The following is a 57,671-nucleotide window of genomic DNA, read 5'->3' as shown; positions in this document are numbered from 1 at the left end:
CTGTGCCGCCTTCCATGCTTTGTTGATCCTGAACCCTGCGCAGCAGCGCGATCTGGTCACGCAACTCGGCGGCTCGTTCGAACTCCAGGTTGATCGCCGCCTCCTCCATCGCCGTGGACAGCTCGTTGGTCAGCGCGTGACTGCGCCCCTCAAGAAACATGACCGAGTGGCGCACGTCTTCGGCATACACGTCAGGCTCGACCAGCCCCACGCAAGGCGCCTTGCAGCGCTTGATCTGATACTGCAGACATGGACGGGTACGGTTCTTGTAGTAGCTGTCTTCACACTGCCGAACGAAGAAGGTCTTTTGCAGCAGACTCAGGCTTTCACGTATGGCGCCGGCACTCGGATAGGGACCGAAGTACTTGCCCTTGGCCTTTTTGGCCCCGCGATGAATGCTCAGGCGCGGAAACTGGCCGTCGGACAGAAACACATAGGGATAGGATTTGTCGTCGCGCAGCAGGATATTGTACGGCGGTCGCCACTCCTTGATCAGCGTCTGCTCAAGCAGCAGCGCTTCGGTTTCGTTGGCGGTGATGGTCGTTTCGACCTGCGCAATGCGCCCCACCAACGCGGCAGTCTTCGGCGCCAGGCCGGTTTTGCGAAAGTAGCTGGCCAGGCGTTTTTTCAGGTTCTTGGCCTTGCCCACGTACAACAGGCGTGCATCGCTGTCGAACATGCGATAGACGCCTGGGCGCCCGCTGACTGTCGACAGAAACGCGCCGGAATCGAATGTTTCAGTCATGGTCAGAGGCTGGCATCAACCATGCCGTGACGAACCGCCAACAGGGTCAACTCGACATCGCTGCTGATCGAAAGCTTCTCGAAAATACGATAGCGGTAGGTGTTCACGGTTTTCGGCGACAGGCACAATTTGTCGGAAATGATCTGAACCTTCTGACAGCCGACAATCATCAAGGCGATCTGAATTTCGCGCTCGGACAAGGCATCGAAGGGAGAGTCGTTGGAGGGCTGGAAGGATTTGATCGCCAATTGCTGGGCAATCTGCGGACTGATATAGCGTTGGCCGGCAAATACCAGGCGAATCGCCTGGACCATTTCCGGCAAACCCGCGCCCTTGGTCAGATAACCCGCAGCACCGGCCTGCAACAAGCGTGTCGGGAAAGGATCCTCCTCACACACCGTGACCGCGACCACCTTGATATCCGGATGACTGCGCAACAGTTTGCGCGTGGCTTCCAGGCCGCCGATGCCAGGCATCTTGACGTCCATCAGCACCACATCGGGCTTCAACTCTCGAGCCTTGATCAGAGACTCTTCCCCGGATTCGGCCTGGCCAACCACCTGCAAGCCATCGATATCGGCCAGCATACGTGTAATGCCTGTACGAACGAGATCATGGTCATCGACCACTAGCACCCTAATCAAGCAGACACCTCGCGATATGGTCATATTGGGATGCCGGACACCTTAGCAAAAAGTGCCACGCAGACCTAGCGGAAAGCGTCATTTAAAAAGTTTCAATTCATCATTGAAGGCTTGCCGGCCGTGGGTTTCAGAGCACATGTGTACTGATATCAAGCTGCATTCGCAGAAAACACTCGTCCGCGCCCTGAACCTGTAGTCCTTTTCTCTCATACAAGTTTCTCGCCGGATTATTTTCAAATACGGTCAGGCGTAGAGCCGGGCGTCTTTCTTTGCGGACCATGTCGATAACCTGATCGATCGCCCAAGAACCAGCGCCCTGCCCCTGATGCGTTTCAGCAACCTGCAGTTCACGAATGTACAGCGCGCGCATATCCCGACTGAGACTGAGAAAGCCCACTGGCACATCACCCGTCACTATCAGCCAGTTTTGCCGCCCCAACCATGCCACGTCGAACGCTTCGTCCTGCCATAGCAGGTCATGGCGAATGTAGTAGCGCAGCATGTTCTGACAGGTAAGATCACGGGCAAACGCCAGATCTTCTGGAACCGCCAATCGTAAGTGGAATGTCATCAGGCTTGCACAACAGGAACAATTCGCCCCAGCCACGCACCCACGACGCGCTCGGCCTTGACCAACAGATCATCGGCAATGAGCAGAGACTGAGCAGCAGCAATGTTTTGTGTCGACACGGTTCATCCTTGGTCATCAAGCGAAATGCAGAATGTCACAACTCCAGCGCGACGCTAGCAATAGATGCTTTGTTGATTACGCGATAGCAATTTCTRATTGCTGAGGCGTATCGCCCTCTAGTAAGCTCGGCCCATTCATTGGAGACAGACCATGTTCAACGCCCTCTTACAGCTTCGTACCGCCAGCGCCTTGCGCTCGGTTGCGGCTGCCCGGGTGAATGACGTTTGCGCTCCGGTCAGCTTTTATTTTGGGTATTGGTTTAGCCACTGGCGCGCCTGATACCCAAACGGCRCCCATAACAACGGGTCGCCTACCAGAGAATTCTCAACCCCCGGTCGGCCTCCCGACCGGGGGTTTTGTTTTTTCAGCCCCAAACTTTTCAGCAACACACCAGACACTTTGAGGATTCACGAAATGAACTACGCCACTTATTACCGTTACGACAGCTTTAACGCCTGGCGATTTACCAGCTTCCGCTCGGGACAGCCTGCCGCCTCCGATCGGTCACCTACAGGTGGCAAGCACACACACGTAGCCAATACGGCCAATTGTCGAACACCCCAGTAGGGCCGAGCGAGCGGGAGAACCCGCCGCCAGCCCAGGAAGACCGAATATGAACTCGTCCGTTTCTGCTCTGCCGCTGTCCACCCTGAATCCTGCCAACGAAGCATTGACTCTGCGTCTGCCCAGCTCGTTGCAACTCAAACAGCAATTGCCCCTGAGCAATGCCTTGAGCCAGCAAGTCACCGCCCACCGTCAGGCGGTTCGCGCCATTCTCAACGGCCAGGATCAGCGCCTGCTGGTCATCGTCGGGCCCTGCTCTATCCATGATCCGCAATCCGCACTCGAATACGCTGGCAAGCTCGCTCGACTGGCTGAGGAAGTCAGCGGCGAAATGCTGTTGGTGATGCGAGCCTATGTCGAAAAACCGCGCACCACGGTCGGCTGGAAAGGTCTGGCCTACGACCCGCATCTGGATGGCAGTGATGACATGGCTGGCGGCCTTACGCTTTCGCGTGAGCTGATGCTGGAAATGATCCGCCTCGGCCTGCCGGTGGCCACCGAGCTGCTGCAACCCATGGCTGCCGGTTACTTCGATGATCTGTTGAGCTGGGTGGCCATTGGCGCGCGTACCACTGAATCGCAGATCCATCGGGAGATGGCCAGCGGATTGGGCATGCCCGTCGGCTTCAAGAACGGCACCGACGGCGGTGCCGCCATTGCAGTTGACGCCATGCGTTCGGCAGCCCATCCGCACCGGCATTTCGGCGTCGATAGTCAGGGCCATCCAGCCACCATTCAAACGCCAGGCAACCCCGACACCCACCTCGTTCTGCGCGGCGGCCATAAAGGGCCGAACCATGATCGCGAGAGCGTGGCCAAAATCCATGCCGACCTGGATCGCCTGAAGATTCCGAGCCGGATCATGGTCGATTGCAGCCACGCCAACAGTGGCAAGGACCCGCTACGCCAGCCTGGCGTCTTCAACCAAGTGCTTGAGCAACGCCTGCAAGGTGACCGTTCTCTGATCGGCATGATGATCGAGTCTCACCTGTTCGAGGGCTGCCAGCCGCTGAGCGAATCCCTGCGTTACGGGGTTTCGATTACCGATGGCTGCCTCGGTTTCAGCGCAACGGAGCGTTTGCTGCTGGACGCCTCTCAACGCCTCAGTACACAGACAAAAGGCTGATTATCCGGCCAGCCCCGCGGATTTATTGCAAACCGCAGGGCTGGTCACGCCGCGTTACCCCTCCACTCGCACCTGTGTGGCCGCAGACGTCTGACTGACATCGTCCAGACGTTCAACCGTGTAGGCCACCCGCACGGTCGTGCCATGGTGCTCACGCCAGAATCGGTGCGGCACAATGAAGATCAGCGGCTTCCCCGCCGTCTCCCGAGTGATTTCACGGTCATCCCGATGATTGAACAGTTCCCCGTCGCACTTGAGATAGACCAACTCGCCTTCCTGCGTCCGGGCATTACCGATCACGATGGTGACGCCATCGACGGAGTCCTCTTTCAACAGCACGCCGTCTTCAGCTTCAAGTACATCGGGAGCCTCAAGCTCTCCCCGCAGGAACGGGGTAACGAGAATTCTTGCCGCCTCGGACTCGCGAATGACTCCGCCCGCCTGCTCGACCTGATAGCGCACCACCACCTCGCCGCCGAGATGAGCAGCGATGTGCGCCCCTTCAACCCAGAATGACAGTACGTCTGCGACAGCAAAGGCTTCGACCTTCAAGCTGTCGCTGAACGTTGCGGACAATGCGTCAGCGCCCCACAGCAACGTGACTCGATCCCCCGCCGCCATTCGGGCATAAGGCTGGAGCACGATAAGCGTGCCGTCCGGCACCCGCGCCGGATCCAGCGCCCCTCCGATGGCCCCCTCGACAATCGGTGCAAGCAATTGTTGCCGGACATCACCCACGGACAAATGCACACGGGCAGACACCGCCGGTTCAGCCGAGCGCGCACTGAGCAGTTTCCAGTAGACCGCCAGCGAACCGCCATCCAGTGCAGCGATGTGCAGGCCTTTGATCACGAAAACGATGTCTTTGCCGACCTGGGCTTCGCTGATATAGCGAACCATTTCATGCTGATAAGCAAAGCCCTCTATGTCCAGACCGTCCCAACTCAAGAGCAACTGATCGCCGCAGCTCATGTTTGCATAAGGAGCAATACGGACAACGACCTTGCCCAGCGATGGATCAAGCACCGCCCCCTTCAGACTATCAACGATTGCCGCTGGCAGCAGTTCGTTCGAAACACAGGGGCTGGCGGGGTGGCGCATCCGGTAGCAAAACTCGACTTCGTGCGTGTGCATTAGTGGCTCCATTCCTTGGAAAGAACGCCGCTTTCATGGGCGGCGTCGACAGCCAACATTGAACGCTATTGCGCACACTTTCGATGTCAGCCTCAGCCGCCGCGAACACCCGGCAAAGGCCTCCCACCGGGTAGGCAAACTACGCAAAAACGCCATCAACCGAGCGAAAGATGTCCTCAACTTCCGATTCGGATTTCATAAGTATCTGAAAATTCGTACAGCCACTAGTCCAGATTCAACGGCCAAGAGAAGCCCCTTCTTACTTCTTCAACGGGATGAGTGTTTTAGAGTGGCCTCCGGATTCCCCGATGAACTTCTGCGAAAAAGGTAAGAACATGCAACGGAATGCTTCAACTCGCTATCCCGTCCTGTTGGTACATGGCCTGTTCGGATTCGAGCGCATCGGTCACTTCGAGCTGTTCCATGACGTAAAGGACGCTCTGAAAACGGCCGGCAGCCGAGTGTTTGTTCCGCACCTTTCTGCCACCCATAAAAACGAAACCAGGGGTGAACAATTACTTGCACAGATTGATCGTGTCTTGCGAGGCACAGGTGCAGACAAAGTCAACCTCATAGGACACAGTCAGGGAGCACTGGCTGCTCGATACGCTGCGGCGCTCGCGCCACACGCCGTCGCTTCCGTAACCTCCGTCAGCGGCCCGAATCACGGTTCGGAACTGGCCGACTTTCTGCGTAAGGCCCTGATACCCGGGCGACTGCCGGAGGTCGTCGCCCAAAATATAGCGACGCTATTTGCCGATTTTCTATCGTTGCTCAGTGGCAGTGTCACCTTGCCGCAGAATGCACTGGCGGCGCTCAATGCACTGACGACCGAAGGCGTAGGCGAGTTCAACGACAAGTTTCCGCAGGGATTGCCCAGCACTTGGGGCGGACAAGGCCCGGAACAGGTCAACGGCGTACGCTATTACTCATGGAGCGGCGTCCTGCCGGCCAACAGCCCGTCGACACTCGATCCAACCCAAAGCATTTGCCACGCGTTATCGCAGTACTTCATGACCGAAACGCAGCAGAATGACGGCTTCGTTGGCCGCTTCAGTTCTCACTTGGGGCAAGTGATCCGCTCCGACTACCCGCTGGACCATCTGGGCAGCCTGCGCCGCACGGCCAGCACGGCAACCGCACTGCTCGACCCGATTGAGCTGTACGTCGAACATGCTGAACGTTTGCGAGCCGCGAATCTCTGATCAAGGCCACGGACAATCGAACGGAACTTTGCCGAGAATTCGCCCACTGAATCCGGTAGGCTCCACACTTTTACTGAAATAGATTGGAGAGTTTCCCCATGGCTAAAGCCACTGCCCGCCACATCCTGGTTTCCAGCGAAGACAAGTGCAACGAACTCAAGGCCCAGATCGAAGGTGGCGCTGATTTCGCCGAAGTTGCCAAGGCCAACTCCACCTGCCCATCGAGCCGTCAGGGCGGTGATCTGGGTTCGTTCGGTCCTGGCCAGATGGTCAAGGAATTCGACACCGTGGTCTTCAGCGCGCCAATCAACGTCGTGCAAGGTCCGGTAAAAACCCAGTTCGGTTATCACCTGCTGGAAGTCACCAGCCGTCAGGACTGATCCGTCGCCTGATTGCTTGCCAACGGCCCGCCTTCTGGTGGGCCGTTGTGTTTCAGTTACATATACGGCTGGCGACTGACGCGCCTGTAGCGTACAACTTGCGCTTATCGATTTCCCGGTTCCAAGGCTGACAATGCGACTGGTTTTCCCCACATTGATGCTCACCGCCCTCGCCCTGTTGACGGGCGCCACCGGCGCAAACGCTGCACCGCAACACGCGTTGACCGTTTATGGCGAACCTGCCAAGTATCCTGCCGGTTTCAGTCATTTCGACTACACCAACCTGCAAGCGCCAAAGGGCGGGACAATGCGTCGCTCGGCCATCGAGATCGGCCACTTCGACCATGTCCTTCCTTATATAGACAAAGGCATCGGCGTCACTCAGATCGATGGCTTGCTCTATTCGCCGCTGGCCCAGCGTTCGCTCGACGAGCCTTACACGGTCTACGGTCTGGTCGCGCAAAAGATGGAACGCTCGGACGATGGTCTGTCGCTGCGCTTCTACATCAATCCCAAGGCACGCTTCGCCGACGGCAAAGCGATCACCGCCGAAGACGTGCGTTACACCTACGATTTATTGATGACCCAGGGCAGCCTGCGTTATCGCACCCAGTTTGCCGACGTCAAAGGCGTCGAAGTCGAAGCGCCGCTAACCGTGCGCTTCGATTTCAAGAGTAATGAAAACCGCACCCTGCCACTGGACGTCGCGACCCTGCCGGTATTCCCCGAGCATTGGTGGAAGAGTCGCGATTTCGCCGGCGGCGGCGGTTATGAAGCCCCCTTGGGCAGCGGCCCGTATCGAGTCGGCAAGGTCGATTCGGGGCGCAGTATCACGTTTGAACGCAACGCCGACTGGTGGGGCAAGGATCTGCCGGTCAGTCGTGGCTTGTACAATTTCGATCATTTCAGCATCGAGTACTTCGGTGATACCGACGTCGCCCGCCAAGTGCTGCGCGGTGGCGCCTATGACTACAACCGCGAGTTTTCGGCCACTGGCTACTCGATCGGCTATGACAGCCCGGCACTGAGCGACGGACGCCTGCAAAAGGCGCATCTGGCCACCGAGGCGCCACAGTCAGCCCAGGGTTTTGTGTTCAACCTGCAGAAACCCATGTTCGCCGATCGCCGCGTACGCCAGGCCTTGGCCATGCTTTGGGATTTCGAGTGGAGCAACCGGCAGATGATGCGCGGTATGTATATCCGCCAGCAGAGCTACTTTTCCAACACACAACTGGCGGCAAGCGAACTGCCCGATGCGCAGGAACTGAAAATCCTCGAACCGCTGCGCGACCAGGTTCCCGAAGAGGTTTTCACTAAAGTCTTCGAGGCGCCGAAAACCGATGGCAGCGGTGTCATCCGTGACAAACAGTTGCAGGCCCTCGAACTGCTCGAACAGGCGGGCTGGAAACCGGATGGCGATCAGTTGGTGAACGCCCAGGGCGAACCACTGAGCTTCACCTTCCTGGTCAGCCAGAACGGCATGGATCGCTTGCTGCTGCCGTACAAGCGCACGCTGAAACAGATCGGCATCGATCTGAACATCCGCCGTATCGACTCCTCGCAATACGTCAATCGCCTGATGAGCCGCGACTACGACATGATCGTCACCGGCTACCCGGTCAGCACCTCGCCGGGGGGCGAATTGCTCAATTACTTCGCCTCCGCGTCGGCCAACGACCCAGGCGCGAACAACTACATGGTGTTGAAAAATCCTGCCGTGGATACGTTGATCAACGGCCTGATCCGCGCCTCCACCCAGTCCGACATGCTGCATTACGCGCACGCCCTGGACCGGGTCCTGCAATGGAATTACTACTGGATTCCCAACTACTATCCACCGGGCACCTCGACCGTGTGGTGGAACCGTTTCGGCATACCGTCGGTGCAAGCCAGCAATGACGAAGCCATCGAGAGCTGGTGGGAAATCAGCAGCACACCGCTGACCAATCAGCAGATGACCGCGGAAAAAATTGCCCGTGGCAGACCCGGAGGGCCGCACTGATGTGGGGTTACATACTGCGGCGCCTGCTGCTGATCATCCCGACGCTGGTGATCATCCTGCTGGTCAATTTCGTGATTATCCAGGCCGCGCCCGGCGGTCCGGTGGAACAGGCCATCGCTCACCTGCAAGGGATCGGCGGCGCCAGTGTCGGCGGCGGCGCCAGCGAAACCATGAGCGGTACTTCCCGCGCCAGTCGCGGCCTCGATCCGCAACTGATCAAGGACATCGAAAAACAGTACGGCTTCGACAAACCGGCCCATGAACGTTTGTGGCTGATGTTGAAGAACTACGCGCAACTGGATTTCGGCAAAAGCTTTTTCCGTGGCGCGACAGTCACCGACCTGATCCTGGAAAAAATGCCGGTGACCATTTCCCTCGGGCTATGGGCGACACTGATCACCTATCTGGTGTCGATCCCGCTGGGGATCCGCAAGGCCGTGCACCATGGCAGTCATTTCGATATCTGGAGCAGCACGGCGATCATCATCGGCTACGCGATGCCGGCGTTTCTGTTTGCGATGTTCCTGATCGTGGTGTTTGCCGGCGGCACGTCATTGAACTGGTTTCCGGTGCGTGGCCTGGTGTCGGACAACTTCGAATCGCTGTCGACCCTCGGCAAGATTGCCGACTACTTCTGGCACTTGGTGCTACCGGTGACGGCACTGGTGATCGGCGGTTTCGCCACGCTGACCATCCTGACCAAGAACTCGTTTCTCAATGAAATCACCCGCCAGTATGTGGTGACCGCTCGCGCCAAAGGCCTGAGCGAGCGTCGCGTGCTGTACGGCCATGTGTTCCGCAACGCGATGCTGCTGGTGGTGTCCGGTATCCCGCAGGCGTTCATCAGTGTGTTCTTCGCCGGCTCCTTGCTGATCGAAGTGATCTTCTCCCTCGATGGTCTTGGGCGCATGAGCTACGAAGCAGCAGTTTCGCGGGATTATCCGGTGGTGTTCGGTTCGCTGTTCATCTTTACCCTCTTCGGCCTGCTGATAAAACTGGTGGGTGACCTGTGTTACACGCTGGTCGACCCGCGTATCGACTTCGCTGCGAGGAACGCCTGATGTTCAAGCTCTCGCCTCTGGGCCGCCGGCGCTTCGAGCGCTTCAAGAAAAACCGTCGTGGCTGGTGGTCGTTATGGCTGTTTATCGGCCTGTTTGTGGTGACACTGGGTGGTGAGTTGATCGCCAATGACAAGCCTCTGGTCGTCAGCTATCAGGACCAGTGGTACTTCCCGGTGTTCAAGCGCCACACCGAGCAGGAGTTCGGCGGACAGCTGCCGTTCCAGGCCGATTACCGCAGCGACTATGTGCAGAACCTGATTCGCAAGGACGGCGGCTGGCTACTGTTCCCGCCGATTCCGTTCAGTGACGACACACCGAACTACGACCTCAACAAACCGGCGCCGAGCCCGCCGACGGCGGTCAACTGGCTGGGCACTGATGATCAGGCGCGAGACGTGCTCGCGCGGGTGATTTTCGGTGCTCGGGTGTCGATTCTGTTTGCCTTGATGCTGACCTTTGTCAGCGCTCTGATCGGCATCGCCGCCGGGGCATTGCAGGGCTACTACGGTGGCTGGGTCGATTTGCTCGGGCAGCGCTTGCTGGAAGTCTGGTCGGGGCTGCCGGTGTTGTACCTGTTGATCATCCTCTCCGGTTTCGTCGAGCCGAATTTCTGGTGGCTGCTGGGGATCATGGCGCTGTTCTCATGGCTGGCGCTGGTGGATGTGGTGCGCGCCGAGTTCCTGCGCGGACGTAATCTGGAGTACGTCAAAGCCGCCCGCGCGCTGGGCCTGAGCGATCGCAAGGTGATCTTCCGGCACATTCTGCCCAACGCCATGAATGCAACATTGAGCTACTTGCCGTTCATTCTGACCGGGGCGATTTCCACCCTCACCGCGCTGGATTTTCTCGGTTTCGGCATGCCCGCCGGCAGCGCCTCGCTGGGTGAGTTGATCGGTCAGGGCAAACAGAATCTGCAAGCACCGTGGCTCGGGCTGACGGCGTTTTTCACCCTGGCGCTGATTCTTTCTTTATTGGTGTTCATCGGCGAAGCGTTGCGTGACGCGTTCGACCCTCGATCCTGAAGCGTGGCCATGACTGACAACCTGATTGAAATCCGTAACCTCAACGTTGCCTTCCATGACCAGAGCGTGGTGCGCGACCTGTGCCTGGACATTCGCCCCGGTGAGTGTCTGGCCCTGGTTGGCGAGTCGGGTTCAGGCAAATCGGTGACTGCCCATTCGATTCTGCAATTGCTGCCCGAAAGCGAAGCGCAAACCACTGGCAGCATTCGCTATCGCGGACAGGAACTGATCGGCGCCGATCCCAAAGTCTTGCGCGAACTGCGTGGCAACCGCATCGCCATGATTTTTCAGGAGCCGATGACCTCGCTGAATCCGCTGCACACCATCGAAAAACAGATCGGCGAAACCCTGCTGCTGCACCGTGGCCTCGGCGGCAAAGCGGCGCAGGCGCGGATCCTCGAACTGCTCGGACTGGTGGGCATCCAGAAACCCAAGGAACGCCTCAAGGCTTACCCGCATCAACTTTCCGGCGGACAACGCCAACGGGTGATGATCGCCATGGCCCTGGCCTGCGAACCGGAGCTGTTGATCGCCGACGAACCGACCACCGCGCTTGACGTGACCGTGCAGCGCAAGATCCTGCTGCTGCTCAAATCCCTGCAACAGCGCCTGGGCATGTCGCTGCTGCTGATCAGCCATGACCTCAATCTGGTGCGCAGCATTGCGCAACGCGTGTGCGTGATGAAGGCCGGGGAAATCGTCGAGCAGGCACCCTGCGAAACCCTGTTTACCGAACCGAAGCATCCTTACAGCTGCGTGCTGCTCAACGCCGAGCCCGAAGGCGAAGCACTGCCTCGGGATGAGCGCGAAAACGTGCTGGAGGTTGACGATCTCAAGGTTGAGTTTGTCGTCGGTGGCGGTCTGTTCCAGCGCAAGCAGTACCTGCGGGCGGTGGATGGCATCAGCCTGAGCATCCAGCGTGGCAAGACGCTGGGCATCGTCGGCGAGTCGGGTTCGGGCAAGTCGACGCTGGGTCAGGCGATCCTGCGCCTGCTCGACTCCGAAGGCAGTATCCGCTTTCAGGGCGAGGCACTCGACGGTCTCAGTCAGAAGCAAATGCGCCCATGGCGCCGCCAGATGCAGGTGGTGTTTCAGGATCCGTTCGGCAGCCTCAGCCCGCGCATGTCAGTCGCGCAGATCATCAGCGAAGGCCTGGAAGTGCACTGCGAGTCGACGGCTGATGAATGCGATGAGCAAGTCATCCGTGTACTCAAAGAGGTCGGTCTCGACCCGCAAAGTCGCCATCGCTATCCCCACGAATTCTCCGGTGGCCAGCGCCAACGCATCGCTATCGCCCGAGCTCTGGTGCTGAAACCGGCGCTGATCCTGCTTGATGAGCCGACGTCGGCGCTGGATCGCACGGTGCAGAAACAAGTGGTCGCCCTGCTCCGCCAGCTTCAGGAAAAACACGGTCTGACCTATCTGTTCATCAGCCACGATCTGGCGGTGGTGCGCGCCCTGGCCCACGACATGATCGTGATCAAGGACGGCAAAGTGGTCGAGCGTGGCGCCAGCCATGAGGTGTTTGATGCGCCGCAGCATCCGTACACCAAAGAGCTGTTGGCGGCGGCGCATCCGGGGTAGGCATAATCTGTGCTCGACCTGAAACCGGGTCACGGCTTTCGCGAGCAAGCTCGCTCCCACAAGGTTCACGGTCGTTTACAACATTTGTGAACAACCCGGTTCACTGTGGGAGCGAGCTTGCTCGCGAAAGGGCCGGCACAGGCAACATACAATCAGGATCAGCCTCCATGAACACCACCGAAAGCCTCAAGGACTACCAACGGGTGCGCACCCTGGCAATCCGTTCGCTGTTCGAGATCATCGAGCAGTCCAGCGAAGGCACGGTGATTGTCGATCGCGATGCCAACATCGTCTGGATGAACGAGCGCTACGCTCGGCGTTTCGGTCTTGAATCGGCTGCAGGCGCGATCGGCAAACCCTGTGAAAGCGTGATTCCCGGCAGCCTGTTGCGGGAAGTCGTGCGCACCGGTCGCCCTATTCTTCTGGACATGCAGGACACGCCGAAGGAGCCTTTGGTGGTGATGCGCCTGCCGATCCACGATGACGCCGGCACGGTGATCGGCGCGATCGGTTTTGCCCTGTTCGACGAGTTGCGCACGTTGTCGCCGATGCTCAAACGCTACTTGAGCATGCAGGAAGAACTGGCCTCGACCCGTTCTCTGCTGCGCGCCCGTCAGACCAAATACAACTTCGCCCATTTCATCGGCACCAGCGCCGCCAGTCTTGAAGTCAAACGCCGCGCCCGGCGCAGTGCCAGCGCCGAGTCACCGGTGTTGCTGCTCGGTGAAACCGGCACCGGCAAAGAGCTGCTGGCCCAAGCGATTCACAGCGCTTCGCCACGGGCGCACAAAGCATTCGTCAGCATCAACAGCGCGGCAATTCCCGAGGCACTGCTGGAGGCGGAATTTTTCGGCACGGCACCGGGCGCGTTCACCGGCGCCGACCGCAAGGGTCGCACCGGCAAGTTGCAGATCGCTCAGGGCGGCACGTTGTTTCTCGACGAGATTGGTGACATGCCGCTGCCCTTGCAGAGCAAACTGCTGCGTGTGCTGCAGGAAAAGGAGTTCGAGCCGGTCGGTTCCAACGACGTGATTCAGAGTGACGTTCGGGTGATTGCCGCGACTTCGACCGATCTGCAAGCGGCGATCAAACGCGGTGAGTTCCGCGCCGACTTGTACTACCGCCTCAATGTGTTGCCGATTCAAGTGCCGGCGCTACGTGAACGTCTTGATGACCTGCCAGCGCTCAGCGAAGCCATTCTTGAAGAACTGCGCAGCCAGCATGAACTGCACGGTGATGCGCTGGCATTGCTCGGACAGCACGCGTGGCCGGGGAACATTCGCGAACTGCGCAATGTGCTGGAGCGAGCGGCGTTGCTCAGTGATGACTTGATGCTGACCGAGCAGGATATTCGTGCGGCGATTGGCACGTTGACGCCGGTCGAGCGTGCGCTGACGCCAATGGCTGAAGCGTCGGTGTCTGAGACCTTCACCGAGGCGCGGGCGCGTTTCGACCGGCAACTGATTCAGTCGACCCTTGTGCAATGCGCGGGAAACGTGCCGGAAGCGGCGGCTCGACTGGGGCTTGGGCGGTCGACGTTGTACAAGAAAATGGTGGCGTTGGGAATAGCCTGAATCTCTATATAGAGACGTTAATCTCTATATGTAGATATGCACAAAGGAGTGCTTCGCACTCATCGCGAGCAGGCTCACTCCTACAGTTTTACCGGTGTACACATCCCCCCTGTAGGAGTGAGCCTGCTCGCGATGACGCCAAATCGATCAACACTATCTCAAAACAGAGACAAACAACTCATTCGCCACTCAATCACTCAGATTAACTTCATATATTTCAATTGCTTACGTATCTGGCACAGATCTCGCTAACACCTCTCCCACACCCGTTCTACCCACAAAAATAACAATTCTGGAGAGACACACCATGAGTGTGATCATTGCCTTGGCAGCCCTGGCGCTGCTAATGCTGGCCGCCTACCGTGGCTACAGCGTTATCCTCTTCGCCCCGATTGCCGCCCTCGGCGCAGTTCTGCTCACCGACCCTTCCGCCGTCGCCCCTGCGTTCACCGGGGTGTTCATGGAGAAAATGGTCGGCTTCATCAAACTGTATTTCCCTGTATTCCTGCTCGGCGCCGTGTTCGGCAAGTTGATCGAACTGTCGGGCTTCTCCCGTTCGATTGTCGCGGCGGCCATTCGCTTGCTCGGCACCAAGCAAGCGATGCTGGTGATCGTGCTGGTCTGCGCTCTGCTTACTTACGGCGGCGTGTCGCTGTTCGTGGTGGTCTTCGCGGTCTATCCGTTTGCTGCCGAGATGTTCCGCCAGAGCAATATCCCCAAGCGGCTGATCCCGGCCACCATCGCTCTCGGCGCTTTCTCGTTCACCATGGACGCCCTGCCGGGCACGCCGCAGATCCAGAACATCATCCCCAGCACCTTTTTCAACACCACCGCATGGGCGGCGCCGTGGCTGGGGGTGATCGGCACGATTTTCGTGTTCTGCACCGGCATGCTGTTTTTGCAGCGGCAACGCAACAAGGCGCAACGTGCTGGCGAAGGCTACGGCACTGAATTGCGCAACGAGCCGGAAACCGCTGAAGATCTGAAACTGCCAAACCCATGGCTTGCCCTGTCGCCATTGCTGGCGGTGGGCATCATGAACCTGCTGTTCACCCAATGGATTCCGCAGTGGTACGGCAAGACCCACAGTCTCGCGCTGCCGGGCATGGCGGCTCCGGTGACCACCGAGATCGCCAAACTGACGGCGATCTGGGCCGTGCAGGCGGCTTTGCTGGTCGGCATTCTGATGGTGCTGGCGTTTGGCTTTCAGGCGATTCGCAGCAAGCTCGCCGAAGGCAGCAAAAGTGCCGTAAGCGGCGCGTTACTGGCGGCGATGAACACCGCCTCGGAGTATGGCTTCGGCGCGGTGATCGCGTCGCTGCCAGGCTTTTTGGTGCTGGCGGACTGGCTCAAGCAGATTCCCAATCCGCTGGTTAACGAAGCCATCACCGTGACCCTTTTGGCCGGTATCACCGGTTCCGCTTCCGGCGGCATGAGCATTGCGCTGGCGGCGATGTCCGAGCAGTTCATCAGTGCAGCCCACGCCGCGAATATTCCGCTGGAAGTGCTGCACCGCGTCGCCGCGATGGCCAGTGGCGGCATGGACACCCTGCCGCACAACGGCGCGGTCATCACCTTGCTCGCGGTGACGGGCCTGACCCACCGCGAAGCCTACAAAGACATTTTCTGTATTACGCTGATCAAGACCCTGGCGGTTTTCGTAGTGATCGGCACTTTCTACGCCACTGGCATTGTGTGAGGTATTCATGACGACTCTTTCCGGCAAGACCGCGCTGGTGACTGGTTCCACCAGCGGCATTGGTCTGGGCATCGCACTGAGCCTGGCCAAGGCTGGCGCGAATCTGATTCTCAATGGTTTTGGCGATGCGTCGAAAGTCATCGCCGAAGTCGCCCGGTTCGGCGGCAAGGTCGGCCATCATCCGGCCGATGTCAGTGATCCGGCGCAGATCGCCGACATGATCAATTACGCCGAGCGCGAATTCGGCGGTGTCGACATTCTGATCAACAACGCCGGCATCCAACACGTCGCCGCCGTGGAGGATTTTCCCGTCGAGCGCTGGGACTCGATCATTGCCATCAACCTGTCCTCGGTGTTTCACAGCACGCGTTTGAGCTTGCCGGGAATGCGCGCCAAAGGCTGGGGGCGGATCATCAATATCGCCTCCGTGCATGGCCAGGTCGGTTCGACCGGCAAAGCGGCGTATGTCGCCGCCAAGCACGGTGTGATCGGCTTGACCAAAGTGGTCGGCCTGGAAACCGCGACCAGCAATGTCACCTGCAACGCGATCTGCCCGGGCTGGGTGCTCACGCCACTGGTACAGAAGCAGATCGACGACCGTGCGGCCAAGGGGGTCGATCCGCAGCAGGCGCAGCATGATTTGCTGGCCGAGAAGCAACCATCGCTGGAATTCGTGACGCCGCAGCATCTGGGCGAACTGGTGTTGTTTTTGTGCAGCGAGGCTGGCAGCCAGGTGCGCGGCGCGGCGTGGAATATTGATGGTGGGTGGTTGGCGCAGTAATGCTGCGTCCCTGTAGGAGTGAGCCTGCTCGCGATAGTTAACTTTTACGGTTCTGGCACACCGCTATCGCGAGCAGGCTCACTCCTACCGGGGATAGGTGAACCGCCCAAGCTTTGTGCATGAATAAAACAAGAGGCAAACAATGTCCGACATCCTCTGGCAACCCGACGCCAACCGTATCGCCCAGTCGCGCATGGACACCTTCCGTCGTGCGGTCAATCAACGCCATTCACTGAAAGTCGACGATTACCCTGCCCTGCACCAATGGAGCGTCGAGCAGCGCGCGGAATTCTGGCAGGCGATTGTCGATTTCTTCGATATCCGCTTCCACACGCAACCCGATGCCGTGCTGCGCGAAGGCTCAAAGATGCCCGACGCCGAGTGGTTTCCAGGCGCCACGCTGAACTTCGCCGAACACCTGCTGCGGCGGCGTGACGATGCCGTGGCGGTGATCAGCGTGGCGGAAAACGGTCAACGCGAGCAGTTGACCTGGGCCGAACTCGCCGAGCATGTCGCCGGATTTCAAGCCGGTTTGCGCGCCGCCGGTGTTGGTCTTGGCGATCGCGTCGCCGCCTGCATGCCCAATACCTGGCAGACCCTGGTGGCGATGCTCGCCACCACCAGCCTCGGTGCCATCTGGTCGTGCTCCTCGCCGGATTTCGGCACCCATGGGGTGATCGATCGCTTCGGCCAGATCGAACCCAAGGTGCTGCTCACCTGCGCCGGTTATCGCTATGCCGGCAAAGTCATCGAGCAGACCGACAAAATCAACGGAATACTCGAGCAACTGCCAACCCTGAGGCAGTTGATCATCGTGCCTTACGCCCAGCCGCAGGCCCGTGTCGAGGCATACAAGACTCCCGCCGAAGTGACTTTGTGGGATGACTTTTATCAGGTCGGTGGCGAACCGGACTTTGTCCCGGTGCCGTTCCATCATCCGCTGTACGTGCTGTATTCCAGCGGCACCACCGGCGTGCCGAAATGTATCGTTCACAGCACCGGCGGCGTGTTGCTGCAACATGTCAAGGAACACGGCCTGCATTGCGATCTCGGCCCCGGCGATCGACTTTTCTACTACACCACCTGCGGCTGGATGATGTGGAACTGGCTGGTCTCGGCGCTCGCGGTCGGCAGCGCCGTGGTGCTGTACGACGGCTCGCCGTTTCACCCGGACAACCAGCGTTTGCTCGACTTGATCGACGACGAGCGCATCAGTGTGTTCGGCACCAGCCCCAAGTTTCTCGCCACCCTGGAAAGCAGCGGCGCCAAGCCCCGGGAAAGTCATGATCTGAGCAGCCTGAAGACGCTGCTGTGCACGGGCTCAGCGTTATCGCCGCAAAGCTATGACTTCGTCTATCGCGACTTGAAAGCGGATGTATGCCTGGCGTCGATGTCGGGCGGCACTGATATTGTTTCGTGCTTCGTCAACGCCAATCCGCTGTCCTCGGTGCGGCGCGGCGAGATCATGGGCAAGAGCCTGGGCATGGCGGTCGAAGTCTGGAATGACGCCGGCCAACCGGTGCTTGGTGAAAAAGGTGAACTGGTCTGCACCCGGCATTTCCCGGCCATGCCGATTGGCCTGTGGAATGACCCGGACGGCGCAAAATTGCGGCAATCGTATTTCAGCCTGTTTCCCGGGGTCTGGGCACAGGGCGATTACGCCGAGCAACGGCCTCACGGCGGGATGCTGATCCATGGTCGCTCTGACGCAGTGCTCAACCCGGGTGGCGTGCGCATTGGCACAGCGGAGATCTATCGGCAGGTCGAGAAAGTCAGCGAAGTGCTGGACAGCGTCGCTATCGGTCAGCAGTGGCAGGATGACGTGCGGGTTGTGCTGTTTGTGAAGTTGCGCGAAGGGCTGGCTCTGGATGACGCATTGGAGCAACGCATTCGTCAGGAGATCCGCGCCAATACCACCCCAAGGCATGTACCGGCGAAGATCGTTGCGGTGACGGACATTCCGCGCACCATCAGCGGCAAGATTGTCGAACTTGCCGTGCGCGAGGTGGTGCACGGCAGGCCGGTGAAAAACACTGATGCGTTAGCCAATCCCGAAGCGCTGGAGCAGTTTCGGGATCGGCTGGAACTGAGCATTTGAACCCGGCGCTGATACGCTTACGGCAAGCGTTGGCGACGGTGCCTGGCGTCAGCGGGGTTTGTTCAGCGTAATCACAACCGGCTGACCAATCGCTCTACCGCCACTGGCATCGAGTGCCCTGCGAATGATCGTCATGTTGCGGTCGAATGTCGTTTTGTCCGTAGCCATTTGACTCAGTAACGAAGTGGCAATTGCCAGCGAGTCGGCATTCTCAAAGGCCTTGGATACCGCATGATTGCCAGCGATCGAGTCCGCGACAGGGAGGTTGCCGGACGCAAGATTCAGCAACTGCGCTACATCCAGTCGCTGCCCGCTGTGGCTTGCATGCTCTGTGTCCGTGGCGTAGCCGACATCCACGGTCTGCGCACTGCCATGGAACAGTTCATGGATCAGGTCATCGGCCACCACGTCATGGTTGAAGCCCAGATTGACGAAGTGTTTGTTCAGGTTTTGAGTATAAATCTCGATAAACGCAATACCCGATGCGTCGTTGGAGCTGGCACTTTTCCATCGCTTGTAGTTGTTCACATCAAAAGAGGCGAGTGTCTCGTTATGCTTCACTGCATCGAGAAGCGTGTTGCTCACCGAGAAGCCAGCGAAATCAAAGCGAATCAAGCGCAGATAATTCACCAGTCGATCAGTCGCTACCTGCGACGTGTTACCGAACAATGCCTTCATCAACAGATCGCCGTCTCGCTTGAATTCATGTCGGCTGATCACAGCAATAGCGTTGTCAATCTTCGCCCGAGCGCGAGGCAGACTTGTTTCGATGAAGTTGCGCGTGTAGCTCGCGGGAAGTGTCTTGGTCGAATACGGCAACTGCAAGGGCGTTTGATAGGCGAAGCCGCTCAGCGGTTGACCCCACAACTTGCCACGGCGGTTCAAGGCGTACCATTGGTTGCCACTGCGGGCCGCCAGAACAACAACGCTGCCAGGCGTGCCGCGAGGTTGCCAGTGACCCAACCCCAAATGGGTACTTTGCGACGCACCGAGCAAATCATAGGACTGCCGACGACCACTGAGTTTGTGCAATTGGCTGTTGGCCCTGGCAACCAGTTCATGGCTGTTTTTGCTACAACGCAACAAGCCCTTGTTCACCAGTTTTCCGCCCGACTGAATGCCAGAGGGCACCCCATCCAGCGGGTTGAAAAGGGAAACGGCCGAGGTGAATGCCAATCGGGTAAAACGCGCCGCCCTGGATGTGGTTGAAATAGCCTTCGCCGAAATGCTCAAGACTTTGGAGGTGGCTCCTGTCACCGTGCCCACCAGGCCGATGCCATCCATCAGACATCCGTAAACTCCGTCGACGACCTTGTCATGTTCACCCGAGGCAATATCCTCGATGCACTTTTTGAAAGGCACCACCAGGTCGATGAAATAAGTCAGCAATCGTTCGCCCTCCTCCCTGGAAAGTTCAAGCGGAGTCGGTACGCGTACCAGTTCTCTCAGCTCGTTCTTGTTCAGATAAGGTCGATTTTTAACCAGAAACGTGGCGATACGTTCGATATTCGGGTCGTTGAATTTTTGATAGAACCCCGGCTTTGGCGTCGAAGGTGCTCGCGGTGCGTTCAGCAGGCCAAAATTATCGATAATGGCCATGCTGCTGGTGATCGAAGAGTCCTCGGCAGCCGCATGGGTATAGCGTTTTACATCGAGCGGCAGGAGTTGCGTCGCGGTGATGCTCAGTGGAAACGTTAGATCCGCACTGGCACTCATTCTTGAACGTTGTCGCAGTTTTCGCTCTCGCTTGATGAAAGCCGCCAAGGCGTCATTTTTTCGAGTCTCGGCGCGCGATGTGAACAGTTCGTAGCAGATGTCCGCATTCTCGTGAGACGCATACATCACAATGCCAAAACGTCCCGTGGCGGCATCTCTGCTTTGCATTGTTTCCTGGTCAAGATCAATTTTCAGGGGTCCGCCCAGGCCGCGCGATTTAGAATAAATAGCGGACTCGCGTACGGTCAGGAAGTGAATATCGGCATTCATGAAGACGTGCAAATCCGCCTCTGGCATCTGCGCCAAAGCCAGTTTCACGCTAGACAACATGGCGCTGTTCAAATCATCGAAATGCACAGCCAGCTGACGATCCATCTCCTCGTCACAGGATCCTAGCTTCAACAAGTTCGGGTAACGCGCGTAAAGGCTGACACCGGACGGGTTGTAGTTGATGGCCGGCCTGAGGACACCGTTAGTGACCAGGCGCAAGGTACGTCTATCCCACTGGCCAGTGACCAGATCACCTGATTGATGCAAGTCGACCATCGACATGACTTGCTGTCCGCCTTTCTCGGACAGTGCTTTTTCGTCCAGGCTGTCGCAACCAGGCGCGGCGATTTGCAAAGCGGATCGGGCAATCTTCGCTCTGTCGGGTAACGGCGTCGAAAATGCCTTGGCGATTTGAGCGAACGTTTCCGAGTGGCGCTCGAATGCATCAATTGCACGTCGGGTAGTGGTTTGCTCGGCCTGCTCGAGTTCAGCGACGGTCACAATCTGGTTGATCAATGCCCAATCGACGATCGGGTCAATCATGGCCAGGTCACGCTTGTGTTTCTGCGACTCACTGACCGGTTCAAGTTCGCCATACGCCATGACCTGCGCATAGGTCATGCCACGCGTCGCACCGGTTTTCAGTGTCTCGACCAGCATGACGGCGCGACAGAAATTGATCCATCCAATCGAACCCAAGGTAACCGACGAGGGAATTTCCCTGACCAGAAACTCGGGTGCATTGCGTGCCAACAGCAAGTGGGCAACCAACGGCTCCAGACCAGCCTCAACCCATTGTCGGGTTCGCAGCACAGCCGTCAGCGCCTCAAGTATGACCGAGGGGTGACGATCAACATTTTTCGGCGCATACAGATCAAGTCCGACCACGCGATTACGTTGTATGCCGTGACCAATCGATGGATCAAGGTCGAGCAATATCGCCGTCATCAGCAATTGCCGGAGAATGTCATCGGAAGCCTGCTGTCCCTCGTTCACACCGAACCAGCCCAGTTCTTTCAGGTAGTCACCGGCGAGATTCAGAGCAATCGGATGATTGACGAGTTCAATGACCCGTTGAGCCGCACGTTCATGTGTGACGGCGGCGCGACCGGTAACATTGTAGAGGGCCGTGAGAAGTTTTCTGTTGGGCATCAACTTGGCAGTCGCATTACGAATAGCTGAAAACTGTTCCTCGCTTAATACGACCAATGCCGGATCTTCGGTTTGAAAATGCTCCCAGTAGTTGCCCGGCTCTGGCACTGGCGGATCAAACTCGAATAAATCGATCAAATTCCTGACCTTTGCCTTGTTGTCGGGCAAGTTTATGTCATGAAAGCGGAACCATTGATCGAGGGTTATAGCGTTATCAGGCCATATATAACCACCGGCCACTTTTGCTATATCCGAAATCAACGTCAGTGCAGATTGTGTCGGAACACTGTATTCAAAGTGCCGCGCCGCGACCAGATCCACCCACCCCCTGACCGCACGGACTTCCATCTTGCCGTCGGGCGTAACACGCAGAAGTCCGTCATGATCGCTTGCGCCTTCCCTGGCAATCGCACCGAATACCGGGCCGGTAGCAAGCAACTGATTAAGCAAAAGACTGCCGGGATTATAGATCTCGAACAACGACGATCCGGTTTGCAACTCTACTTCATGCCCATACCAATTGATCTTTTGATCATCTGTGTATTGGCTTAACGCCCCCTCTAGTTGAGCCAAAACCAATTGACGCTCAACGGCATCGGCTTCATCCCTGTTCTTCCATTCGGAAAGAGCAACAGGCGTAGACCAGAAGGTTTTATTCCGGGTCTTATCATTCATATTAGAACCTCATCAAGTTAATTAGCTGACAACTTCAGCGCGATGACGTTCTACTTTCTTTGATACGACCAATCCATCTAAAAAACATGAATAACTGTTTCCGGGCACCCACACACAAACAATCAAGAAAATATTAATCGATCAAACCCCATTCTTCGGACGCTGTATCGTTACCAGCATTTGCCTCTTCAGAAAGTTTCATCCGTAACTTCAGATTATTCACCGAATCTGCATTCTTTAAAGCTTCCTGTGCACTGATTGCACCTTCAGCGACTAATGCGTACAGCGCCGCATCAAATGTCTGCATACCCAGTTCGGGGGATTTTTCCATTATCGGTTTCAGCTCCTCGAACTGTCCGCGCCGAACCAGATCTGCAATGGTTGGCGTGCCCAACAGCACCTCGACAGCCGCCCTGCGTTGCCCATCGACGGTGCGCACTAAGCGTTGCGAGATAAATGCTTTCAGGTTGTTTCCCAGCGTATGCAACAACTGCGGTCGCCGTTCTTCCGGGAACATATTGATAATCCGATCCAGTGCCTGATTGGCGTTGTGCGCGTGTAACGTCGAGAGCACGAGATGCCCGGTATCGGCAAACGCCAAGGCATGTTCCATGGTTTCGCGGTCACGGATTTCGCCGATCAGCACCACGTCCGGTGCCTGGCGCAGGGTGTTTTTCAGGGCCGCGTGGAAGCTGCGTGTATCGACCCCGACTTCCCGTTGATTGATGATCGAGCGCTGGTGGCGATGGATGTACTCGATCGGGTCCTCGATGGTGATGATGTGCCCGCTGCTATGGCGGTTGCGGTGGTCGATCAGCGCGGCCAGCGAGGTCGACTTGCCCGAATCGGTGGCCCCGACAAAGAGGATCAACCCCTGCTTGAGCATGACGGTGTCGAGCAGTACTGCCGGCAATTTCAGATCGGCAAAACGCGGAATGTCGAGTTTGACATTGCGTATGACGATCGATACATCGTTGCGCTGCTTGAAGATATTGACGCGAAAACGCCCGATGCCCGCTCGCGAAATCGCCAGGTTCATTTCCAGATCCCGGTCGAACTCCCGTCGTTGCTCGGCGTCCATCAGGGAGGCGCCGATGGCGGCGGTTTCACCGTTCTTGAACGGGCGTTCGCTCAACACTGTGAGCACGCCGTCAATGCGCGCACTGGGCGGTGCTCCCGTGGAGAGGAACAGGTCCGAACCGTTTTTATTGGACAAAATTGACAACAGTGCATCGATTTCCATGGCAAAAAGCACCCGCGAAGCATTCAATGAACAGACAACGGCCTGCGCCTGGCGCAGATCAACTGCAACAATGATAGACGTCGCCTCAACGAACCACGCTCAGGATTGATGTAATGAATGCTGTACCGAACACCGATGACGCACAGGCACTGATCGCCCGTACCGACTGGAGCCGCAGCCCCCTGGGCGCTGCCGGCAACTGGCCGCAGAGCCTGCGCACCGCGGTGGACATCGTGATTCACTCGCCGATGCCGATGCTGTTGTTGTGGGGGCCGCAGCTCACGCAGATCTACAACAACGGTTTCGCCCTGCTTGCCGGTCACAAGCATCCGCACGCTTTCGGACAGCCTGCGCACCAGATCTGGCCGGAACTTCGCGACTTTACCGACCCTATTTACAGCGCCGTCCTACAGGGCCAGGTTCGCACCTACAGCGAAAGACGCTTCACCCTGCAACGAGACGGCAGAGAATCCGACTTCTGGCTGGATCTGACCTACAGCCCGATCCGTGATGAAACCGCGCAAGTGGCCGGCATCCTGGTCACCGCCATCGAAACCAACGAACGCCGCCGCATCGCGCTGGAACTGCAACGACGCTCCGAAGAAAGCCTCAAGGCGCAACGCGAAACCGAGGAGCGTCTGCAACTGGCCTTGGCCGCGACCGATGCCGTCGGCACCTGGGATTGGGACATCGGCGAAGACCGCTTTATCGCTGACGCGCATTTCGCCCAACTGCATGGCGTTGATCCCGGCCTGTCCGGTCGATTGCCGATCAGCGATTACCTGCAAGGCGTGCACCCTGAAGACCGCGCAATGGTCGCGCGCAGCATCAAACACTGCATCACCTACGGCACCGAATACGCTGAGGAATATCGCTTGCTGCAAGCCGATGGCGAGGTGCGCTGGGTATTCGCTCGCGGGCGCTGCTACAAGGATCATCACGGCCGGCCCGTGCGATTTCTCGGTGCGGCGCTGGACCTGACCGAGCGCAAACACACCGAACAGGCGTTGCGCCAGAGCCAGACCGAACTGCAGTTGATCATCAACGCCATGCCGATCCTGATCAGTTATGTCGACCGTGAAGAACGCTTCCGCCTGAACAACGCGGCCTATCTGGACTGGTACGGGCTAACACCGCAGGAGCTTTACGGACGCACGATTCGCGAAGTCATCGGTGAAGAGGCGTATTTCCTGCGCCTGCCTTACATTGCCGAGGCGCTGGCCGGCAGACCGTGTTCGTTCAGCCTGTACACCCCGCATCGCGATGGCAGCAGTCGTCACGCGCTGATGAATTACCTGCCACGTTACGGGGCGGACGGCGCCGTCAACGGCTTCTATATCTTTGTGATCGACGAGACCGAGCGCAAGAAAACCGAAGAAGCCTTGCGCAATCTCAACGAAACCCTCGAAGAGCGGGTCAGCGCCCGCACCGAGCAATTGGCCCAGGCCAACCAGCGTTTGCAGAACGAGATGTTCGAACGCGAGCGCGCCGAAGATGCCTTGCGCCACGCGCAGAAGATGGAGGCTGTCGGCCAGCTCACCGGCGGTATCGCCCACGACTTCAACAACATGCTCACCGGGATCATCGGCAGCCTCGATTTGATGCAGCGCTACATCGCCAACGGCCGGGCTGACGAAATTGGCCGTTTTACCGAAGCCGCCGTGTCATCGGCCAACCGTGCGGCAGCGCTGACCCATCGATTGCTGGCGTTCTCGCGGCGCCAGTCGCTGGATCGCAAAACCCTCGATGCCAATGAACTGGTGCATTCGCTGGAAGATCTGATCCGCCGTACCAAGGGCGATCCGATCGAACTCACCCTGCGTCTGGCCGAGAACGTGTGGCCGGTCAGCACCGACGTCAGTCAGCTGGAAAACGCCTTGCTCAACCTGGTCATCAATGCCCGTGATGCGATGCCCGAGGGCGGTGAACTGGTGATCGAAACGGCCAACGTCTACCTCGACGGCAGCGACATCACCACGCTCGAACCGGTCAAGGCCGGCGATTACCTGATGCTGGCGGTCAGCGACAACGGCACCGGCATGACGCCCTCGGTGCGTTCCAAGGCCTTCGATCCATTCTTCACCACCAAGCCCATCGGCCAGGGCACCGGGCTGGGGCTGTCGATGATTTATGGGTTTGCCCAGCAGTCGGGTGGTCATGTCAGCCTCGACAGCCTGCCGGGCCAGGGTACTTGCGTGCGCTTGTACCTGCCGCGCTTGTATGGCGTCGAACCGGAACGGCCGGCCATCGTCGCCGTTGAACAACCGTCGGCGACGGCGACCGGTGAAACCGTGATGGTGGTTGAGGACGACCCGGCGGTGCGCATGCTGGTGCTCGATCTGCTCCGGGAGTTGGGTTATCAGGCCCACGAAGCGGAAGATGCCAAGACCGCCCTGCCCCTGCTGGAGTCCGATCTACGCGTCGATCTGCTGGTCACCGACGTCGGCCTGCCGGGCATGAACGGCAGGCAACTGGCGGAGATCGCCCGCCAGCATCGGCCGGGCCTCAAAGTGTTGTTCATGACCGGTTATGCGCAGAAAGCCGCCGAGCGTCAGGGATTTCTTGAGGATGGCATGGACATGGTTGCCAAACCCTTTGCCATTGAGCTGCTGGCCAGCAAGATCCGCACGATGATCAGCCAAACCCCGTGACTTGAGGCATAATCCGCGCCCCGCCGTCACCCCGTTATCAGGTATCGCACGATGAAAGCCCAAGCCCGCCACATTCTGGTGAAAACCGCCGAAGAGGCCGAACAGCTCAAACAACGCATCGCCAAGGGTGAAGCGTTCGATGTGCTGGCGAAGAAATTCTCGACCTGCCCGTCCGGCAAGCGCGGCGGTGATCTGGGTGAAGTGCGGCCGGGGCAGATGGTCGGGGCGATTGATGCGGTGATTTTCAAAAAGCCGCTGCGCACCGTGCATGGGCCGATCAAGAGCAAGTTCGGGTATCACCTGGTGCAGGTGTTTTACCGCGATTAGTGCTTGGCTCCAGGGCCTCTTCGCGAGCAGGCTCGCTCCCACATTTGGAATGCATTCCCTTGTGGGAGCGAGCCTGCTCGCGAACCGATTGCGCAGCAAGCGGCCATTCAAGCCTGTTTCGGAATCAATGCCCCCGGCACCTGAATCACCTTGCTGGCCAGCAAGTGGCCGGCCTCGGCAGCCTCCGCCGGACTTCCGCCCAGCAATCGACTGGCCAGATACGCCGCACTGAACGAATCCCCCGCCGCCGTGGTGTCCACCACTTTCTCGACCTTCTGCGCCGGCACTTCGAACGCTTCACCATCACACTGAATCAAACAAGCTTCGGCGCCACGCTTGAGCACCACTTCCAGCGTGCCGAACTGCGCGTAAGCAGCAAACACCGCTTCGCAATCAGCGAAACCAAACAGCGCCTGTTCGTCATCCACCGTCAGCAACGCCAGATCAACGTACGGCAACACGTTGCGATAAGCCGCCCGCGCGTCTTCGACCGAGGCCCACAGGCGTGGCCGGTAATTGTTATCGAAGACGATGCGCGCATCCCGCTGCCGCGCTTCGATCAAAGTCTGGATAAGTTTTTCCCGGCCCAACGCACCGAGCACAGCCAGGGTAATGCCGCTGAAATACAGCACATCGTAATCCGGCAACGCCGCCAGAATCGGCGCGGCGGCCGGGGTGGTGAAACAGTCGCGAACTGCCGCTTCGTTGCGCCAGTAGAGAAAACGCCGCTCGCCGCTGGCATCGGTCTGGATGCAATACAGGCCCGGTAAACGCCCCGGCAGAAGCTGCACCAGATCCAGGCCGATGCCTTCGCTGGTCCAGATCCGGCACATGGCATCGCTGAAGCTGTCATCGCCCAGTGCGGTGACGTAATCGACCTGCGCCTTGTCGCCCATGGCGCGGGACAGATACACCGCGGTGTTCAGGGTGTCGCCACCGAAGCTTTGTTGCAGGCTACCGTCGGCGCGTTGCTGCAGTTCGATCATGCATTCGCCGATCAGGGCGATGCGTGGAATGTTCGGGCCCAAGGGGCTGAGGGTGTTCATCTTGTGCTGTCTCTGGTTGATCGGTGGTGTCTGGACTGGCGCCTTCGCGAGCAGGCTCGCTCCCACACTTGGAATGCATTCCCCTGTGGGAGCGAGCTTGCTCGCGAATGGCCGCGACTCGGTTTCAAGTCTTAGAAACAGGTCTCCATGCGCTCGATCACCGACAACTGCTCATCCACCAACAACCCCACACGCCACTTGTCGAACGTCAGGCACGGGTGCGACGTACCAAAGGAAATGATGTCGCCCACGCGCAACTCAACGCCCGGCGCCAGCGTCATGAACGCATGCTGATCCATCACCGCCGTGACCTTGCACGCACCGATATCCTCGCCCAGCGCCGGCACCACACCCGCCTTGTAACGCAGCAACGGCACCGGCAAACCGGCATCGAACGCAACATCACGCTTGCCCAGTGCGATCACCGCAAAACCCGGCTCGGGCAGCGACTGCACGTGCGCCCAGACTTCCAGCGCCGGACGCAAACCTTCGTGCAGGTCACTACGGCGGTCGAGCACGCAGCACTGCGCCTCTTTGTAGATGCCATGGTCGTGCGCCACGTAGCTGCCCGGACGCAACACGCTGAGGAAACGCCCAGCGGCGTTTTGCGCTTCGAACGACTCGGCAATCAGGTCATACCAGGCCGAACCCGAGGCGGTGATGATCGGCTTGCCGATGGCGAATGCGCCGCTGTCCTGCAACTGCACCGCAAGGCGCACCAGCGACGCGGCAAATTCACGAATGCCGCTGACGGCGTGATCGCCGTGGATCACCCCTTCGTAACCTTCGATGCCGGTCAGGGCCAGCGCCGGTTGCGCGCTGATCGCCTTGGCCAGCTCAATGACTTCCTGCTCGCTGCGGCAACCGCAACGCCCGCCGACCACGCCGTACTCGATCATCACGTTGAGCCTCACCCCGCGCGAGGCGAAGTACGCGCCGAGATCAGCGACGTTGTCCGGGTGATCGACCATGCAATAGAAATCGAACGACGGATCGGCAAGCAAATCGGCGATCAATGCCATGTTCGGCGTGCCGACCAATTGGTTGGCCATCAGCACCCGACGCACGCCATGGGCATAAGCCGCCCGGGTCTGGGTCGCGCTGGCGAGGGTGATGCCCCACGCGCCGGCGTCGAGCTGACGCTTGAACAGTGCCGGGGTCATGCTGGTTTTGCCGTGGGGCGCCAGTTCCGCGCCGCTGTCGCTGACGAATTTCTGCATCCAGTGGATGTTGTGCTCCAGCGCTGCGCGATGCAGCACCAGCGCCGGCAGGCTGACGTCACGTACCAGGTGCGCGCCGATGGCAGCGTCGCCCTTTTCTCCAGCAGTATTGATGGCAGTGGTCATGGTCGAACTCCTCACATTCGCGGCTGCAGCCAGCCGCGGTTATTCGTTGATGCGCCGGGCGAGGCTGTTGGCGCTCTCGATCAGCACCCGGCGATAGTCGTTGTAATTGTTTTTCGCATCGGCCCGTGGCGCGACGATGCACAAGGTGCAAATGGCCACGCCTTGCGCGTCTTTGACCGGCGCGGCGAAGCAATGGGTAAAGGTGTCGGCAACACTGTCGAAGGAGAAGAAACCATCGATGCCGGCCTGACGGATTTCCGCCAGAAAACGCTCCAGCGGCAGGCGCTCGCCGTCGGGCAGGATGAAGTCGTTTTCGTCGATCAGGTCGATGATCTGTTGATCGCTTAAATGCGCAAGCAGCAGGCGCCCGGAAGCGGTCCACGGGATGGGCGCGTTTTCACCGATGTCGGAGGAAATGCGGAAATGCCGCTCGCCCTCCTTCATCAGTGCCACGGTGTATTTACGCCCGTTGAGCAGGCACATCTGCGCGGTTTCACGGGTCTGGCTGACGATTTCCTGCAAGGCATGATCAGCCTCGCGGCTGAGGTCGAAATGACGCAAATGCGCCTGACCGAGGAAGTACAGCTGCCGACCAAGGTAGACATGACCGTCCTTGCCCACCGGTTCCAGAATCCGCCGCTCCAGCAACGATGCAACCAGTTCGTAGACCGTGGATTTCGGGCTGCCGATGCCGTTGGCGATGTCGTTGGGGCGCAGCGGCTGGCCGATCTCCTTGAGGAAATCGAGAATATCGAACGCCCGGTCCAGACCGCGAGCCCGGCGTTTGATGGTGTCTTCGGTCATTTCAGTGGTTCCCATTCAAAGTCGCCGGATGGTAACTGGCCCTTGGTGTTGTGTCAGTTGGATTGCTGCCCTCACCCCCCGCCCTCTCCCAGAGAGAAAGAGCCTGACCGTATCGATGTAAATGAAAGCGTCATACGCAAAATCCGCATCGATACAGATCAGTCCCCTCTCCCTTGGGAGAGGGTGAGGGGCTGCGGCCTAAGCAACGCAGCAATGTTCAAGCCTTCTTCTTGTAGGCGATGCAATCGATCTCGACCTTGCAATCCACCATCATGCTCGCCTGCACGCAGGCCCGCGCCGGGGCGTGCTCAGGCTTGAAGTACTCGCCAAAAACCTTGTTAAAACTGCTGAAATCCCGCGGATCATCCAGCCACACGCCGGCACGCACCACGTCTTCGAGGCCATACCCGGCCTCTTCGAGAATCGCGATCAGGTTCTTCATGGTCTGGTGGGTCTGCTCGACGATGCCGCCAACAATGATTTCGCCATCCACCGCCGGCACCTGGCCGGACACATGCAGCCAGCCATCCGCTTCAACGGCGCGAGCGAAGGGACGTGGCTGGCCGCCAGCGGCGGTGCTGCCGGTGCCGTAACGCGTAATGCTCATGGGTGTTTCTCCTGATGTGAAAACGTAAGATTAAAACCGCGTATTTTTCAGAAACTCAGCCAGACGCGGCGATTGCGGACGTTCGAACAGTTCCTTGGGAGGCCCCTGCTCTTCGATCCGCCCCTGATTCATGAAAACGATCTTGTCCGAGACCTCAAAGGCAAAACGCATCTCGTGGGTCACCAGCAACATGGTCATGCCGTCTTCGGCCAGGCCCTTGATCACGTTGAGCACTTCGCCGACCAGCTCCGGGTCGAGTGCCGACGTGACCTCATCGAAGAGCATCAGGCTCGGGTTCATCGCAATCGCCCGGGCAATCGCCACGCGCTGTTGCTGACCGCCGGACAACTGACCGGGAAAGTGATTGCGCCGCTCCAGCAAACCGACGCGCTCCAGCCATTTTTCGGCGAGCGCCACGGCTTCATCCTTATGCATTTTCTTCACCTTGAGCAGGCCCAGGGTGACGTTCTGCAATGCGGTCAGATGCGGGAACAGGTTGAATTGCTGGAACGCCATGCCGGTCATCGCACGATGGCGGGCGATGAGTTTTTCCGCATGCCGCACACGCTTGCCGTTGACCTCGTCATAGCCGATGGATTCACCGTCGAGCAGGATCTGCCCACCCTGGAATTCTTCGAGCATGTTCACGCAACGCAGCAGCGTGGTTTTACCCGAGCCGCTGGAGCCGATCAGCGTGACCACGTTGCCGCGCTGCATGCTCAGATCGACACCTTTGAGCACTTCGACTGCACCGTACTGTTTGTGCAGGCCACGGATGTCCAGCAACGCCTGATTCTGTGGGGAAACTTGAGCTTGAGTCATGGCAAGGCCACCCGCTTTTCAATGTGCCGGCCGAGTAATTCGATGCCGTAGTTGATGACGAAGAACAGAAAACCGGCGAACAGGTAGAACTCCAGGGTCATGAAGTTCCGGGCGATGATCTGTTGCGTGCTGAGGAGCAATTCGGCGACGCCGATCACCGAGAGCAAGGTCGACGCCTTGACGATTTCCGTGGACGAGTTGACCCAGGTCGGCAGGATCTGCCGCAGCGCCTGAGGCAATAGCACGTAGCCGAGCGATTGGTAGAACGTCAGGCCGATGGCCTTGCTCGCTTCCATCTGCCCGCGCGGCAAGGCTTGCAATGCACCGCGAACAATCTCGGCGACGTGGGAACCGCAAAACAGCGTCAGGCCCAAGGCCCCGGCCTGAAATGCGCTGATCTGCCAACCGAGTGCCGGCGCCATGTAGAAGCAGGCCAGCACCAGCACAAACACCGGTGTGCCACGAATCAGGTCGACGTAAAAACGAAACGGCGCGCGCATCCAGAATTTGCCGTAGGTCAGCACCAGACCGGTGATCACGCCGAGCATCGTGCCGAGCAGAATCGCCAGCGCCGACACTTGCACGCTGGTCAGAAAACCCTGCCACAACGGCTCACGCGCGAGCCACAATTCATGTAACCAACTGGGAGATTCGTACATCGCAGCCTCCTATCGGCGGATCGCCAGACGCTGCTCCAGGTAACGCAGCAACATGGCAATGAGGTAACAGGCCGCGACATACAGCGCCGTGGTCACCAGCCAGGTTTCGATTACCCGGTAGCTTTCGACGTTGATCTTGCGCGCGTAATAGGTCAGCTCCGGCACCGCAATTGCGGCGGCCAGCGAGGTGTCCTTGAACAGCGAAATGAAATTGTTCGACAGCGCCGGCAGCACATTGCGCAGCATTACCGGCACGGTGACGTAGGCCTTGACCTGCCACTCGCCGAGACCAATGGCCAGTCCGGCCTCGCGCTGGCCTTTGGGGATACTCAGCAAACCGCCACGGAACACTTCGGTCAGGTACGCCCCGGCATACAACGACAGCGTGATGATGAACGACGGGATCTTGTCCAGACGAATCCCGAGACTCGGCAACGCAAAGTAGATCAACAGAATCAACACCAGAATCGGCGTGTTACGCACCACCGTGACGTACACCGAGGCCAGCACGCGCAAGGCGCGATGCTTCGAGAGCAAGGCGAACGCCATCAGCAGGCCGATCACGCAGCCGATGGCGATCGACACCAAGGCCAGTTCAAGGCCCAGACCGAGCCCCGCCAGCAAGGTGTCGAAATCGCGCCACACGGCGGCAAAGTTCAACTGATAGTTCATGGTCAGCAGTACCTTGAGCGGGGCGACTTTAATCGCCCCACTCTCACGGGATCATTTGAATTCGACTGGGAAACCGATCGCAGGCGACGGCAGGTCAACGCCGAACCATTGTTTGAACGACGCCGCATAAGTCGGGAATTCAACGCCGGTCATCGCTTCATGCAGTGCGGTGTTGACGAAGTTCAGCCAATCCTGATCGCCGCGTTTGACTGCGCACGCGTAAGTCTGGGGGCTCCACGCATAGGTCGGGCTGCGGTAGCGACCTGGGTTCTGCACCATCAGGTATTTGACCGAAGACTGGTCAGTGGCGGCGGCATCGGCGCGGCCGGAGTTCACGGCCTGGTACATCAGGTCGACGCTGTCGTACTGATCGACCTTGGCTTTTGGCAATGCTTGATGCACCAGCTCTTCGGCGTAGACGTTTTGCAGCACGGCCACGGTGACGCTGTCGCCGGCGGCTTGCAGGTCTTCGATTTCCTTGTACTTGCTGTTGTTCGGCAGCAGCAGGCCGACGCCTTCGCGGTAGTACGGCAGGGTGAACGCCACCTGCTGCGCACGGCTGGCGGTGACGGTGATGAACTGGCAACTCATGTCGACCTTGTCGGTGAGCAGATTGGGAATCCGCGCATCGGACGACTGCACGACGAATTCGACCTTGCTCGGGTCGTTGAACAGACCTTTGGCCACCATCCTGGCGATGTCGATATCAAACCCCTGCAACTTGCCGTCCGCGCCCTGAAAGTGCCACGGCGCATTGGTGCTGCCAGTGCCCACGATCAACTTGCCACGGGCCAGAACACTGTCGAGCTTGCTGTCGGCTGCCTGGGCCATACCCATGACAGCGGACGAAGCCGCAAGAACAAAAACACACGCTTTGAACAACGAAGGACGGCGATGCATGGCAAGCACTCCAGGATGGTGTTTATTCCGCTATACCGGAACACGGTTTGTTACTACGGAATAGACAGCAGAAAGTGTGCCATAGCTTTGGCAATAAAACCCAGGTCCTCGGAAACATTAATCGGTTCAACAAGTTAGCCCGCATATCTACACCCGACTATTGCCAGTACAAGTTTGACCGTCGCTACTGAGGGCAACCAATTGGGAAGTAACGTCACATTCAAGGGCATGTGCGCGACCCATTGATGCACACATAGAGCAATGAATCGGACTTGAAAAATGGACTGAGCACGGGTGACCGTTCATCGGATTTGCGGCTTGACCTGTCAGAGTTGACAGTTGTTGACCGGTGAATTGATAGGCCTACTGGTTTGGACCGAACGGGTCAGGAATCGAACTCAAAATCTCAATAAGGACTTTTGAAATGGCCAACCTGATAAAAAACGGTGATTTCGCCAATCAAGGCGACCACTGGACCGAAACAAATCCAACAAACGTCAGTTATGTGAATGGTCACTGCATAATCGCGACTCCTGACTCCATTAGTCAGGACGTTCTCCTGGGTAGCGAGGGCGGCGGTAAATTCATGATCTCGGCAAGAATGAAAACACTGCCTGGCTATGCTGGCCGCGTCACTGTGCAACCACTTCCGACAGGCGACCTGGTTAAACTTGACGTCTCTGGAGGTCAGAACTGGACGATCAAGTTCCAAGAGTTCGAAGCACCTCTTGCGACACTCAAATTCACGGTGAAGGCAGAGTCAAATGACGGTACGTTTGATGAACTTGGCTCTTATTTCAGCGATTTAACGCTATCCAAGTTGCTCTGAGCCAATACACTTGAAAGCGAGCTTTCATCTCGTGACGGCTCGCTTTTTCCGTGAACCACTGCATTCCGAAAAGGGAGTTTGCAATGAACTCGACAACCCCTTTCGCAGCCTTGCCGGCCACCTATCGAAAAACGCTGAAAACCTGGCGCCCGGTAATCCTGTATTTCGCCAACGAACATTGCCCCGCCTGCGAATGGGCCGGACCGATTTTTCGCCAGACGGCCGAGCCATACCGATATCGCGCCAATATCTACATGCTCAATACCAGCGAGTCCCCGCGCCATCCGCTGGTCACCGGCACGCCCACCGTGCTGTTTTACAAGAACGGTAGACTGGTGAAAAAACTCAAAGGCATCGGCACCGAAGAAACCCTCGCACGGGATTTCGCCGAGCATGTCGGCAAGACCAAAGCACCCGTTGCCGTCCGCAAACAAACGCATGATCTGCCTTGGCTGCGTCAGACACTTCGTACCTTGTGCACCGTTGCACGTGCTCGCCTGCGGAAATTCCTCGACCGGTGACAACCAGTATCGGTGAGACCCGGGTCGAGGATTTCGATTCGCTGAATCAGGCGGCGCTCAAGGCGTAAGGGGCGTTGTTTGCGTCAAAGCATATCGGGAAGGATCGCTACACTTTTCATCAGTGAATACTGCGGTGCCTGAGCCCAAGCATTCGCGAGCAGGCTCGCTCCCACATTTGAAACGCGTTCCAGTGGGAGCGAGCCTGCTCGCGAAGAGGCCGGCACAGTTAGTAGAGAACTCAAGGATTACGCTGGCGCGCGCTCCAAAAGCACCCGCGTCACCCGCCGCTCTTCCACCGCTTTGACCGTCATCTGCCAGCCTTCAAGTTCCAGACGATCACCAATGACCGGGAGACGATCAAGAAGGCTCATGACCAGCCCGGCCATCGTCTGATAGTCCTCGGTCGGCTGCGCACCAAACCCGGTGCGTTGGCGCACTCGCGACAGGTTCAACGCACCACTGACGATAAACCCGCCCTGCTCCTCGACCACATCCGGGCCTTCGATTTCGCTGGCATCGGGCAACTCACCGGCAATCGATTCGAGGATGTCGGTCATGGTCAACACACCAACGAAATCACCGAACTCGTTGACCACAAAAGCAATGTGCGTCGAGGCGGCGCGCATTTGCTCCAGCGCGTTGAGGATCGAATAGCTGTCGAGCAAATTGATGGTCTTGCGCGCCAGGTGTTCCAGGTTCGGCTCGGCGCCGCCCAGGTACTCCTTGAGCAATTCTTTCTTGTGCACGAAGCCCAACGGCTCATCCACCGCACCGTTACGAATCAACGGCAGACGCGAGTAGGACGAGTGCATCAAGCGAGCCCGAATCGCTTCACGATCATCGGCCAGATCAAGCGTGTCGACATCGGCGCGCACGGTCATCAGCCCGCGAATCGGGCGTTCGGCGAGTTGCAGCACGCCGCTGATCATCACCCGTTCGCGACGGTCGAACAGTTCCGCGCTTGGCGCGTCACCGTCGTCGAGCAGGTCGGAAATTTCCTCGCCGACCTCTTCCGCCGCCAGTTTACGCCCACCCAGCAAGCGCATGACCGCGTGAGCCGTGCGCTCGCGGATCGGCCGCAAACCCTGCATCGAACGCTTGCGCCGAGCCCGGGCGATCTGGTTGAACACCTCGATCAGAATCGAGAAGCCAATGGCGGCGTACAGATAACCTTTCGGAATGTGGAAGCCCAGACCTTCGGCCGTCAGGGCAAAACCAATCATCATCAGGAAGCCCAGACACAGCATGATCACCGTCGGGTGCGCGTTGACGAAGCGCGTCAGCGGTTTGCTGGCGACAATCATCAAGCCAATCGAGATGATCACCGCGATCATCATCACCGCCAGTTCATCGACCATGCCGACGGCCGTGATCACCGCATCCAGCGAGAACACCGCGTCGAGCACCACAATTTGCGCAACGATCGGCCAGAACAGCGCATAGGCGGTGTTGCTCGAGCGTTCGCCAACGTGGCCTTCCAATCGCTCATGCAACTCCATCGTCGCTTTGAACAGCAGGAACACACCACCGAACAACATGATCAGGTCGCGACCAGAGAAACTCTTGTCGAACACCTCGAACAATGGCTGCGTGAGGGTGACCAGCCAGGAAATACTCGCCAACAGGCCAAGGCGCATGATCAGCGCCAGCGACAGGCCAATAATCCGCGCGCGGTCACGCTGATGCGGTGGCAGCTTGTCTGCCAGAATTGCGATGAACACCAGGTTGTCGATACCCAGCACCAGTTCCAGCACGATCAAAGTCAACAAGCCTAACCAGGCCGTGGGATCCGCTAACCATTCCATAAAACGTCTCTATCTCTCTCGATGAATTCAGGCTGCCGGACACGGCAAAGCGCAACGCGAAGGCTCTGGGGCCGCGTTAGCAACGATAGTCGGATGTCGGAAAACGGGATGCTGCGAGTGCGTCAAGACCGCGCCATGGCGCGAGGGGAAGGTGCGACTGGGAGGCTCCGAGAGGGTGTTCATGCAAATCCTGAATGAAAAATGGCCTTGGAGCGTACAGGCTTTGGGAACATTTCCTACAGCGGCAAATCATTTCTAAATTTGTAACAGCGCTCCAGATTCCCCCGTAGGAGCTGCCGCAGGGGCAATGTCAGCGGCCGGCGAAGCGTAGGCGGGACAACTGCCGCAAATCCCCTTCGATGTAATAGTCATTCGTCCAATGGTCATCCACCGCCAACGGACTCACCTGCTTCAACGCCAGCTTCTTGGCGAAATAACGAAAGCGGTAATGCTCATAAAACCGCAGCAGCTCCAGCCCGTAACGATCCGCCAGATCGGTGTCGCCGCGAATGATCAGGTAGTTTTCATCGTTGCCATTACTCGCCGAAACGCTGAGGTTGTGGCTGCCGCTGATGATCGTTGGTGTGTCCGTGGTGAAGTCGGTGACCACGGCTTTGGTGTGCACCAGCAGATTGCCTTTCTGGCCTTTCATGTTCTCGCGCAGCCAGCCTTCCAGCCCGGTGTTGAGCAATGCGGTGGCGGCGAATTCGGCGCTGCGGTCGGCGTGAAAACCGGTGATTCGGCTGGCAGTGTTCTGCAGGCCATAACGCAAAACATCGTCGTGGGGCTGGCCGAGTAACGCGTTAAGAATCGCGTCCGGCAGCGAGAACGCGGTGACGAACAGCACGTCCTTTTTCGCCGCGCTGATGATCTGCACGAACGCCTGCAGATCGGCCCCGCCGGTGCGCGGCGAGAACCCGGCGAACACAGGTTGCTGCGGACTCATCGGGTTGTGTTCAGTAATCCAGTCACGGGTAACGCCGATATCATCCGGCTGCGCCCAGATCTGCTCGAACGTCTGCAGATAACTGGCGGCAATCGATGCATCGTCCAGCACATGCACCACGTTGGCCTGACGATAAACCCCGTTGGCGGTGAAATTGGTGCTACCACACAAAACCGCTTCAGGCTGATGAGTGCCGCTGGCATCGACGCGGCTCAGGACCATGAATTTGTTGTGAAAGATGTTGTGGGTCACCCGCCCGCGTTTGCTCGCAGGAGGCAGTGCCGCCAGGCTCGCTTCGTTGAGCGTGGTGTCTTCATCATCGGGCCGGGCGTGATACAGCACCCGCACCTGTACGCCTCGCGTGAACGCCGCGTTCACCGCATCGACGATTGCCTGCAACTGATACTCGTAAATCGCGATGTCCAGCGCCCACTGACCATCGACCGCACGCTCGATAAACCCCAGCAAGCGCCCGAGCAAACCGTTTTCCAGCCACTGTCGCGCGGCATCGGGCCAGGCTTCGATGGGCATGTTTTTGTTGGCGCTGATCTGCGCGTCCAGATCGGGAAACTTGCGCTGGAATGCCTGACTGGCGGCGACCGCACGGTTGAATATCACGCTTTGATTGCTCGGGTGACCGTCATCGGAGGTGATCGTCAGTTCCAGCGGCTCACCCAACTGCACGGCATCCGCAGTGCCGTAGGCCAGATGCACGCGATAGTGAAGGGTCATGCCCGGATTGACCGCGTAATCGGCCCAGCGAAATTTCTGCAGCGGGGCTTTATCGCTTGGGGTGGCGTGGAACTGGGGAAAGGTGTGAGCCTTATTCGGGAAGGTCAGGCTGTTGAACAGGAACAACCAGGGTTTGGCGCCCTGCTGCTTTTCGATGGCAAACCCGAGCAGGCCTTGGCGCCGGGACTCGGCGAGGTCCATGGCCAGCAGCACGCCGTTGGTGCCGGCGTAGGCTTTGACGCGGAAGTCGTCTTGAGGGTTTTTGACCAGAACGCGCATCGCTCACTCCTTGTGATTGGGGCTGGGTGCAGCATAGAGCAGTGATGCGGGTTTTGAGTGTTCGGCTCTAGACCGGGTCGATGCAATCGCGAGCAGGCTCACTCCTACATTTGGAATGCGTTCCCCTGTAGGAGTGAGCCTGCTCGCGATGAGGCCCGACCAGACACAGAAAGTATCAGAGGGAAATCAATTCATCGATATGTTGATACTGCGCATCCAGCTCCGTCGCCAGATCCTTGGCCCGGCCCAACCGGATCGGCCCACGCTCGATGTCGATCAGCAACCCCGGACACCCCAGCGCGGGTAATCCCGACCACTGTTTCAGACGCCCATCGGTCACCACCAGCAAGCGTTGCTGCTCGGCAGGAAAGCGCTTGCGCCGCACCGTCAGCCACTGCCCGGCCTGCTCCAGCGCCGCCAGCAACGGCGTGCCACCGCCTGCACCCAAAGCGTCCAGCCACATCCGCAAGCCGCTGGACGCCTTCAATCCCTGCACCTGCCATTTCGGCACCGAGCCACTGGCCGTCAACAATGCGAGTCGTGCCCGTTGCCGGTAAGCATCATCGAACAATTGCGCGAGCAAACCTTTGGCATCGCTCAAGGCCTGATGGCGGCGGGTCGAGGCGGAGGCATCGACAATCACAAGCCACAATTCATGCGGTGAGCGCGTGCGCAGTTGAAACAGCAAATCTTCACGCGTCCGGGGACGCCCATTGAGCAACGTGCCCGGCCAATTTACCGTACCGCTGCGCGCCTTATGGCGCTTGCCTTGGCGTCCGTTGTCCAGCCGACCGGCGCGGGGTCTGGCATTCGCCCCCGCGTCGGATCGGGGGCGAATGCCTAAGGCTTTTTTGGCCAGCTCGGCACTTCGCGGCGGGCGCCGGTGGCGAGCGCAGGCGCCGGCATGTCGCCCCACTGGCCCTGCCCTTCACTCGGTGATGCCTGAGTCGCGGCCGGCGACTGGGCCGGTTGCGGCGGATTCGATGGCGCTTGCTCACGGCGCCGATGGCGCAGGGCAAACTCGGCGACAGCGTCGATATCCTCTGCGCCAATCACCTCAGCTCCGCGCCACGCTGCGTGGGCACGTGCGGCGCGCAACCAGACCAGGTCGGCACGCAGACCATCAACCCCGGCRGCGAAACAACGCTCGGTGATCTGCGCCAGTGCGGCATCATCCAGCGGAATATCGGCCAGGGCACGACGAGCGTTTTCGCAACGCGCACGCAAGGCTTGCTGCTCGGCTTGCCACTGTGCGCAGAACGCTTGCGGGTCGCTGTCGAAATCCAGTCGGCGACGGATGATCTGTCCGCGCTCGGTCGGTGCCGTGTGGCCACTGAGGGCGACGTTCAGGCCAAAGCGGTCGAGCAGTTGCGGACGCAACTCGCCCTCTTCCGGGTTCATCGTGCCGATCAGCACGAACTTCGCCGAATGCCGATGGGAAATGCCGTCGCGCTCGATCAGATTGGTGCCGCTGGCGGCAACGTCGAGCAGCAGATCGACGAGGTGATCGGGCAGCAGATTGACTTCATCGACGTAGAGTACGCCGCCGTCAGCCTTGGCCAGCACACCTGGTGAGAATTGTGCGCGGCCCTCGCTGAGGGCAGCGTCAAGGTCGAGGGTACCGACCAGGCGTTCTTCGGTGGCGCCCAGCGGCAAGGTGACGAATTGACCGCTGGCGAGCAGATCGGCCAGGCCCCTAGCCAGGGTGGATTTGGCCATGCCGCGCGGGCCTTCGATCAGCACGCCGCCGATTTTCGGGTCGATGGCGGTGAGGCACAGGGCGAGCTTGAGGTCATCGGCGCCGACCACGGCGGAGAGCGGGAAATGCGGGGTGTCGGTCATTTGGGTTTTCTCTGTCGTGGTCTTTGGTGTGCTTGAGTGTTGTGGTGTGTCAGTCGGGGTGGCCCTCACCCTAGCCCTCTCCCAGGGGGAGAGGGAACTGATTGCGGTGTTCTTGCAAGTTGCGCCGACCTGAATTATCGAGTTGAACTCAGGCTCCAAAGCCAACACAAATCGGCTCCCTTACCCCCTTACTCCCCTGGGGAGAGGGAACTGACCTAGGTGTTCTTTCGAATTCCGTCGACCTGATACGTCGGGCCGAACTCAGACTTCGACAGCAACGCAAATCGGCTCCCTCTCCCTCCGGGAGAGGGCTGGGGTGAGGGTAGCTTTTGGCCGGTTACATATCTTCCTCAATATCCAGCAGCAGATTCTCCAGCGCTTCCTTATAAGCCCCAGGCTCCTGCCACATCCCCCGCTGCTGTGCCTCAAGCATCCGCTCGGTCATATCCCGCAGCGCGTGCGGATTATGCTCACGAACAAATTCCCGCGTTGCCGGATCCAGCAGATAAGCATCGGCCAGCAAAGCGTACTGGTGGTCATCGATCAACTGCGTGGTGGCATCGAACGCGAACAGGTTATCAACCGTCGCAGCCATTTCGAACGCGCCTTTATAGCCGTGGCGCTTGACCCCGTCGATCCATTTCGGATTGACCGCTCGTGAGCGGATCACCCGGTTCAGCTCTTCTTTCAAGGTGCGAATCTTTGGCAGATCCGGTTGACTGTGATCGCCGTGATAACTCGCCGCCGCTTCACCGCGCAAGCTTTCCACGGCAGCGAGCATGCCGCCCTGGAACTGGTAGTAATCATTGGAATCGAGCAGGTCGTGCTCGCGGTTGTCCTGATTCTGCAGCACCGCTTGTACCTGACTCAGGCGCTGAACGAACTGCTCGCGCGCAGCGGTGCCCTCATCAGCACCGCCATAGGCGTACGCGCCCCAGTTCAGATAAACCTCAGCGAGATCTTCACGGCTCTGCCACAAGCGACCGTCGATGGCGCCCTGCACGCCTGCGCCGTACGCGCCGGGTTTGGCGCCGAAGATCCGCCATCCGGCCTGACGCCGCGCGGTGTCCTCGTCGAGGCCCGATTGCCGCAGCGCCTCGCGCTCGGCACGCACTTTCGCCGCAAGCGGGTTGAGGTCGTCCGGCTCGTCCAGCGCTGCCACTGCTTGCACGGCGGCGTCGAACAGGCGAATCAGGTTGGCGAAGGCATCCCGAAAAAAACCGGAAACTCGCAGCGTGACATCGACGCGCGGACGATCAAGCAGGCTCAGCGGCAGAATCTCGAAATCATCAACGCGCTGACTGCCAGTGGCCCACACCGGACGCACGCCCATCAGTGCCATGGCCTGGGCGATGTCGTCGCCACCAGTGCGCATGGTCGCGGTGCCCCACACGGATAATCCGAGCTGGCGCAGGTGATCGCCGTGGTCTTGCAGGTGCCGTTCCAGAACCAACGTCGCCGACTGGAAACCGATGCGCCACGCGGTGGTGGTCGGCAGGTTGCGCACGTCGACCGAGTAGAAGTTGCGGCCGGTGGGCAGCACGTCAAGGCGACCACGGCTGGGTGCACCGCTGGGGCCCGCGGGGACGAAGCGACCGCTGAGGGCGTCGAGCAGGCCGCGCATTTCAGCGGGGCCGCAGGCATCGAGGCGTGGGGCGACGACTTCGCGCAGCGACTGTGACACGACGCCTTCGCGAGCAAGCTCGCTCCCACATGGATCGTGCAGGGCTTGGGAAATCAGCTGTGTGGCAAACAGTTCGAGGCGTTCGCGGGTATCGCCGGCGGTGCGCCAGACTTCGTCGCCGATTGATCGCAATTGATCGGGGCGCGGACCAGACCAAGGGTCGGCCAGCGCGCAATCGAGCGGATCGAAACCGAGTTCGAATGCTTTGGCCAGTGCCCGCAATAAACTCGACTGCGCGCCTTTGCCATCGCCACGCGGTATACGCAGCAAAGCCAACAACGTATCAATGCGCAAACGCCCGCTCGGCGATTCACCAAAAATGTGCAAACCATCGCGAATCTGCGATTCCTTCAAATCACACAAATACGTATCCAGGCGCGGCAACCAGATCGCCGCGTCGGCATCACTGTCCAGCGCGGCATCGAGTTGCAGTTCGCGGTCGATCTGCGTCTCGCGCACCAGTTGCAGAATGTCGCGCTGCAGTTCACGGGCGCGGCGCGGATCAAGCAGCTGCGCTTCGTAATACTCGTCGGCCAGCAGCTCCAGATTGCGCAACGGGCCGTAGGTTTCGGCACGGGTCAGCGGCGGCATCAGGTGATCGATAATCACCGCTTGCGTGCGCCGTTTGGCCTGCGCGCCCTCCCCCGGATCGTTGACGATAAACGGATAGATATTTGGCAGCGGACCGAGCAACGCATCCGGCCAGCAGTTCTCCGAAAGACCGACGCCTTTGCCCGGCAGCCATTCGAGGTTGCCGTGTTTGCCAACGTGAATCACGCCGTGGGCGCCATAGGTGTTGCGCAACCAGAAATAGAACGCCAGATAAGCGTGCGGCGGCACCAGATCGGGGTCGTGATAGACCGCGCTCGGGTCGACCTGATAACCGCGCGCCGGCTGAATACCGACGAAGGTCAGGCCGAAGCGCAGACCGGCGATCATCATCCTCCCGTCGCGGCACATCGGGTCGTTTTGCGGCGTGCCCCAGCGTTCGATCACAGCGCTGCGATTGGCCTCGGGCAGCGCGTTGAACATCGTCAGATAAGCGTCCATCGCCAGGCTTTGCTGGCATGGACGCAGATCAATGGTGTCGAGATCGTTGCTGACGCCACCGAGCAATTGCTCGATCAACTCGGTGCCGCTATTCGGCAGTTCAGCGGTGAGCGGATATCCCTCAGCCTGCAATGCACGCAGGATGTTCAGCGCCGCCGCCGGCGTGTCGAGACCGACACCGTTGCCGATGCGCCCATCACGGGTCGGATAGTTGGCGAGGATCAATGCGATGCGTTTTTCGCCATTTGGTACTTGCGCCAGATCAATCCAGCGCCGCGCCAGTTCAGCGACGAAATCCATGCGCTCAGGTTGCGCGCGGTAGCAGACGACATCGGACTGACTGCGCTCACTGCGCCAGGCCAGATCCTTGAAACTGATCGGCCGGCTGATGATGCGCCCATCGAGTTCCGGCAAGGCAATGTGCATGGCCAGATCCCGTGGCCCCAGGCCTTGCTCGCTGTCGCGCCAGCCGGGCTCATTGTCCTGCGCGCAGATTGCCTGGATCACCGGGATATTTCGGCGAAACGGTCGCAGATGCGGCGCTTCCGGGCTGGATTGAGCGAACCCGGTGGTGTTGAGAATCACCCCGGCCTCAACCTCGTCCAGCCAGTCCTCGACCACCGTCAGGCAGCCGGGTTCTTTCAGACTGGCCACCGCGATCGGCAGCGGATTCAGCCCCGCCGCTTGCAAGCGCTGGCAGAACACATCGATGAACGCGGTGTTCGCCGCTTGTAAATGCGAGCGGTAAAACAACACCGCCGCGACCGGGTGCGCAGGCAGCCAATCGGCTTGCCAGTCACTCAGTGCGGCGCTGGTTTTATCCGGATGGTAAATCGCCGTGCGCGGCAGCGCCTGCGGTTCTTCCCAGGCGTAATCGCGAGCCAGCCAACGGTTGGCGAGGCAGCGGAAAAAGTCCAGCGCATTGCCCAGGCCGCCCTGACGCAGGAATTGCCAGAGGCGATCACGATCCACAGCGTTGACGGTGCTCAGGTCGCTGAGTTCCGGATCAGGACGGTCATCGCCCGGCACCAGAATCACCTGCACACCGCGCTCGGACAGTTCGATCAGACGCTCAACGCCGTAGCGCCAATAGGCGATGCCGCCGTGCAGCGAAATCAGAATCACCTTGGCGTGGCGCAGCACTTCATCGACGTACAAATCGACCGAAGCGTGATTCTGCACCTGCATCGGGTTGGCCAGACGCAGGCTCGGGTAATCTTCCGGCAACTGCTGCGCGGCTTCGGCGAGCAGCGCCAGACTGGAGTCGCCGCTGCACAGGATCACCAGCTCGGCGGGGGTTTGGCCAAGGTCGGCAATGTTGTCATCGGAGACGAAACCGCCGGGCTGAGTCCTGAGCAGGTGCATGGCTTAAACGCTGAGCGCAGCGCGCAGTTGCGCTTCGAGTTGCGCGGCGTCGAGTTCCTGACCGATCAACACCAGACGCGTGACGCGCGCTTCATCAGCGCCCCACTGACGGTCGAAATGCTTGTCGAAACGCGTACCCACGCCCTGGATCAGCAGACGCATTGGCTTGTTCGGGATGGCGGCGAAACCTTTGACGCGCAGGATGCCGTGCTTGACCACCAGTTGCGTCAGGGCGTCGAGCAGCAGGCTTTCGTCGGCTTGTGGCAGTTCGATGGAGATCGAATCGAAGGCGTCGTGATCGTGGTCATCGTGGTCGTCATCGCCTTCACCGTGGTGGTGATCATGATGGCTGTGGCGGCTATCGATGTGCTCCTCGGAACCGGCGCCGAGGCCAATCAGCACGTCCAGCGGCAGACGGCCGTTGCTGGATTCGATGATTTTCACTGCTGGCGGCAGCTCTTCGGCGACTTCAGCGCGGACACGAGCGAGATCTTCCGCGCTGGTCTGGTCGGCCTTGTTGAGGATCACCAGGTCGGCGCTGGCCAGTTGATCGGCGAACAGTTCGTGCAGTGGCGATTCGTGGTCGAGGTTCGGATCGAGTTTGCGCTGGGCATCAACCTGATCCGGGAACGCGGCGAAAGTGCCAGCAGCGACGGCCGGGCTGTCGACCACGGTGATCACCGCATCAACCGTGCAGGCGCTGCGGATTTCCGGCCACTGGAAGGCTTGTACCAGCGGTTTTGGCAGGGCCAGGCCCGAGGTTTCGATAAGGATATGGTCGAGATCGCCGCGACGGGCAACCAGTTCACGCATCACCGGGAAGAACTCTTCCTGAACGGTGCAGCACAGGCAGCCGTTGGCCAGCTCATAAACGCGGCCGGTGGCTTCTTCTTCCGTGCAACCGATGGTGCACTGCTTGAGGATTTCACCGTCAATGCCCAACTCGCCAAACTCGTTGACGATCACCGCGATACGACGCCCCTGAGCGTTGTCGAGCATGTGCCGCAGCAGCGTGGTCTTGCCCGAGCCGAGGAAGCCGGTGACGATGGTGACGGGGAGTTTGGCCAGTGTTTTCATCGGTATGCCCTTTGGCAAGCGGCGGGCATACGGGACGAGAACCGGCAACGCGCGTGCGTGCCTGGAGAGTTCGCCACCGGATCACCCCGCCCGGTTGTAGTGAGAATCTGTGACGAGGCAGGTCTCCTGGCTGACGGCGTTCAGGCGCTGGGCCTGGCGTTGGCTGCGCCTTCCCGCGGGCTCATCGATTGAGCTGGCAGTGGCGTGGCAGCGAACATCACCGTTCACAGTTGCGGGGGCAGCCGCGGCATTGACCGCGTTCCCTTCTTAGCTCCGGCACACGCCGGAGAACCTCGATTGCGCAAGGCTACGCATGCACGGCAGGCGGGTCAACGCCTGGATCATTGTGGTTATAAGGACAGCAACTTTTTCATCTAATGATCGCGAACACTTCTCACTTAAGAAGTAGTTGTAAGTTATGTCTTACATGCCCTATCCGTTAAATTCAAAAACCACCACCGGGTTAAACCCTGAAATAGAGCGGCTGCGCGCATTCGATTACATATCTTTACAAAAACCAAATTGATAAATCAATACAAGATATGAACGATGAGTTCRCACAAGGACTATGAGTCTCTCAAGAAAGGATTTCTTGCATGGCTGATTATTATCAGTATTTGATCCTGCCTGTTTCTTTCCTGCGCCCATGGGTATCCACAACATGAGTGCCGGTAACGCGTTACGGCTTTCAAGTGATGCCGGACTAAAGGAACTTTCCGAACTACTGCGCAATTGCCACTATGCGCACAGTGCCCACTATCCAGCATTGGATGTTGCGCTGCTGGGACGCGAAGCTTGCCGGGCATTCAATGCGACCTGGGAGCATTTGCATACCGATGCGTATCTCAGCGCAGAGAACGGTCTTCGCGAACGACGCATCTGCAAGTTCCAGTATCGCCAACGGGAACGCCAGTGGACGGCGCTGCAAGACTGCCACTTTTTTCAAGCCGAGACCGACAACCCGCTGTTGGGCGGGGTGCAGCGCACCTACACCCGCTGCGAGGCGACGTTCATTGACTCCCCGATTCTACAGACACTGCTGGCCGCCGACCTGGCACTGCTGGACATGGCGCTGGGGCCGCGCGACTGGCTCGTGACCTGCCATCAGTTCCGTATCCTCTGCGATCAAGGCAATGCTGGCCAGGCCACTCCCGAGGGCCGACATCGCGACGGGCACGATTTTGTCTTTCAACACCTGATTCAACGTCAGCATGTCATCGGTGGCGAAAGCCGGATATTTGATGAAGAAGGTGGCCAAGTATTCAGTGCAACTTTGACTGACTATCTGGAAACCGTCGTCTTGAATGACCGAATACTTCTGCATGAAGTTTCCCCACTGCAAACATCGAGCATTAATTCGGATCGCGGCAGTCGCGATATGTTGATTATCGACTTCGACCTGGCGGACTACTAATGAATCATTCGACTCATGCACTTTCAGTCAGTACCCCACTCGCGCATAACTTCATCATTGAACAGTTTCAACAGGCGTACGCACGAAGAACTTCCACACTATCGCTGACCGCCAATGAAAACATATTGTCCGAGACTGCACGCACGCTAGGACAGAATCGCCATTACGAGCGTTACTTGTTCAATGCACAGACCATTGACGGTCAATGCTATGCCGCCGAATTCAATGGCATGCAGGTCGAACACTTCCCCGAAGTCGAAACATTAAAGGCTTTGGCGACCCAAGCCGTGCAGGCAATGTTCAACGCGCCGTTCGTCGAATACCGTGTGCTCTCCGGCGTGCACTGCACGCTGAGCGTGCTGGCCGCCCTGACCGAGCCGGGCGACTGCGTATTATCACTGGCGCCCGAAAGTGGCGGGCATTTCGCAACCGGGCCTCTGGTACAGAAGATGGGCCGGCACAGCGTCTTTTTGAAACTGACGGCTGACGGACAAATTGATCTCGGGGACGTTGATCGGCAACTCCAGGCGTGCGGTGTACAACCGGCAGCCGTACTGCTCGACCATGGTCTGACCACACGGGCAATCGCCCTTAAACCACTGCGCGCGCTGCTGAACCACCGGGGCTTTGAGCGGACACTGATCATCTACGATGCGTCGCACACTCTGGGCCTCATCGCCGGGAAGGCCTTTCCCAATCCGCTTGACGAGGGGGCGGATATTCTTCAAGGCAACACCCACAAATCCCTGGCAGGTCCGCACCGGGCACTGATCGTCTGCCGGCGTGCCGATCTGGCCCAGCGGATCGAGCAAACGCTCAGCGGTGCGCTGGTGTCCTCGCCCAATCTGCCCGGTCTGCTGCAACTGTTCGTCAGCCTGCTGGAAACCCAGCGCTACGGCCAGGCCTACGCCCAACGCATGTGCGCCAATACTCGCCAGTTGCACGACGCACTCGCCGACCTGCCGGGCTGGACGCTGCACCCCTCCGACACGCACCTGCTGTTGCTCGAAGGCGAACTGGCCCGGCAAGCGGCGCAGCAGCTCAATGAACTGGGGATCCGGATCAACAATAAACAGATCAATGGCCGCGACTGCCTGCGCTTCGGCCTGCAGGAAATTACTCGTCTGGGGATCAGCAGCGAAGACCTGGATGCCTTGGCGCACATCATTCGCAATGTCTTGAGCGGTGGCGCCTACGGCGTGGACCGGATTCGTCTGGCTCACATTTGCCAGCGCCTGAACCGGGTCCACTACAGCTTCGATCAGGAGGTTGACGAATGAGTGCAGCGGCCTGCCTGATCATCGGCAATATTCGTGACGGAGAATACGAGGGCCTGATTGCCGAGGGCATCACCCCTTTGCTGATTGCCGATAGTCGCAAAACCAGCAAGATCGCCGATGCGAAACAGATCTCGCCGGTGGCGCTGTACGACTTTTCCAGAGGGCTGACCGCGGATCTGATCCAGCTGACGCAGCAGTTGCTGGACGAGCATGGCTTCACCAGTGTCCTGAATTTCCGTGAAGGCTATGTCGCGATCACGGGGCGGCTGTGTGCGGCGCTGCCGGCGCTGGCCCACTTGCACCGTAACGTGGAAAACACGCTGGACAAGGTGCTGCAACGCCAATGCTTCCAACAGTCGCGCAACCTGGATCTGCACGTGCTCTCTCGCCAGGTTCGTATCGACGACCTGCTGGCGCGCCCGGGCGATCTGCCCTACCCGTTCATCCTGAAGCCAGCGAACCTTTACAGCAGCCTGTTCGTACGCTGCATCGACGATCAGCAGGATCTGCTCGACTACGCCCGTCATGAATGGCCGGCGCTGCAGCGCTATGTGGCGGGCAAAAGCCGCGAAACCGATCAACTGCTGCTGGAGGAATTTCTCCAGGGCTCCAACCATTCCATCGACTGCACGATTGCCGCCGATGGCACGATCAGCAGTTTTCCGATCGTCGATGTGATTGCCGGCGTCGATATTGATCGCGGCGACTTTCACCATTTCGCCCGCTACACGCCGTCGCTGCTGGAGCCCGACGCAGCGCTGAAGGAGCGTTGCCATCGCCTGGCCCATGACGCCGTGAAAGCGTTAGCGCTCAAAGGCACGTTTGCCCATGTCGAGTTCATTCTCACCCCCCGCGGGCCAAGAGTCCTCGAAGTCGGCGCACGCCCCGGCGGCAGCCGGATTCATGTGATTCGCCAAGCCTGGGGGCTGGCGCTGGATGTCTGCTACCACCGCGCGCTGTCCGCCGAGCCTCTGCCCAGCGCCAGCGAAGCGCCGGATGCGTTCGGCATCGCCACCCCTTTTGCCCGCACAGACCGGCTCTATGACGGACTGCACGGCGCCGACCGGATCTGCCGCTTGCCAGGTTTCCAGCGTTGGTACGCCTACGTCACTCCGGGCGAAGCCATCGGACCGGTCAGCAACGGTTTTCAGAACTACCTGTACATCGAGTTCAGGCAACCCGACACCGCCCGCCTGCGACAATCCTTGCTCGCCGTCAGCGACATTGATGTCTATGGCGAGCAGCCCACGGCGGCGAACACCAAACACATTCTGCTCATCGGCGGGCGTGATTCGGGACTGGATTGGGATACTGCGCGGCAGTTTCGATTTACTCTCGTCCAGCAACCCGGCGAGTTATCTGACTATCAGCGCGAGCGCGCAACGCTAGTGCTGACGCCTGACATCGCCGATCTGCCGGCCTACAGCACGATGGTAGAACGGCTGCACCGGCAATCGCCATTCGATGCCGTGGTTTCGTTTTCGGAACTGGGCCTGTTGCCCGCGTCACGCTTGGGCGAACGTCTGGGCATCGTCCACAACAACCTGCGCAGTGTGGAAGTCAGTCGCGACAAACTGCTGTTTCGCCAATTGCTCAAAGGCAGTCGCTACGAGTTGCCCACTGCCGCTATCAACCATGGTGCCGAGGCTCGCGCTTTCGTGCTGCGCCATGGCCCGGCCATCGTCAAACCCGTCAACGGTTCGGGCAGTCAGGGCGTCTATGCCATAGACAGGCCCGAGGATGTCGAACACCTCTCGCTGGAGGGAAACAATCTGATCGAGGCCTTCGCCAGCGGCGACGAATACAGCGTTGAATCCCTCAGCCTGGATGGCCAGCACCGGATTCTCGGCATCACGCGCAAATACACCAGCGGTGCCCCCGGTTATGTCGAAACCGGGCATGACTTTCCTGCCGGGCTCGACGAGAAAACCGCCGCGCAGATCGAAGAAGCGGTGCTGTGGCTGCTCGGGCGAATGGGCAACCGCTGGGGCCCGGCCCACACGGAAATCAAGCTGGACGGTTCACGCCTGCAATTCATCGAAACCCAGACCCGCTTCGGCGGTGACCAGATCTGGGAAATGGTCTGGAAAACCACAGGGGTGCATTTGGCAGCCAGCACCATCGCCGCGATGGCCGGCACGTCACTGCCGACGCCCGAGAAAACCTACGCCAAAATGGCGATCCGCTACATCGAGGCGGCCCCGACCGCCAATCCGCAACAGCTCCAGGCACGCCTGCTGCAACACCCGTTTGCATTACGCGTGAACCTCAACCCCGACAAGTTCGGCCAGAGCATCAGCCGTTCCGCAGACCGCCACGGCTACACGCTGCTGGGCTGCAGCGACGCCGACGACCCGGCGGACTTCAACGCCGCGATCACCCACCCAGAGTTCACTACGCAAGGACCAGCGCAATGACCCGTAAAGACCCGCTATATCACATCGAAGGCCCGATCAGCGCTCACTTCCCGATGATCTCCTTTTCCACCAATGTCTACGACAACCCTGCAGACATCCTGGGTTCGATCACCGATCTGGCCAGACATTTCCAAGCGGTCGAGTTCGAGATCGGCGAAGACGCCGAAAAAACCTTCTGGTCGCTGAGCGCCGAAGACCGGTCTGAGCTTGCCGGGAAAATCCGCAGCTTCGCCGAACACAATGGCATCACGCTGACCGTCCACGCCGGATGGTGGGGTCGCCAGTACAACCTGTGCTCCCCGGATTTGACCGAACGTGCCCAAGCGGTGGACTGTCTGAGTGCCGCCGTGGAGTTTTCCCACGAGGCCGGCGCCACCAGCGTCACTTTTCATCCCGGCTACAAAGATCAACTGGAAAACGGCGAACTGCTGGACAACCTGATAGTAGCGATCAACCAGGTGACCAAGCGCTGCAACACCGATGGCATCGCCCTGTGCCTGGAGAACATGGGCGGTCAGCGGCCGAAATTCCCGGTCTTCACCGTCGAGGAACACCTGCGCTTTCACAAGGAGACCGGGTGCTTCGTGACCATCGACGTGACGCATCTGTGCTCACTGCTGCCGTATGGTGAAAGCCTGTTCAAAGCCATTGCCGATCTGGCGCCGGTTACCCGGCATCTGCACATTGCCGACCTCAACAACACCCACCATCAACATCTGCCGATTGGCGAAGGCAACTTGCGCCTGAGCGATGTGCTCAATCGCTTCGCGGTCAACGGCTATCGGGGTGTGGCCGTGGTGGAGGAGTTCATTCCGCGCTTCTCCACCGAGTACTACCTGGAAAAAGCCCTGGCCTACAAGAACGGCGTAGAGCAATTGCTGGCCGGCTCGCGGCACAGCACTCATGCTGGTTGAGTCGAACCTGGCAAAACCGGCATCGCGCAGCGAGATCGCGACCGGTATCCGCGATGCGCTACCGTTCGTCTTCTCGCTGCTGCTGACCTTCACCCTGATCGGCATGCTCGGGCGCCGCCATGGTCTGGATCTTCCGGCCATGGTGGTTTTCAGCGGTACGGTAATGGCCTCGCCATTGCAACTGACGCTGCTGGAAACCCCCGCGCACCTGCTTAACGCCTTTGGCGTGCTGGTCTCGGCGCTGAGTATCAACTTGCGTTTTCTGGTCTTCACACTGAGCCTGAAATCCAGCCTCCAGGGCCCGGTCAAAGCGTTTGTCCCCGCCCTGGCGGTGATGGCAAATGCGGCTTTCACGTTGATGTCGATCCGCAAGGATCAGCAACCGATCAGCCGCCCGTATGCCAACACCGTGTGCTTTCTGCTGTACGCCGCCGCCCTGCTTGGCACCGTGGTCGGGTATTGCTTCGCCAGCGTGGCCGACAACGCAGTGATGGATCACGTCAGTGTAGTAATCGCGATTTTCATCAGCGCTTCGCTTGGCAAGATGGCCCGCGACCGTCACAACTTCCATGCGCAATGGATTGCCGGCCTGGCCACCGCCGCGAGCTTGCTGTGGCTGGGCGAGGTCAGCTTGCTGCTGGTGCTCGCCATCACCGTTCTGACGAGCTATGTCTATGATTGAACCTGGTACTTTCTGGCTGTACGTACTGATTTGCGCGCTGGTTTCGATCGTCTGCCGCTTGCTGCCGCTGGCCGTCGATGTCGAACGGCTTTCGGCAACTGCCCGCGCTTTCATCGATCGTCTGGGAAAATACACATCGGTGGCGATGCTCGTCAGCCTGCTGGCGGTCTCACTCTATCCTTTGGCCAGCCAGCACCTGGCGGCCATGCCATGGATCCTGCCGGTGGCGTTGGCGTGGCTGCTGAGCCTGACGCGAATCAAATCCTATTATGCGTTCCTGATGGCGCTGGGGGTGTACGTCCTGCTGATCATGCGCTAGGCGTCGATTGACTCAAATCCCCCGCCCATGCTCTCCTACACAACTTGTTACGGGTGCCCTTCACAGGGTGAAACGGGAAACCGGTGAATCATGTGCTTTACTCAAGCCCATGTCAGTCCGGTGCTGCCCCCGCAACGGTAAGCGAGCGAAGCGTCAAAACCACTGTGCCAATACGGTATGGGAAGGTGACGCTTGCAGGTCGGCCTGACGCCAGCCCCTCGTGAGCCCGGAGACCGGCCCGCAACACACAGCCCGCATTTGTGCGGCGCTGCACATAACAAACCCGCGGTGGGCGGGCGCTGTTCGAACCTCTGCGAGCCCGACCCGCAGGGGTTTTCATGCGCTCTATTCACCCGCTGACACTCCAGAGGGAAGCGCCATGTCGATTATCAGCAGCACCGGCAGCAACACGGACAAAATCGCCAGCACCACCACCCTGAGCCAACGCCTGACCGCCGCAATCTTTGCGTCGATCCTCGGCGCCAGTCTGGTTTACTTTGCCGGTTTCTCGCACATCGAAGCGGTACACAACGCCGCCCACGATACCCGCCACAGCGCCGCGTTCCCGTGCCATTGAGACCTGCCGACATGATCAAGCGTATCGCGCAAACTGCAGGTTTCTCTGGTCTGCTGGCCGCCCTGCTCCTCACTCTGCTGCAAAGCTTCTGGGTTTCGCCGCTGATTCTGCAGGCGGAAACCTTCGAGAAGTCCGAGCCGGTGGCGGTTCACGAACATGCCGCTGGCGTGGCTGCGCACACCCATGATGCCGAGGCCTGGGAGCCGGAAGACGGCTGGCAGCGCGTAGTCTCGACCACTGGCGGTAATCTGGTCGTAGCCGTCGGTTTCGCCCTGATGCTCGCCGGCCTGTACACCCTGCGCGCGCCGACCAAAACTTCGCAGGGCCTGCTCTGGGGCCTGGCCGGTTACGCGACGTTCGTGCTTGCTCCGACCTTGGGCCTGCCACCAGAACTGCCGGGCACCGCTGCGGCCGATCTGGCTTCGCGGCAGACGTGGTGGATCGGCACGGCCGCTTCGACGGCTGTAGGTCTGTCGCTGATCGCGTTCAGCCGTCACTGGCTGATGAAGGTCCTCGGTGTGGCCATCCTCGCTGTGCCCCACGTGATCGGCGCACCGCAACCGGAAGTGCATTCGATGCTCGCCCCCGAAGCACTCGAAGCTCAGTTCAAAATCGCTTCGCAGTTGACCAACGTGGCGTTCTGGCTGGCCCTGGGCCTGATCAGCGCCTGGTTGTTCCGCCGCAAAAGCGCTGGTCAATACCACGCATGACCGATGACCGCGCAGCGCCGACCTTCGTGGTCGGCCTGGGCTGCCAGCGCGGCTGCCCGGCCAGCACGCTGCGCGCGTTACTCGATCAAGCGCTACAGGCGCATCGCATTGAGCTTGAGGCGGTGAAAGCGTTGGCCAGTATCGACTTGAAGCGCGACGAGCCGGGCCTGCAAGAACTTGCTGCACAACTGGCTCTGCCCCTGCTGTACTTCAGCAGTGACGAACTGGCCAGCTACCAACAGCGGCTCAGTCACCATTCACAGATTGCTTACGAACGCACCGGTTGCTACGGCGTCGCCGAAAGTGCCGCGCTTGCGCTCGCTGAACAGCTGATTCAAGCGCCGGCAAAACTGCTGATCTCCCGGCAAAAATACGCTCAGGCCACGCTGGCATTGGCCGGCGCGGCGTAAAATCCCGATAATCCCCGCCATTGATCATGAGCGTTGTTCATCTGCAACGCAGTCGTGCCCTCTTTTACTCAGGATTCAACGATGACCGTCTACTTCATCGGCGCCGGCCCCGGCGACCCGGAATTGATCACTGTCAAAGGCCAGCGGCTGATTCGCAGTTGCCCGGTGATTATCTACGCAGGTTCGCTAGTGCCGGCGGCGGTACTCGACGGCCATCAAGCCGAAACGGTGGTGAACAGCGCCGAACTGCATCTGGAACAGATCATCGAATTGATCAAGACCGCGCATGCCAAGGGTCAGGATGTGGCGCGGGTGCATTCCGGCGATCCGAGTCTGTATGGCGCGATTGGCGAGCAGATCCGTTATCTGCGTGAGCTGGATATTCCGTTCGAGATCATTCCCGGCGTGACGGCCACCGCAGYCTGTGCGGCGCTGCTTGGCGCGGAATTGACGCTGCCGGACGTGTCGCAAAGTGTGATTCTGACCCGCTACGCCGACAAAACCGCAATGCCGGCAGGCGAAGAGCTTGGCAGTCTGGCGCAGCATGGCGCGACCATGGCGATTCATCTGGGCGTTAATCATCTGGATAAGATTCTGGCCGAACTGTTGCCGCACTACGGCGCGGATTGCCCGATTGCGGTGATTCACCGAGCAACATGGCCGGATCAGGATTGGGTAGTCGGGACACTGGCGGATATCGCCGGAAAGGTCGAGGCCAAAGGGTTTCGGCGTACGGCGTTGATTCTGGTGGGTCGGGTATTGGGCAGTGAGGTGTTCAGCGAGTCATCGTTGTATCGCGCCGGGCATGCGCATCTCTATCGCCMATGAAGCCGCCTTCGCGAGCAAGCTCGCTCCCACATTTGGAATGCGATCAAATGTGGGAGCGAGCTTGCTCGCGAAGGCGTCGGTACATGTCACCCATAAAAAAACGGCGCTCACGGGGCGCCGTTTTTCATGTCCGCAGCGAACACCTTAGTAGTAGGCGTTTTCTTTCTGCGTGTGGTCGGTCACGTCGCGAACGCCTTTCAGCTCCGGAATACGCTCGAGCAAGGTGCGCTCGATGCCTTCCTTCAAGGTTACGTCCGCCTGGCCGCAGCCCTGGCAACCGCCACCGAACTGCAAAACGGCGATGCCGTCTTCAACCACATCGATCAGGCTGACCTGACCGCCGTGGCTGGCCAGCCCCGGGTTGATTTCGGTTTGCAGGTAATAGTTGATGCGCTCATTGACCGGGCTGTCAGCGTTGACCATCGGTACTTTGGCGTTCGGCGCCTTGATGGTCAGCTGGCCGCCCATGCGGTCGGTGGCATAGTCGACAACGGCGTCATCGAGAAACGCTTCGCTGAAGTGATCGATATACGCGGTGAAGCTTTTCAGCCCCAACGCGGTGTCTTCAGGTTTTTCTTCGCCCGGCTTGCAGTAGGCAATGCAGGTTTCAGCGTACTGGGTGCCAGGCTGGGTGATGAAGACGCGGATGCCAATGCCCGGGGTGTTCTGCTTGGAGAGCAGATCAGCCAGGTAATCGTGGGCGGCGTCGGTAATGGTAATAGCGGTCATGGAAACTCCTCGCAGGCTTGGGCGCAGTTTACGCCAATCATTGCGCCGGACAAAGTCCTAGTATTTTTGTCGGGAAAGATTCTCGTCCGGCTCCATGTCAACCCGCGCCTTGAGCCAATGGTAGCTGCGCTTTTCCACCCATTCGTAGCTCAACCACGAGCCAACGCCAATCGCCAGCGCGCACAGGGCAAACATCAAATACGGGTTGATCGCGTAGCGCTGCGCGATAAATCCCCCCGCCGACAGCACCAGCACGTGCATCAGGTAAACCGAATACGAGCAATCGCCAAGCAGTTTGAGCATTCGGCTGCGCTCGACATAACGCTCAAGTGAGATACACGCCATGACCAGCACTGCACTCGGCACGCCCCAGTTCAGCAGCCTTGGCGCCGGTGCCAAGTGATAGATCGTCAGCAACGCCGCGACGATGGCCACTAGCGGCAGCCACAGTCCCGCACCGATCCAGCCCCGCCGATAGAGCATGCCAATGCCGATCCCCAGCAGAAACTCATAAACGATGTCCGAGCGATAGAACGCGCTGACCCAGCCAAACCCGGTCCAGGCCTGACACACGGCAAACAACAGCGCCGCGACCACCAGCAGGCGCACCTGCAAACGAAACAGCAGCGCCCAGGCAAACAGCACGTAGAAAAGCATTTCGTAATTCAGTGTCCAGCCGACATTTAACGTCGGATAGATACCGTAGCCGCCAGGATTCTCGGTAGGAATGAACAGCAACGACAGCAGCAGATGGCCCCAGTCCACCGTCTGATCCGGCAGCAAAGGTTGGGCGAACACCACCAGCAGCGCCATCAGCAGCGTGTACAGCCAGTACGCCGGGACGATGCGAAACAGCCGGTACAGCAGGAAACGCGCGGGCGGCAGCGGTTTGTTTTCGGTCGAGAGGAAAATCACCAACCCGCTGATGACAAAGAAAATGTCGACGCCCACCGCGCCTTTGTCGATAAAGAACTGGCCGACCGGTCCGCGCGCCTTGAAGTCAAAAAAAATCTGCATGAAGTGGTGGCACACCACCGTCCACGCGGCCAGCGCACGCAGGGCTTGCACTGAAATCAACATCACCTGCTCCCGATCACAATTCCTGAATCCACCTCAGATCCCTTGTAGGAGTGARCCTGCTCGCGATAGCGGAAAATCAGGCACTAGAGATGTTGAATGTACCGCCGCCATCGCGAGCAGGCTCACTCCTACAAGGGTTTGGTTGTGTTGCTTCAAGTTGGGACAGCAGGCCAATCTGAAACGATCAAAGATTCTCGTAGCGGTTCATGTCCAGCACGCCCTCTTCCACCGGGTCGGTTTCGTGCAGGTATTGGCTCAGATCGTGGAAATAGAACCAGAATTGCGGGTGACTGCGCCGAATACCCCAGCGTTCGACGATTTTTTCGAAACGATTGGCGTCCTTGGCGTTTTCCATTGCATCGACAAACTCCGGCACCTGATCGGCCGGGACATTAAAGATGAAGTTCGGATAGCTGCTGAGCACGCCCGGGTAAATGGTGATCGTGTCCAGCCCGGGCTGATAGCGCAGCGACTCACCAAGCAGGAACGCCACGTTGCTGTGCGCGCGGTTGCGCAACAGGCTGTAGACCTCGCGTTTGCCGTTGGCGGTTGCAATGCGCAGCATGGTGGCTTCCGGCAGTTGGTCGATGACCTTCAAACCGGCCGCCGGACGCGAGGTCAGGCGGCTCAGCGCCTGCTCGGCATTTTGCAGGGCCGGGTCAATATTCGGCCGCGAGCAGTAAGCCCCATCGCAGCGGTTGATCGGATCCGGGTGCGCATTGAGATCACCGTAACGCGCCAGCAACTGCATGGCGAAGTCGTATTTCGGGTCTTTGTCATCAAGTTTGAGTGCCGTCGGCTTGTCGTCGTCGATCGCTTCGTAATCGAGCCACATCTTGAACTGGCCGCTGTTCTGATACCAATCGTCGAGGTAATCCTCTCGGGAGTCGGCCGGCATCAGGCGCAGGAAGTTTTGCTCGGCGCCATTGCGGATCAAATCGAAATACAGACGGGTTTGCGCCTGATGCGAGACGTTGCCGA

48 protein-coding genes and 2 riboswitches (2 of these 50 running past the window's edge) are annotated in these 57,671 nt (G+C 59.2%); of the genes, 25 read left to right on the top strand and 23 right to left on the bottom strand.

All coding sequences use genetic code 11. From position 1 onward, the window contains the following. The 3 genes from uvrC to AC1DVF_RS04490 form a co-directional block, all read right to left on the bottom strand. Nucleotides 1–745, bottom strand: the beginning of a protein-coding gene (gene uvrC / locus AC1DVF_RS04500) for an excinuclease ABC subunit UvrC (RefSeq protein ID WP_093430986.1). Its footprint begins 1,079 nt before the window's first position; only the first 745 of its 1,824 coding nucleotides appear in the window; it begins with the start codon at nt 743–745; its stop codon lies off the left edge, out of view. Between the two features lie 2 nt (nt 746–747). Further along, a complete protein-coding gene (gacA, locus tag AC1DVF_RS04495; RefSeq protein ID WP_016984198.1) occupies nt 748–1,389 on the bottom strand; it encodes a response regulator transcription factor GacA in 642 nt (213 codons plus the stop codon). A gap of 127 nt (nt 1,390–1,516) precedes the next feature. Continuing rightward, nucleotides 1,517–1,960 carry a GNAT family N-acetyltransferase gene (locus AC1DVF_RS04490; protein ID WP_477782079.1) on the bottom strand — a complete coding sequence of 148 codons (444 nt, stop codon included), beginning with the start codon at nt 1,958–1,960 and terminating at the stop codon, nt 1,517–1,519. 733 nt (nt 1,961–2,693) lie between these two features. Between AC1DVF_RS04490 and AC1DVF_RS04485 the strand changes: the two genes are divergently transcribed. After that, nucleotides 2,694–3,770, top strand: coding sequence for a 3-deoxy-7-phosphoheptulonate synthase (locus AC1DVF_RS04485; protein WP_477782078.1), 1,077 nt, complete (start codon nt 2,694–2,696; stop codon nt 3,768–3,770). Nucleotides 3,771–3,824: 54 nt separating this feature from the next. On the opposite strand, the gene AC1DVF_RS04480 is transcribed toward AC1DVF_RS04485, so the two are convergent. Then, nucleotides 3,825–4,904, bottom strand: coding sequence for a hypothetical protein (locus tag AC1DVF_RS04480; RefSeq protein ID WP_460091154.1), 1,080 nt, complete (start codon nt 4,902–4,904; stop codon nt 3,825–3,827). Between the two features lie 335 nt (nt 4,905–5,239). Here AC1DVF_RS04480 and AC1DVF_RS04475 point away from each other — a divergent pair, with 335 nt between their 5' ends. The 10 genes from AC1DVF_RS04475 (at nt 5,240) to AC1DVF_RS04430 (ending at nt 18,310) form a co-directional block, all read left to right on the top strand. After that, nucleotides 5,240–6,109, top strand: coding sequence for a lipase family alpha/beta hydrolase (locus tag AC1DVF_RS04475; RefSeq protein ID WP_320337176.1), 870 nt, complete (start codon nt 5,240–5,242; stop codon nt 6,107–6,109). A 98-nt stretch (nt 6,110–6,207) separates the two neighbouring features. After that, on the top strand, nt 6,208–6,489 hold the full coding sequence (locus AC1DVF_RS04470; protein ID WP_007912303.1) for a peptidylprolyl isomerase: 282 nt from the start codon (nt 6,208–6,210) through the stop codon (nt 6,487–6,489). Nucleotides 6,490–6,622: 133 nt separating this feature from the next. After that, nucleotides 6,623–8,491, top strand: a complete 1,869-nt coding sequence (locus AC1DVF_RS04465) for an extracellular solute-binding protein (RefSeq protein WP_477782077.1) — start codon at nt 6,623–6,625, stop codon at nt 8,489–8,491. Beyond that, entirely contained in the window at nt 8,491–9,552 is a 1,062-nt protein-coding gene (locus AC1DVF_RS04460; protein ID WP_034154280.1) for a microcin C ABC transporter permease YejB, read from the top strand. Before AC1DVF_RS04465 ends, AC1DVF_RS04460 begins: the two co-directional genes overlap by 1 nt. Continuing rightward, nucleotides 9,552–10,574: an ABC transporter permease gene (locus AC1DVF_RS04455; protein ID WP_093430971.1), complete on the top strand. Its 1,023-nt coding sequence runs from the start codon at nt 9,552–9,554 to the stop codon at nt 10,572–10,574. Before AC1DVF_RS04460 ends, AC1DVF_RS04455 begins: the two co-directional genes overlap by 1 nt. 9 nt (nt 10,575–10,583) lie before the next feature. Next, nucleotides 10,584–12,158, top strand: coding sequence for an ABC transporter ATP-binding protein (locus tag AC1DVF_RS04450; RefSeq protein WP_093430968.1), 1,575 nt, complete (start codon nt 10,584–10,586; stop codon nt 12,156–12,158). A 167-nt stretch (nt 12,159–12,325) separates the two neighbouring features. Continuing rightward, nucleotides 12,326–13,732, top strand: a complete 1,407-nt coding sequence (locus tag AC1DVF_RS04445; protein ID WP_099756428.1) for a sigma-54 interaction domain-containing protein — start codon at nt 12,326–12,328, stop codon at nt 13,730–13,732. Between the two features lie 307 nt (nt 13,733–14,039). Further along, the gene (locus AC1DVF_RS04440) at nt 14,040–15,431 is read left to right on the top strand and encodes a GntP family permease (RefSeq protein ID WP_093430962.1); all 1,392 of its coding nucleotides are present in this window, start codon (nt 14,040–14,042) and stop codon (nt 15,429–15,431) included. A gap of 7 nt (nt 15,432–15,438) precedes the next feature. Next, the gene (hbdH, locus tag AC1DVF_RS04435) at nt 15,439–16,212 is read left to right on the top strand and encodes a 3-hydroxybutyrate dehydrogenase (protein WP_477782076.1); all 774 of its coding nucleotides are present in this window, start codon (nt 15,439–15,441) and stop codon (nt 16,210–16,212) included. Between the two features lie 142 nt (nt 16,213–16,354). Next, nucleotides 16,355–18,310 carry an acetoacetate--CoA ligase gene (locus tag AC1DVF_RS04430; protein ID WP_477782075.1) on the top strand — a complete coding sequence of 652 codons (1,956 nt, stop codon included), beginning with the start codon at nt 16,355–16,357 and terminating at the stop codon, nt 18,308–18,310. Between the two features lie 48 nt (nt 18,311–18,358). Here AC1DVF_RS04430 and AC1DVF_RS04425 read toward each other — a convergent pair whose 3' ends face one another. Beyond that, the gene (locus AC1DVF_RS04425) at nt 18,359–22,123 is read right to left on the bottom strand and encodes a hypothetical protein (RefSeq protein WP_477782074.1); all 3,765 of its coding nucleotides are present in this window, start codon (nt 22,121–22,123) and stop codon (nt 18,359–18,361) included. Nucleotides 22,124–22,256: 133 nt separating this feature from the next. Then, the gene (locus AC1DVF_RS04420; RefSeq protein WP_477782073.1) at nt 22,257–23,366 is read right to left on the bottom strand and encodes a PilT/PilU family type 4a pilus ATPase; all 1,110 of its coding nucleotides are present in this window, start codon (nt 23,364–23,366) and stop codon (nt 22,257–22,259) included. Nucleotides 23,367–23,479: 113 nt separating this feature from the next. On the opposite strand from AC1DVF_RS04420, the gene AC1DVF_RS04415 reads away from it, so the two are divergent. Together AC1DVF_RS04415 and AC1DVF_RS04410 are read left to right on the top strand one after the other, a co-directional pair. Beyond that, nucleotides 23,480–26,017 carry a hybrid sensor histidine kinase/response regulator gene (locus tag AC1DVF_RS04415; protein WP_477782072.1) on the top strand — a complete coding sequence of 846 codons (2,538 nt, stop codon included), beginning with the start codon at nt 23,480–23,482 and terminating at the stop codon, nt 26,015–26,017. Nucleotides 26,018–26,068: 51 nt separating this feature from the next. Further along, nucleotides 26,069–26,344 (top strand): peptidylprolyl isomerase, encoded by a 276-nt coding sequence (locus tag AC1DVF_RS04410; protein ID WP_007912322.1) that lies wholly within the window; start codon nt 26,069–26,071, stop codon nt 26,342–26,344. Nucleotides 26,345–26,451: 107 nt separating this feature from the next. Here AC1DVF_RS04410 and AC1DVF_RS04405 read toward each other — a convergent pair whose 3' ends face one another. The 8 genes from AC1DVF_RS04405 to AC1DVF_RS04370 all read right to left on the bottom strand — a co-directional run bounded on the left by AC1DVF_RS04405 (nt 26,452) and on the right by AC1DVF_RS04370 (nt 33,200). After that, a complete protein-coding gene (locus AC1DVF_RS04405) occupies nt 26,452–27,390 on the bottom strand; it encodes a sugar kinase (RefSeq protein WP_477782071.1) in 939 nt (312 codons plus the stop codon). 131 nt (nt 27,391–27,521) lie between these two features. After that, nucleotides 27,522–28,736, bottom strand: coding sequence for an amino acid deaminase (locus tag AC1DVF_RS04400; protein ID WP_477782070.1), 1,215 nt, complete (start codon nt 28,734–28,736; stop codon nt 27,522–27,524). Between the two features lie 39 nt (nt 28,737–28,775). Then, nucleotides 28,776–29,540, bottom strand: coding sequence for an IclR family transcriptional regulator (locus AC1DVF_RS04395; protein ID WP_093430933.1), 765 nt, complete (start codon nt 29,538–29,540; stop codon nt 28,776–28,778). Nucleotides 29,541–29,757: 217 nt separating this feature from the next. Further along, the gene (locus tag AC1DVF_RS04390) at nt 29,758–30,147 is read right to left on the bottom strand and encodes a RidA family protein (RefSeq protein WP_007912330.1); all 390 of its coding nucleotides are present in this window, start codon (nt 30,145–30,147) and stop codon (nt 29,758–29,760) included. Between the two features lie 30 nt (nt 30,148–30,177). Further along, nucleotides 30,178–30,969 carry an amino acid ABC transporter ATP-binding protein gene (locus tag AC1DVF_RS04385; protein WP_093430931.1) on the bottom strand — a complete coding sequence of 264 codons (792 nt, stop codon included), beginning with the start codon at nt 30,967–30,969 and terminating at the stop codon, nt 30,178–30,180. Continuing rightward, nucleotides 30,966–31,628: an amino acid ABC transporter permease gene (locus AC1DVF_RS04380; RefSeq protein WP_116254839.1), complete on the bottom strand. Its 663-nt coding sequence runs from the start codon at nt 31,626–31,628 to the stop codon at nt 30,966–30,968. Before AC1DVF_RS04380 ends, AC1DVF_RS04385 begins: the two co-directional genes overlap by 4 nt. A gap of 9 nt (nt 31,629–31,637) precedes the next feature. Continuing rightward, a complete protein-coding gene (locus AC1DVF_RS04375) occupies nt 31,638–32,300 on the bottom strand; it encodes an amino acid ABC transporter permease (RefSeq protein ID WP_003225455.1) in 663 nt (220 codons plus the stop codon). 51 nt (nt 32,301–32,351) lie between these two features. Next, nucleotides 32,352–33,200, bottom strand: coding sequence for a transporter substrate-binding domain-containing protein (locus AC1DVF_RS04370; RefSeq protein ID WP_265814311.1), 849 nt, complete (start codon nt 33,198–33,200; stop codon nt 32,352–32,354). A 424-nt stretch (nt 33,201–33,624) separates the two neighbouring features. Between AC1DVF_RS04370 and AC1DVF_RS04365 the strand changes: the two genes are divergently transcribed. Beyond that, the gene (locus tag AC1DVF_RS04365; RefSeq protein ID WP_477782069.1) at nt 33,625–34,029 is read left to right on the top strand and encodes a hypothetical protein; all 405 of its coding nucleotides are present in this window, start codon (nt 33,625–33,627) and stop codon (nt 34,027–34,029) included. Between the two features lie 83 nt (nt 34,030–34,112). Continuing rightward, on the top strand, nt 34,113–34,550 hold the full coding sequence (locus AC1DVF_RS04360) for a thioredoxin family protein (protein ID WP_477782068.1): 438 nt from the start codon (nt 34,113–34,115) through the stop codon (nt 34,548–34,550). 245 nt (nt 34,551–34,795) lie between these two features. Here the strand turns inward: AC1DVF_RS04360 and AC1DVF_RS04355 are convergent, their stop codons facing one another. The 6 genes from AC1DVF_RS04355 to cobW form a co-directional block, all read right to left on the bottom strand. Continuing rightward, on the bottom strand, nt 34,796–36,355 hold the full coding sequence (locus AC1DVF_RS04355; protein ID WP_477782067.1) for a TerC family protein: 1,560 nt from the start codon (nt 36,353–36,355) through the stop codon (nt 34,796–34,798). 310 nt (nt 36,356–36,665) lie between these two features. Next, nucleotides 36,666–38,312, bottom strand: coding sequence for a phospholipase D-like domain-containing protein (locus AC1DVF_RS04350; protein ID WP_477782066.1), 1,647 nt, complete (start codon nt 38,310–38,312; stop codon nt 36,666–36,668). A 175-nt stretch (nt 38,313–38,487) separates the two neighbouring features. After that, a complete protein-coding gene (locus AC1DVF_RS04345) occupies nt 38,488–39,171 on the bottom strand; it encodes a vWA domain-containing protein (RefSeq protein WP_286079811.1) in 684 nt (227 codons plus the stop codon). Further along, entirely contained in the window at nt 39,153–40,154 is a 1,002-nt protein-coding gene (locus tag AC1DVF_RS04340; protein ID WP_099756444.1) for a magnesium chelatase ATPase subunit I, read from the bottom strand. Before AC1DVF_RS04340 ends, AC1DVF_RS04345 begins: the two co-directional genes overlap by 19 nt. A 337-nt stretch (nt 40,155–40,491) precedes the next feature. Next, nucleotides 40,492–44,253: a cobaltochelatase subunit CobN gene (gene cobN, locus AC1DVF_RS04335; RefSeq protein WP_477782065.1), complete on the bottom strand. Its 3,762-nt coding sequence runs from the start codon at nt 44,251–44,253 to the stop codon at nt 40,492–40,494. A 3-nt stretch (nt 44,254–44,256) separates the two neighbouring features. Next, on the bottom strand, nt 44,257–45,330 hold the full coding sequence (gene cobW, locus AC1DVF_RS04330; protein WP_477782064.1) for a cobalamin biosynthesis protein CobW: 1,074 nt from the start codon (nt 45,328–45,330) through the stop codon (nt 44,257–44,259). A 99-nt stretch (nt 45,331–45,429) separates the two neighbouring features. Next, nucleotides 45,430–45,641: riboswitch (cobalamin riboswitch) on the bottom strand. A gap of 350 nt (nt 45,642–45,991) precedes the next feature. On the opposite strand from cobW, the gene AC1DVF_RS04325 reads away from it, so the two are divergent. From AC1DVF_RS04325 to cobM, 10 genes are all read left to right on the top strand, one after another. Further along, nucleotides 45,992–46,744, top strand: a complete 753-nt coding sequence (locus AC1DVF_RS04325; RefSeq protein WP_186624549.1) for a 2OG-Fe dioxygenase family protein — start codon at nt 45,992–45,994, stop codon at nt 46,742–46,744. Further along, nucleotides 46,744–48,024, top strand: a complete 1,281-nt coding sequence (locus AC1DVF_RS04320) for a hypothetical protein (RefSeq protein ID WP_477782063.1) — start codon at nt 46,744–46,746, stop codon at nt 48,022–48,024. The genes AC1DVF_RS04325 and AC1DVF_RS04320 overlap by 1 nt, the downstream gene beginning before the upstream one ends. Continuing rightward, nucleotides 48,021–50,441 carry an ATP-grasp domain-containing protein gene (locus AC1DVF_RS04315; RefSeq protein WP_477782062.1) on the top strand — a complete coding sequence of 807 codons (2,421 nt, stop codon included), beginning with the start codon at nt 48,021–48,023 and terminating at the stop codon, nt 50,439–50,441. Before AC1DVF_RS04320 ends, AC1DVF_RS04315 begins: the two co-directional genes overlap by 4 nt. Further along, nucleotides 50,438–51,355: a sugar phosphate isomerase/epimerase family protein gene (locus AC1DVF_RS04310; RefSeq protein WP_099756449.1), complete on the top strand. Its 918-nt coding sequence runs from the start codon at nt 50,438–50,440 to the stop codon at nt 51,353–51,355. The genes AC1DVF_RS04315 and AC1DVF_RS04310 overlap by 4 nt, the downstream gene beginning before the upstream one ends. Continuing rightward, nucleotides 51,345–52,037 carry an AzlC family ABC transporter permease gene (locus tag AC1DVF_RS04305; RefSeq protein ID WP_186624546.1) on the top strand — a complete coding sequence of 231 codons (693 nt, stop codon included), beginning with the start codon at nt 51,345–51,347 and terminating at the stop codon, nt 52,035–52,037. Before AC1DVF_RS04310 ends, AC1DVF_RS04305 begins: the two co-directional genes overlap by 11 nt. After that, nucleotides 52,030–52,356: a hypothetical protein gene (locus AC1DVF_RS04300; protein ID WP_093430893.1), complete on the top strand. Its 327-nt coding sequence runs from the start codon at nt 52,030–52,032 to the stop codon at nt 52,354–52,356. Before AC1DVF_RS04305 ends, AC1DVF_RS04300 begins: the two co-directional genes overlap by 8 nt. Before the next feature lie 34 nt (nt 52,357–52,390). Next, nucleotides 52,391–52,612, top strand: a riboswitch (cobalamin riboswitch). 123 nt (nt 52,613–52,735) lie between these two features. Continuing rightward, on the top strand, nt 52,736–52,933 hold the full coding sequence (locus AC1DVF_RS04295) for a CbtB domain-containing protein (protein ID WP_093430890.1): 198 nt from the start codon (nt 52,736–52,738) through the stop codon (nt 52,931–52,933). Between the two features lie 11 nt (nt 52,934–52,944). Next, a complete protein-coding gene (locus tag AC1DVF_RS04290) occupies nt 52,945–53,643 on the top strand; it encodes a CbtA family protein (protein ID WP_093430887.1) in 699 nt (232 codons plus the stop codon). Beyond that, on the top strand, nt 53,640–54,053 hold the full coding sequence (locus tag AC1DVF_RS04285; RefSeq protein WP_003225490.1) for a cobalamin biosynthesis protein: 414 nt from the start codon (nt 53,640–53,642) through the stop codon (nt 54,051–54,053). Before AC1DVF_RS04290 ends, AC1DVF_RS04285 begins: the two co-directional genes overlap by 4 nt. Before the next feature lie 81 nt (nt 54,054–54,134). After that, complete coding sequence (cobM, locus tag AC1DVF_RS04280) at nt 54,135–54,881, top strand: precorrin-4 C(11)-methyltransferase (RefSeq protein ID WP_477782061.1); 747 nt, start codon at nt 54,135–54,137, stop codon at nt 54,879–54,881. A gap of 144 nt (nt 54,882–55,025) precedes the next feature. On the opposite strand, the gene nfuA is transcribed toward cobM, so the two are convergent. From nfuA to AC1DVF_RS04265, 3 genes are all read right to left on the bottom strand, one after another. Continuing rightward, nucleotides 55,026–55,610 carry a Fe-S biogenesis protein NfuA gene (nfuA, locus tag AC1DVF_RS04275; protein ID WP_007912592.1) on the bottom strand — a complete coding sequence of 195 codons (585 nt, stop codon included), beginning with the start codon at nt 55,608–55,610 and terminating at the stop codon, nt 55,026–55,028. 57 nt (nt 55,611–55,667) lie between these two features. Further along, nucleotides 55,668–56,690, bottom strand: coding sequence for an acyltransferase family protein (locus AC1DVF_RS04270; RefSeq protein ID WP_477782060.1), 1,023 nt, complete (start codon nt 56,688–56,690; stop codon nt 55,668–55,670). A gap of 184 nt (nt 56,691–56,874) precedes the next feature. Then, a protein-coding gene (locus tag AC1DVF_RS04265) for a fatty acid cis/trans isomerase (RefSeq protein ID WP_477782059.1) crosses the window boundary here: on the bottom strand, nt 56,875–57,671 show its 3' portion. 1,486 nt of this gene lie beyond the right edge of the window; only the last 797 of its 2,283 coding nucleotides appear in the window; its start codon lies beyond the right edge, outside the window — the gene reads right to left on this strand; it ends in the stop codon at nt 56,875–56,877.

The organism is Pseudomonas sp. P4_D7, from assembly GCF_056401755.1.
This window is presented reverse-complemented; position numbering and strand designations above follow the sequence as displayed.

Bases quoted from the DNA above. Each gene is read 5' to 3' on its own strand.
- AC1DVF_RS04490 (WP_477782079.1), bottom strand. From the start codon at position 1,960: ATGACATTCCACTTACGATTGGCGGTTCCAGAAGATCTGGCGTTTGCC.
- AC1DVF_RS04485 (WP_477782078.1), top strand. From the start codon at position 2,694: ATGAACTCGTCCGTTTCTGCTCTGCCGCTGTCCACCCTGAATCCTGCC.
- AC1DVF_RS04480 (WP_460091154.1), bottom strand. From the start codon at position 4,904: ATGCACACGCACGAAGTCGAGTTTTGCTACCGGATGCGCCACCCCGCC.
- AC1DVF_RS04475 (WP_320337176.1), top strand. From the start codon at position 5,240: ATGCAACGGAATGCTTCAACTCGCTATCCCGTCCTGTTGGTACATGGC.
- AC1DVF_RS04470 (WP_007912303.1), top strand. From the start codon at position 6,208: ATGGCTAAAGCCACTGCCCGCCACATCCTGGTTTCCAGCGAAGACAAG.
- AC1DVF_RS04465 (WP_477782077.1), top strand. From the start codon at position 6,623: ATGCGACTGGTTTTCCCCACATTGATGCTCACCGCCCTCGCCCTGTTG.
- AC1DVF_RS04460 (WP_034154280.1), top strand. From the start codon at position 8,491: ATGTGGGGTTACATACTGCGGCGCCTGCTGCTGATCATCCCGACGCTG.
- AC1DVF_RS04455 (WP_093430971.1), top strand. From the start codon at position 9,552: ATGTTCAAGCTCTCGCCTCTGGGCCGCCGGCGCTTCGAGCGCTTCAAG.
- AC1DVF_RS04450 (WP_093430968.1), top strand. From the start codon at position 10,584: ATGACTGACAACCTGATTGAAATCCGTAACCTCAACGTTGCCTTCCAT.
- AC1DVF_RS04445 (WP_099756428.1), top strand. From the start codon at position 12,326: ATGAACACCACCGAAAGCCTCAAGGACTACCAACGGGTGCGCACCCTG.
- AC1DVF_RS04440 (WP_093430962.1), top strand. From the start codon at position 14,040: ATGAGTGTGATCATTGCCTTGGCAGCCCTGGCGCTGCTAATGCTGGCC.
- hbdH (WP_477782076.1), top strand. From the start codon at position 15,439: ATGACGACTCTTTCCGGCAAGACCGCGCTGGTGACTGGTTCCACCAGC.
- AC1DVF_RS04430 (WP_477782075.1), top strand. From the start codon at position 16,355: ATGTCCGACATCCTCTGGCAACCCGACGCCAACCGTATCGCCCAGTCG.
- AC1DVF_RS04425 (WP_477782074.1), bottom strand. From the start codon at position 22,123: ATGAATGATAAGACCCGGAATAAAACCTTCTGGTCTACGCCTGTTGCT.
- AC1DVF_RS04420 (WP_477782073.1), bottom strand. From the start codon at position 23,366: ATGGAAATCGATGCACTGTTGTCAATTTTGTCCAATAAAAACGGTTCG.
- AC1DVF_RS04415 (WP_477782072.1), top strand. From the start codon at position 23,480: ATGAATGCTGTACCGAACACCGATGACGCACAGGCACTGATCGCCCGT.
- AC1DVF_RS04410 (WP_007912322.1), top strand. From the start codon at position 26,069: ATGAAAGCCCAAGCCCGCCACATTCTGGTGAAAACCGCCGAAGAGGCC.
- AC1DVF_RS04405 (WP_477782071.1), bottom strand. From the start codon at position 27,390: ATGAACACCCTCAGCCCCTTGGGCCCGAACATTCCACGCATCGCCCTG.
- AC1DVF_RS04400 (WP_477782070.1), bottom strand. From the start codon at position 28,736: ATGACCACTGCCATCAATACTGCTGGAGAAAAGGGCGACGCTGCCATC.
- AC1DVF_RS04395 (WP_093430933.1), bottom strand. From the start codon at position 29,540: ATGACCGAAGACACCATCAAACGCCGGGCTCGCGGTCTGGACCGGGCG.
- AC1DVF_RS04390 (WP_007912330.1), bottom strand. From the start codon at position 30,147: ATGAGCATTACGCGTTACGGCACCGGCAGCACCGCCGCTGGCGGCCAG.
- AC1DVF_RS04385 (WP_093430931.1), bottom strand. From the start codon at position 30,969: ATGACTCAAGCTCAAGTTTCCCCACAGAATCAGGCGTTGCTGGACATC.
- AC1DVF_RS04380 (WP_116254839.1), bottom strand. From the start codon at position 31,628: ATGTACGAATCTCCCAGTTGGTTACATGAATTGTGGCTCGCGCGTGAG.
- AC1DVF_RS04375 (WP_003225455.1), bottom strand. From the start codon at position 32,300: ATGAACTATCAGTTGAACTTTGCCGCCGTGTGGCGCGATTTCGACACC.
- AC1DVF_RS04370 (WP_265814311.1), bottom strand. From the start codon at position 33,200: ATGCATCGCCGTCCTTCGTTGTTCAAAGCGTGTGTTTTTGTTCTTGCG.
- AC1DVF_RS04365 (WP_477782069.1), top strand. From the start codon at position 33,625: ATGGCCAACCTGATAAAAAACGGTGATTTCGCCAATCAAGGCGACCAC.
- AC1DVF_RS04360 (WP_477782068.1), top strand. From the start codon at position 34,113: ATGAACTCGACAACCCCTTTCGCAGCCTTGCCGGCCACCTATCGAAAA.
- AC1DVF_RS04355 (WP_477782067.1), bottom strand. From the start codon at position 36,355: ATGGAATGGTTAGCGGATCCCACGGCCTGGTTAGGCTTGTTGACTTTG.
- AC1DVF_RS04350 (WP_477782066.1), bottom strand. From the start codon at position 38,312: ATGCGCGTTCTGGTCAAAAACCCTCAAGACGACTTCCGCGTCAAAGCC.
- cobN (WP_477782065.1), bottom strand. From the start codon at position 44,253: ATGCACCTGCTCAGGACTCAGCCCGGCGGTTTCGTCTCCGATGACAAC.
- cobW (WP_477782064.1), bottom strand. From the start codon at position 45,330: ATGAAAACACTGGCCAAACTCCCCGTCACCATCGTCACCGGCTTCCTC.
- AC1DVF_RS04325 (WP_186624549.1), top strand. From the start codon at position 45,992: ATGAGTGCCGGTAACGCGTTACGGCTTTCAAGTGATGCCGGACTAAAG.
- AC1DVF_RS04320 (WP_477782063.1), top strand. From the start codon at position 46,744: ATGAATCATTCGACTCATGCACTTTCAGTCAGTACCCCACTCGCGCAT.
- AC1DVF_RS04315 (WP_477782062.1), top strand. From the start codon at position 48,021: ATGAGTGCAGCGGCCTGCCTGATCATCGGCAATATTCGTGACGGAGAA.
- AC1DVF_RS04310 (WP_099756449.1), top strand. From the start codon at position 50,438: ATGACCCGTAAAGACCCGCTATATCACATCGAAGGCCCGATCAGCGCT.
- AC1DVF_RS04305 (WP_186624546.1), top strand. From the start codon at position 51,345: ATGCTGGTTGAGTCGAACCTGGCAAAACCGGCATCGCGCAGCGAGATC.
- AC1DVF_RS04300 (WP_093430893.1), top strand. From the start codon at position 52,030: ATGATTGAACCTGGTACTTTCTGGCTGTACGTACTGATTTGCGCGCTG.
- AC1DVF_RS04295 (WP_093430890.1), top strand. From the start codon at position 52,736: ATGTCGATTATCAGCAGCACCGGCAGCAACACGGACAAAATCGCCAGC.
- AC1DVF_RS04290 (WP_093430887.1), top strand. From the start codon at position 52,945: ATGATCAAGCGTATCGCGCAAACTGCAGGTTTCTCTGGTCTGCTGGCC.
- AC1DVF_RS04285 (WP_003225490.1), top strand. From the start codon at position 53,640: ATGACCGATGACCGCGCAGCGCCGACCTTCGTGGTCGGCCTGGGCTGC.
- nfuA (WP_007912592.1), bottom strand. From the start codon at position 55,610: ATGACCGCTATTACCATTACCGACGCCGCCCACGATTACCTGGCTGAT.
- AC1DVF_RS04270 (WP_477782060.1), bottom strand. From the start codon at position 56,690: ATGTTGATTTCAGTGCAAGCCCTGCGTGCGCTGGCCGCGTGGACGGTG.